The sequence below is a fragment of the Archangium minus genome (assembly GCF_044360475.1).
Lineage (GTDB): Bacteria > Myxococcota > Myxococcia > Myxococcales > Myxococcaceae > Archangium > Archangium minus.
The window spans coordinates 7575928-7633598 of record NZ_CP043494.1 but is presented as its reverse complement, the minus strand read 5'-3'; the positions used below and the strand labels follow the sequence as shown (position 1 = coordinate 7633598).

48 protein-coding genes and 1 riboswitch (2 of these 49 only partly in view) are annotated in these 57671 nt (G+C 68.5%); of the genes, 29 read left to right on the top strand and 19 right to left on the bottom strand.

The features are described from left to right. Nucleotides 1-882, top strand: partial view of a sensor histidine kinase gene (locus F0U60_RS31020; RefSeq protein ID WP_395805153.1) — the 3' portion only. 228 nt of this gene lie to the left of the window's left edge; 882 of the gene's 1110 nt are visible here — the last part of the coding sequence; the start codon falls outside the window, past its left edge; it ends in the stop codon at nt 880-882. A 1-nt stretch (nt 883) separates the two neighbouring features. On the opposite strand, the gene F0U60_RS31015 is transcribed toward F0U60_RS31020, so the two are convergent. The 4 genes from F0U60_RS31015 to F0U60_RS31000 all read right to left on the bottom strand — a co-directional run bounded on the left by F0U60_RS31015 (nt 884) and on the right by F0U60_RS31000 (nt 4839). After that, a complete protein-coding gene (locus tag F0U60_RS31015; protein WP_395805151.1) occupies nt 884-2308 on the bottom strand; it encodes a sigma-54-dependent transcriptional regulator in 1425 nt (474 codons plus the stop codon). 77 nt (nt 2309-2385) lie between these two features. Next, complete coding sequence (locus F0U60_RS31010) at nt 2386-2913, bottom strand: OsmC family protein (protein ID WP_395805149.1); 528 nt, start codon at nt 2911-2913, stop codon at nt 2386-2388. A gap of 126 nt (nt 2914-3039) precedes the next feature. Further along, nucleotides 3040-4380, bottom strand: coding sequence for a universal stress protein (locus F0U60_RS31005; protein WP_395805147.1), 1341 nt, complete (start codon nt 4378-4380; stop codon nt 3040-3042). A gap of 21 nt (nt 4381-4401) precedes the next feature. Continuing rightward, nucleotides 4402-4839 (bottom strand): CBS domain-containing protein, encoded by a 438-nt coding sequence (locus F0U60_RS31000; protein ID WP_395805145.1) that lies wholly within the window; start codon nt 4837-4839, stop codon nt 4402-4404. A gap of 241 nt (nt 4840-5080) precedes the next feature. Continuing rightward, nucleotides 5081-5189: riboswitch (TPP riboswitch) on the top strand. 40 nt (nt 5190-5229) lie between these two features. On the opposite strand from F0U60_RS31000, the gene thiC reads away from it, so the two are divergent. Further along, nucleotides 5230-7113, top strand: coding sequence for a phosphomethylpyrimidine synthase ThiC (gene thiC, locus F0U60_RS30995; protein WP_395805143.1), 1884 nt, complete (start codon nt 5230-5232; stop codon nt 7111-7113). Nucleotides 7114-7233: 120 nt separating this feature from the next. Further along, complete coding sequence (locus F0U60_RS30990) at nt 7234-7623, top strand: DUF4870 domain-containing protein (RefSeq protein ID WP_395805141.1); 390 nt, start codon at nt 7234-7236, stop codon at nt 7621-7623. Nucleotides 7624-7626: 3 nt separating this feature from the next. Here the strand turns inward: F0U60_RS30990 and moaA are convergent, their stop codons facing one another. Both moaA and F0U60_RS30980 read right to left on the bottom strand, forming a co-directional pair. Then, nucleotides 7627-8625, bottom strand: coding sequence for a GTP 3',8-cyclase MoaA (moaA, locus tag F0U60_RS30985; protein ID WP_395805139.1), 999 nt, complete (start codon nt 8623-8625; stop codon nt 7627-7629). An 83-nt stretch (nt 8626-8708) separates the two neighbouring features. Further along, nucleotides 8709-10040: an HD domain-containing phosphohydrolase gene (locus F0U60_RS30980; RefSeq protein ID WP_395805137.1), complete on the bottom strand. Its 1332-nt coding sequence runs from the start codon at nt 10038-10040 to the stop codon at nt 8709-8711. 457 nt (nt 10041-10497) lie between these two features. On the opposite strand from F0U60_RS30980, the gene hisG reads away from it, so the two are divergent. The 10 genes from hisG to F0U60_RS30930 are packed head-to-tail and all read left to right on the top strand — an operon-like array spanning nt 10498 to nt 18405. Then, a complete protein-coding gene (gene hisG / locus F0U60_RS30975; protein ID WP_395805135.1) occupies nt 10498-11352 on the top strand; it encodes an ATP phosphoribosyltransferase in 855 nt (284 codons plus the stop codon). Further along, entirely contained in the window at nt 11349-12650 is a 1302-nt protein-coding gene (gene hisD, locus F0U60_RS30970) for a histidinol dehydrogenase (protein WP_395805133.1), read from the top strand. The genes hisG and hisD overlap by 4 nt, the downstream gene beginning before the upstream one ends. Beyond that, the gene (locus F0U60_RS30965; RefSeq protein ID WP_395805131.1) at nt 12647-13684 is read left to right on the top strand and encodes a pyridoxal phosphate-dependent aminotransferase; all 1038 of its coding nucleotides are present in this window, start codon (nt 12647-12649) and stop codon (nt 13682-13684) included. Before hisD ends, F0U60_RS30965 begins: the two co-directional genes overlap by 4 nt. Further along, the gene (gene hisH, locus F0U60_RS30960; protein WP_395805129.1) at nt 13681-14274 is read left to right on the top strand and encodes an imidazole glycerol phosphate synthase subunit HisH; all 594 of its coding nucleotides are present in this window, start codon (nt 13681-13683) and stop codon (nt 14272-14274) included. Before F0U60_RS30965 ends, hisH begins: the two co-directional genes overlap by 4 nt. Further along, nucleotides 14271-14984 carry a HisA/HisF-related TIM barrel protein gene (locus tag F0U60_RS30955; protein ID WP_395805127.1) on the top strand — a complete coding sequence of 238 codons (714 nt, stop codon included), beginning with the start codon at nt 14271-14273 and terminating at the stop codon, nt 14982-14984. Before hisH ends, F0U60_RS30955 begins: the two co-directional genes overlap by 4 nt. Then, nucleotides 14981-15517, top strand: a complete 537-nt coding sequence (locus F0U60_RS30950) for an imidazoleglycerol-phosphate dehydratase (protein ID WP_395805125.1) — start codon at nt 14981-14983, stop codon at nt 15515-15517. Before F0U60_RS30955 ends, F0U60_RS30950 begins: the two co-directional genes overlap by 4 nt. Before the next feature lies 1 nt (nt 15518). Then, nucleotides 15519-16277: an imidazole glycerol phosphate synthase subunit HisF gene (gene hisF / locus F0U60_RS30945; protein ID WP_203405522.1), complete on the top strand. Its 759-nt coding sequence runs from the start codon at nt 15519-15521 to the stop codon at nt 16275-16277. Then, on the top strand, nt 16278-17054 hold the full coding sequence (gene hisN, locus F0U60_RS30940) for a histidinol-phosphatase (RefSeq protein ID WP_395805122.1): 777 nt from the start codon (nt 16278-16280) through the stop codon (nt 17052-17054). Further along, nucleotides 17051-17680, top strand: a complete 630-nt coding sequence (gene hisIE / locus F0U60_RS30935) for a bifunctional phosphoribosyl-AMP cyclohydrolase/phosphoribosyl-ATP diphosphatase HisIE (protein ID WP_395805120.1) — start codon at nt 17051-17053, stop codon at nt 17678-17680. Before hisN ends, hisIE begins: the two co-directional genes overlap by 4 nt. Nucleotides 17681-17706: 26 nt before the next feature. After that, nucleotides 17707-18405: a carboxypeptidase regulatory-like domain-containing protein gene (locus F0U60_RS30930; protein ID WP_395805118.1), complete on the top strand. Its 699-nt coding sequence runs from the start codon at nt 17707-17709 to the stop codon at nt 18403-18405. Nucleotides 18406-18473: 68 nt separating this feature from the next. On the opposite strand, the gene F0U60_RS30925 is transcribed toward F0U60_RS30930, so the two are convergent. From F0U60_RS30925 to F0U60_RS30910, 4 genes are all read right to left on the bottom strand, one after another. Further along, nucleotides 18474-20693: a hypothetical protein gene (locus F0U60_RS30925; protein WP_395805116.1), complete on the bottom strand. Its 2220-nt coding sequence runs from the start codon at nt 20691-20693 to the stop codon at nt 18474-18476. 149 nt (nt 20694-20842) lie between these two features. Next, entirely contained in the window at nt 20843-22744 is a 1902-nt protein-coding gene (locus F0U60_RS30920; protein WP_395805114.1) for a ribonuclease R family protein, read from the bottom strand. 46 nt (nt 22745-22790) lie between these two features. Then, the gene (locus F0U60_RS30915) at nt 22791-23600 is read right to left on the bottom strand and encodes a hypothetical protein (RefSeq protein WP_395805112.1); all 810 of its coding nucleotides are present in this window, start codon (nt 23598-23600) and stop codon (nt 22791-22793) included. Nucleotides 23601-23639: 39 nt separating this feature from the next. Further along, nucleotides 23640-24788, bottom strand: a complete 1149-nt coding sequence (locus F0U60_RS30910) for a hypothetical protein (protein WP_395805110.1) — start codon at nt 24786-24788, stop codon at nt 23640-23642. 75 nt (nt 24789-24863) lie between these two features. On the opposite strand from F0U60_RS30910, the gene lpdA reads away from it, so the two are divergent. Further along, a complete protein-coding gene (gene lpdA, locus F0U60_RS30905) occupies nt 24864-26261 on the top strand; it encodes a dihydrolipoyl dehydrogenase (protein WP_395805108.1) in 1398 nt (465 codons plus the stop codon). A gap of 31 nt (nt 26262-26292) precedes the next feature. On the opposite strand, the gene F0U60_RS30900 is transcribed toward lpdA, so the two are convergent. Then, nucleotides 26293-27081, bottom strand: a complete 789-nt coding sequence (locus tag F0U60_RS30900) for a DUF72 domain-containing protein (RefSeq protein ID WP_395805106.1) — start codon at nt 27079-27081, stop codon at nt 26293-26295. 252 nt (nt 27082-27333) lie between these two features. Between F0U60_RS30900 and lipA the strand changes: the two genes are divergently transcribed. The 4 genes from lipA to lipB all read left to right on the top strand — a co-directional run bounded on the left by lipA (nt 27334) and on the right by lipB (nt 32173). After that, entirely contained in the window at nt 27334-28269 is a 936-nt protein-coding gene (gene lipA / locus F0U60_RS30895; protein WP_395805104.1) for a lipoyl synthase, read from the top strand. A 39-nt stretch (nt 28270-28308) separates the two neighbouring features. After that, complete coding sequence (locus F0U60_RS30890; protein ID WP_395805102.1) at nt 28309-29607, top strand: dihydrolipoamide acetyltransferase family protein; 1299 nt, start codon at nt 28309-28311, stop codon at nt 29605-29607. A gap of 86 nt (nt 29608-29693) precedes the next feature. After that, on the top strand, nt 29694-31091 hold the full coding sequence (locus F0U60_RS30885) for a ClpX C4-type zinc finger protein (RefSeq protein WP_395805100.1): 1398 nt from the start codon (nt 29694-29696) through the stop codon (nt 31089-31091). Further along, on the top strand, nt 31088-32173 hold the full coding sequence (lipB, locus tag F0U60_RS30880; RefSeq protein WP_395805098.1) for a lipoyl(octanoyl) transferase LipB: 1086 nt from the start codon (nt 31088-31090) through the stop codon (nt 32171-32173). Before F0U60_RS30885 ends, lipB begins: the two co-directional genes overlap by 4 nt. A 64-nt stretch (nt 32174-32237) precedes the next feature. On the opposite strand, the gene F0U60_RS30875 is transcribed toward lipB, so the two are convergent. The 3 genes from F0U60_RS30875 to glp all read right to left on the bottom strand — a co-directional run bounded on the left by F0U60_RS30875 (nt 32238) and on the right by glp (nt 35074). Then, nucleotides 32238-33113, bottom strand: a complete 876-nt coding sequence (locus F0U60_RS30875) for an MBL fold metallo-hydrolase (protein WP_395805096.1) — start codon at nt 33111-33113, stop codon at nt 32238-32240. After that, the gene (gene ribA / locus F0U60_RS30870) at nt 33106-33780 is read right to left on the bottom strand and encodes a GTP cyclohydrolase II (protein WP_395805094.1); all 675 of its coding nucleotides are present in this window, start codon (nt 33778-33780) and stop codon (nt 33106-33108) included. The genes F0U60_RS30875 and ribA overlap by 8 nt, the downstream gene beginning before the upstream one ends. 67 nt (nt 33781-33847) lie before the next feature. Next, nucleotides 33848-35074, bottom strand: a complete 1227-nt coding sequence (gene glp / locus F0U60_RS30865; protein ID WP_395805092.1) for a gephyrin-like molybdotransferase Glp — start codon at nt 35072-35074, stop codon at nt 33848-33850. 237 nt (nt 35075-35311) lie between these two features. On the opposite strand from glp, the gene F0U60_RS30860 reads away from it, so the two are divergent. Both F0U60_RS30860 and rnr read left to right on the top strand, forming a co-directional pair. Further along, on the top strand, nt 35312-36655 hold the full coding sequence (locus F0U60_RS30860; RefSeq protein ID WP_395805090.1) for a protease inhibitor I42 family protein: 1344 nt from the start codon (nt 35312-35314) through the stop codon (nt 36653-36655). Between the two features lie 143 nt (nt 36656-36798). Next, nucleotides 36799-40215: a ribonuclease R gene (rnr, locus tag F0U60_RS30855; RefSeq protein ID WP_395805088.1), complete on the top strand. Its 3417-nt coding sequence runs from the start codon at nt 36799-36801 to the stop codon at nt 40213-40215. 48 nt (nt 40216-40263) lie between these two features. Here the strand turns inward: rnr and F0U60_RS30850 are convergent, their stop codons facing one another. Beyond that, nucleotides 40264-40989 carry a polymer-forming cytoskeletal protein gene (locus F0U60_RS30850; RefSeq protein WP_395805086.1) on the bottom strand — a complete coding sequence of 242 codons (726 nt, stop codon included), beginning with the start codon at nt 40987-40989 and terminating at the stop codon, nt 40264-40266. A gap of 141 nt (nt 40990-41130) precedes the next feature. Between F0U60_RS30850 and F0U60_RS30845 the strand changes: the two genes are divergently transcribed. Further along, a complete protein-coding gene (locus F0U60_RS30845) occupies nt 41131-41523 on the top strand; it encodes a LysM peptidoglycan-binding domain-containing protein (protein WP_395805084.1) in 393 nt (130 codons plus the stop codon). Nucleotides 41524-41625: 102 nt separating this feature from the next. On the opposite strand, the gene F0U60_RS30840 is transcribed toward F0U60_RS30845, so the two are convergent. Further along, nucleotides 41626-44028, bottom strand: a complete 2403-nt coding sequence (locus F0U60_RS30840; protein WP_395805082.1) for an endonuclease MutS2 — start codon at nt 44026-44028, stop codon at nt 41626-41628. 78 nt (nt 44029-44106) lie between these two features. Between F0U60_RS30840 and F0U60_RS30835 the strand changes: the two genes are divergently transcribed. The 5 genes from F0U60_RS30835 to nadD are packed head-to-tail and all read left to right on the top strand — an operon-like array spanning nt 44107 to nt 48558. Continuing rightward, nucleotides 44107-44805: a tetratricopeptide repeat protein gene (locus F0U60_RS30835; protein WP_395805080.1), complete on the top strand. Its 699-nt coding sequence runs from the start codon at nt 44107-44109 to the stop codon at nt 44803-44805. Nucleotides 44806-44865: 60 nt separating this feature from the next. Continuing rightward, a complete protein-coding gene (locus F0U60_RS30830; protein WP_395805078.1) occupies nt 44866-46113 on the top strand; it encodes an adenylate/guanylate cyclase domain-containing protein in 1248 nt (415 codons plus the stop codon). A 14-nt stretch (nt 46114-46127) separates the two neighbouring features. Next, on the top strand, nt 46128-47321 hold the full coding sequence (locus tag F0U60_RS30825) for an exo-beta-N-acetylmuramidase NamZ domain-containing protein (RefSeq protein ID WP_395805076.1): 1194 nt from the start codon (nt 46128-46130) through the stop codon (nt 47319-47321). Next, complete coding sequence (locus tag F0U60_RS30820) at nt 47318-48001, top strand: hypothetical protein (protein WP_395805074.1); 684 nt, start codon at nt 47318-47320, stop codon at nt 47999-48001. The genes F0U60_RS30825 and F0U60_RS30820 overlap by 4 nt, the downstream gene beginning before the upstream one ends. Further along, entirely contained in the window at nt 47998-48558 is a 561-nt protein-coding gene (gene nadD / locus F0U60_RS30815; RefSeq protein ID WP_395805072.1) for a nicotinate (nicotinamide) nucleotide adenylyltransferase, read from the top strand. Before F0U60_RS30820 ends, nadD begins: the two co-directional genes overlap by 4 nt. A 34-nt stretch (nt 48559-48592) precedes the next feature. On the opposite strand, the gene rnk is transcribed toward nadD, so the two are convergent. Beyond that, nucleotides 48593-49009 (bottom strand): nucleoside diphosphate kinase regulator, encoded by a 417-nt coding sequence (gene rnk, locus F0U60_RS30810; protein WP_395805070.1) that lies wholly within the window; start codon nt 49007-49009, stop codon nt 48593-48595. Between the two features lie 705 nt (nt 49010-49714). On the opposite strand from rnk, the gene F0U60_RS30805 reads away from it, so the two are divergent. The 3 genes from F0U60_RS30805 to F0U60_RS30795 all read left to right on the top strand — a co-directional run bounded on the left by F0U60_RS30805 (nt 49715) and on the right by F0U60_RS30795 (nt 55663). Then, nucleotides 49715-51409, top strand: coding sequence for an HAD hydrolase family protein (locus F0U60_RS30805; RefSeq protein ID WP_395805068.1), 1695 nt, complete (start codon nt 49715-49717; stop codon nt 51407-51409). A 49-nt stretch (nt 51410-51458) separates the two neighbouring features. Next, nucleotides 51459-52721 carry an SLC13 family permease gene (locus tag F0U60_RS30800; protein WP_395805066.1) on the top strand — a complete coding sequence of 421 codons (1263 nt, stop codon included), beginning with the start codon at nt 51459-51461 and terminating at the stop codon, nt 52719-52721. A gap of 140 nt (nt 52722-52861) precedes the next feature. Next, entirely contained in the window at nt 52862-55663 is a 2802-nt protein-coding gene (locus F0U60_RS30795) for a cation-translocating P-type ATPase (protein WP_395805064.1), read from the top strand. 7 nt (nt 55664-55670) lie between these two features. Here F0U60_RS30795 and F0U60_RS30790 read toward each other — a convergent pair whose 3' ends face one another. Together F0U60_RS30790 and F0U60_RS30785 are read right to left on the bottom strand one after the other, a co-directional pair. Further along, nucleotides 55671-56492: a helix-turn-helix domain-containing protein gene (locus F0U60_RS30790; protein ID WP_395805062.1), complete on the bottom strand. Its 822-nt coding sequence runs from the start codon at nt 56490-56492 to the stop codon at nt 55671-55673. 66 nt (nt 56493-56558) lie between these two features. Beyond that, nucleotides 56559-57671 carry the 3' portion of a cation:proton antiporter gene (locus F0U60_RS30785; protein ID WP_395805060.1) on the bottom strand. 1044 nt of this gene lie beyond the right edge of the window, so the window shows 1113 of its 2157 coding nt (coding positions 1045-2157); its start codon lies off the right edge, out of view — the gene reads right to left on this strand; it ends in the stop codon at nt 56559-56561.

The window sequence follows — 57671 nt, the reverse complement described above, 5'->3', positions numbered from 1 at the left end:
AAGGTGCCCGAGTCCGAGGTGGTGCTGCTCACGGGCTTCGCCACGTTGGAGACGGCGGTGGCGGCGGTGCGCGCGGGGGCCTGCGCCTATCTGATGAAGCCCTGCGCGCCCAACGAGCTGCTTCTCACGCTGGAGCAGGCCATGCGCCAGGTGCGCCTGCAGGCCGAGAAGCGCGAGCTGGCGCGTCGGGCCCAGGTGACGGAGAAGCTCGCCGCGGTGGGCACGATGACGGCGGGGCTCTCCCATGAGATTCGCAACCCGCTCAACGCGGCGGCCCTCCAGCTCTCCGTGCTGGAGCGTCGGGTGCGGCGGCTCTCCGAGGACTTGCAGCCCAACCTCCTGGAGCCCCTGATGTTGGTGCGCGATGAGATCCGCCGGTTGGATCACATCCTCGAGGACTTCCTCCAGTTCGCGCGGCCGCGCGAGTTCCGCCCGGAGCCGGTGGAGCTGAAGACGCTGCTGCGGCGTGTGGTGGATCTCCTGGGGGGCCAGGCGGATGCTCGCCGCGTCCGGCTGGAGCTGGAAGGGGAGGGGCTCCTGTCGGTACCCCCCGTCTGGGGCGAGGAGGAGCGGTTGCGGCAGGTGATCATCAACCTGGCCATCAACGCGCTGGAGGCCACGCCGGCGGGAGGGCTCGTCCGTGTCTCCGCGGGCCGCGAGGGAGACATGGCGTGGATCACCGTGGACGACACGGGCCCGGGTGTCCCGCTGGAGGTTCGCGACCGGCTCTTCGAGCCCTTCTTCACCACGAAGGCGCAGGGCTCGGGGCTGGGCCTGTCCATCGTCCACTCCATCGTGACGCAGCACGGCGGCACGCTGGAGGTGGACAGCTCTCCGGAGGGTGGGGCGAGGTTCTTCCTGCGCCTGCCCCTGGCTCCCTGAGCTACTCGGAGACGGCCTCGGATTCCGAGTTCTCCTCCTCCGGACTCGGGGGCGGAGCGGGCTTGCCGTCCGTGGCGGCGCTGTACTCCTTGAGTCGGTACTGCACCTTGCGCACGCTGATGCCGAGGATCTCCGCGGCCCGCGTGGTGGAGCCGTGCACCATCTCCAGGGTACGGAGGATCGCCTCGCGTTCGATCTGCGCCAGCGAGGCGCCCGGGATGAGCGACGACGGCGATGAGCCGGTGGGCCGAGGGCCACGCAGCACGGGCGGCAGATCATCCGTCGTCAGCTCGTTGCCCGCGGCCAGCACCACGGCACGCTCAATGGCGTTCTCCAGCTCGCGGATGTTGCCCGGCCAGTCATACGACAGCAGCGCCTGCAGCGTGCCCGGTGCCAGCCCCCGCACGTCCTTGCCGTACGAGTCGCTGTACTTCTCCAGGAAGTGGTTCACCAGCGCGGGGATGTCGCTCTTGCGCTCGCGCAGAGCGGGCAACGTCACCGCCACCACGTTCAGCCGGTAGTAGAGGTCCTCGCGGAACCGGCCTGCCTTCACCTCGGCCGTCAAATCCCGATGGGTGGCCGCCACGATGCGCACGTCCACCTTCAGCGACTGCGTGCCGCCCACGCGCTCGAACTCGCGCTGTTGCAGCACGCGCAGCAGCTTCACCTGCACGGACGGGGAGATCTCACCAATCTCGTCCAGGAAGAGGGTGCCCCCGTCGGCCAGCTCGAAGCGGCCTTCCTTGCGGGCCAGCGCGCCGGTGAAGGCGCCCTTCTCGTGGCCGAACAGCTCGCTCTCCAGCAGGTTCTCGGAGAGCGCGGCGCAGTGCACCTTGATGAAGGGCTTGTCGCGCCGTTGGGACTCCTGGTGGATGGCCTGGGCGATCAGCTCCTTGCCCGTGCCGGACTCACCGAGGATGAGCACCGTGGCCCGGGTCGTCGCCGCCCGGCGCACCACGTCGTAGATGGCTTGGAGCTGGGGCGCTTCGCCGATGATGTTGTGGAAGCGCGTGCGCTGACGCACCTGCTCGCGCAGGGTCTCCGTCTCGCGCTTCAGGGCCCGCTTCTCCAAGGCCTTGCCCAGCACCACCAGCACGGCGTTGGCGTCCAGGGGCTTCACCAGGTAGTTCTCGGCGCCGGCGCGCATGGCCTCCACCGCCGTCTCCACGCTGGCGAAGGCGGTCATCACAATGAACGTGGCGTCCGAGCCCTGCTCGCGGGCCTTCGCCAGGAAGGTGAGCCCGTCCATCTTCGGCATGCGCACATCCGTCAGGACGGCGGCGGGCGAGAAATCGGCCAGGCGAGCGAGCCCCTCCTCGCCATTGGAGGCCTCGGCGACTTCATAACCTTCCTCGCCCAGGATGGTGGCGATGGCGCGGCGGGCATTGACCTCGTCGTCGACGACCAGGATGCGTTGAGCGGACATGGTGTGAACCGTAACAAGCAATCGCCCAGGACGGGCGAATTCCGGAGACGGTGAGCAACCACGCCCGGCACGCCGCGTCAAGGGTCGTAACCGGCTGCACGCCCCCCTCGCAGCCAACACCACGGCTGTTCATGGAGGCGATCCTCCTCGAGCGCCTCCTCGTGCTGCTCGTCCCAGGTGTCGATGATGGGCTCGATGCGCGGGGTAATCCGCAGCACGGAACTGGGGAAGCAGCGCTCCGGGAGCGCATCGAAGACGCGCCGGACGAGCGCCGCGTCATCCTCGTTCCGCACGGCCACATGGGGCCGGACGATCAGGTCCGTGTAGTGGGGGAGTCCATCCGGACCATCCACCCGGCGGGCCACCGCGGAGCTCTGGTAGAAAAGAATCTCCACACCCAGGGAACGCGCCTGCTCCAGGAAGGCCAAAAGGGTACGTCCCTCTACGGCGCCCACCAGCAGAGTCTCCGGGTTCCACTGCCCTTCCAGCTCATCAAGCTGTCCAGCCAAGGGAATGGCCGGTACCCGATCTCCAGACAGCCGTGCTCCATACTCCCTCTCCCACTGGAGCCGCGTCTCGAACTCGGTGATGGCAACGTAGGTCACATCGCACCTCCGGGTATCGTTTACCCATGATGGGACCTTCAATGTGCGTGCCGGAAAGACCTCCCAGCACGACAAAATGAGCACGCCTCGGCGGGCCTCAGGGCAGGAGGCTGAGTGCCCGCCTGCTCAGGTAGGTCGGATGAGCAACACCGGCCTGGAGCTGTTCTGAAGCACCTCCTGCGCCACCGAGCCCACCAGCGCTTTGCTCAACCCCGAGCGCCCATGGGTGGCCAGACAGATGATGTCGCAGCCATGCCGCTCGGCCGCCTGGTTGATGGCCTCGGACACCTTCCGTCCGTGCACCACCTCCACCCGCGTGGAGATGCCACGAGCAGCCGCCTCGGGAGGGATGAGTCCCCGCAGCTGCTCGGCGAGGCGCTCCTGCTCGGGGGTGTGGGCTGGGGCGCCCTGCGGCCCGAGGTACTGAGCGTAGAGGGGCGGTGTTCCGTCCAGGGGCTCCAGCACGTGCAGCAGGTAGACGGTGCCGCCGGCGGGGACGATCGAATAGGCATGGCGGATGGCGCTGACGCCCACCTCGGAGAGGTCCGTGGGGGCCAGCACCCGGCGCACCTCGGGGATGGTGAGCGCTGAGGCCATGCTGGCCGGCACACACAGCACCGAGACGGGCGATTCATGGACAATGCGCTGCGACACCGAGCCGTACCACCACTTGCTCGCTCCGGTGCGCTGGTGGGTGCCCACCACGATGAGATCTGCCTCTTCCTTGCGCGCCAGTGCGACCAGCGCATCCGAGGGCCGGCCCAGACCGATATCCAGGTGCACCCACACCGCGCCGGTGCCGGGCATGTCGCCCAGGCGGGCTGTGAGATCTCTCCGCAGCGCCTCTTCGACCTCGGACGTCACCTCGGACTCGGGGGAGAGGGGGACGCCATAGCGCACGTGGGCATCCGCGCCCCAGTAGTGGTGGGCAGCCACCACCTCGCAGTTGCCGAGCGTGCGCAGCTTGCGCACCCAGGCCACCGCCGCCTCCGAGGGCGAGGAGAAGTCCAAGCCCAGGAGCAGACGCAGGCTGCGCTCTCCACGAGCCCAGGCCTCCAGAGGGCCCGCCGAGCGGACGACCAGCACCGGGCACCGGGCGGACTGCACCACCCGCTCGGCCACGTTGCCGATGCGCCAGCGCGGCGCTCGCTGCCCATGGTGGGACACCACGATGAGCGAGGCATGAACGACGGCGGCATGCTCGACGAGCACCTCGTCCGGGGAGCCCTCTAGCAGGTGGAGTTCCACCCGCGTGTCTTCGGTGCGCAGCGCAGCGGCCTGTTCCTCCAGGCGGGCGAGCGCATCCCGACGCAGGGCCTCATCGGCCGAGGTGGTGCGCCCCGCGCTGCCGTACTCGGTGACGTGTACCAGGTGGAGCACCTCGCCACTGCGGCGGGCGAGTGCCGCCGCCGCCTTGGCTGCCGTCATCGCCCGTTCCGAGAAGTCCGTTCCGAAGACGATCGACATGGTGCTCCCCCATGGCCTGTCTCAGGCCTCGTACTCGGCCGCCAGGCTGCGGCGGTCCATATCCTCGATGAGGTGCTGGGCGTAGCGGACCATGTCCGCCTCCGTGAGGATGCCGACCAGCTCTCCGTCCGCTCCCACCACGGGCAGGCAGCCGTACTTGTTGTCCAGCATCAGCTTCACCGCGTCGCGGGTGGGCGTGTCCGAACGCACCGTCTTTACGTCACGCACCATGACGTCCGAGGCCCACAGCGGCTGCTTGGCAGGATCCGCTCCGCCGCGCTGCGCCGCGGCTCGCAGCAGATCGCGATGGGTGATGAGCCCTACGAGCTTGCCGTTACGGACCACCGGCAGGTGGCGGATGCGATGCAGGCGGAGCAACTCCTCTGCCAGGGCCAGGTTCTGGGTCTCCGTGAGCGTGACCAGATTGCTGTGGGTCATCAGCTCTCCGACGGTCTGCATACGTATCTCCGGTCCTCGTGTGTCGTGGGTTCTGAAAGAAGCTATTGCAGGTTTGGTTCCAAGGAGGTCTCCCCTCTGGGCCCGCCACGTTGGCTGCCATACGCGGTAGTTGCCAGCCGCAACGTTTTCGTGTTTTCGCGAGCCACCCGCAGATGCTGCGGGGACTTGCCTGATGGCTTCCTCGTGAACAGGGCGCCCTCCAAACGGTTGAAGCGGGGTCCTCCGGTGCGCTACACCCCAGCCCAGTCGCTAGGGGTGCCTCCGGAGAGAGGCTGAGACGGCCGTGGAGCGGCCAACCCTTGGAACCTGAACCGGTTAGCACCGGCGGAGGGAAGCGGCGGGCGCTCCTCTTCTTGCCCGCTCCCTTTGTCCGGGCAGAGGAGGAGTGACGTGAGCGGAGCCTCGAAGAGCCTCAAGGTGGATGGCAAGGTGCTGGAGGGTATTACCCGCGGGCCCCTACCGGCCTCGCGCAAGGTGTACGTGTCCGGCGTCCAGCACCCGGACATCCGCGTGCCCATGCGGGAGATCAGCCAGACGCCCACCCGCCACGGCCACGGTCCGGACGCGAAGGTGACGCCCAACCCCTCCATCCTCGTCTATGACTCGAGCGGCCCGTACACGGATCCCGACGCCACCCTCGATCTCCGGGCGGGGCTGCCCGCGCTGCGTGCCGAGTGGATCCGCCGCCGGGGGGACGTGGAGGAGTTGCCTGGAGTCACCTCCGAGTATGGCCGCACCCGCGAGTCGGACCCGCGCCTGAACGGGCTGCGCTTCGCCCACCGCCGCAAGCCGCTGGTGGCCAGGCCGGGTGCCAACGTCACCCAGATGCACTACGCCCGCAAGGGCATCATCACCCCGGAGATGGAGTTCGTGGCCGTGCGCGAGAACCTCAAGCGCGAGGCCGTGGCCGCCGAGCTGTCCCGGCAGCACCCGGGCCACTCCTGGGGCGCCGCCATCCCTCGGGAGATCACCCCTGAGTTCGTGCGGGACGAGGTGGCGCGGGGCCGGGCCATCATCCCGGCCAACATCAACCACCCGGAGCTGGAGCCGATGATCATCGGCCGCAACTTCCTGGTGAAGATCAACGCCAACATCGGCAACTCGGCCGTCACCTCTTCCATCGAGGAGGAGGTGGAGAAGATGGTGTGGTCCATCCGCTGGGGCGCGGACACGGTGATGGACCTGTCCACCGGCCGCAACATCCACGAGACGCGCGAGTGGATCCTCCGCAATGCCCCGGTGCCCATCGGCACGGTGCCCATCTACCAGGCGCTGGAGAAGGTGGGCGGCAAAGCCGAGGAGCTCACCTGGGAAATCTACCGCGACACCCTCATCGAGCAGTGTGAGCAGGGGGTGGACTACTTCACCATCCACGCCGGCGTGTTGCTGCGCTACATCCCGCTCACGGCGAAGCGCGTCACCGGCATCGTCAGCCGGGGTGGCTCCATCCTGGCCAAGTGGTGCCTGGCCCACCACAAGGAGAACTTCCTCTACACGCACTTCGAGGAGATCTGCGAGATCCTCAAGGCGTACGACGTCAGCTTCAGCCTGGGTGACGGGCTGCGGCCGGGCTCCATCGCGGACGCCAACGACGCGGCGCAGTTCGGCGAGCTGGAGGCGCTGGGGGAGCTGACGAAGATCGCCTGGAAGCACGACGTGCAGGTGATGATCGAGGGCCCCGGCCACGTGCCCCTGCACCTCATCCAGGAGAACATGACGAAGCAGCTCGCGGTGTGCCACGAGGCGCCCTTCTACACGCTGGGGCCCCTCACCACGGACATCGCGCCGGGGTATGATCACTTCACCAGCGGCATCGGCGCGGCGATGATCGGCTGGTTCGGCACGGCGATGCTCTGCTACGTCACGCCCAAGGAGCACCTGGGGCTGCCCAACCGGGACGACGTGAAGGAGGGCGTCATCACCTACAAGATCGCCGCCCACGCCGCGGACCTCGCCAAGGGGCACCCGGGCGCGCAGATGCGCGACAACGCCCTGTCCAAGGCCCGCTTCGAGTTCCGCTGGGAGGATCAGTTCAACCTCTCGTTGGATCCCGAGCGCGCCCGCGCCTTCCACGACGAGACCCTGCCCGCCGAGGGCGCCAAGGTGGCCCACTTCTGCTCCATGTGCGGCCCGCAGTTCTGCTCGATGAAGATCACCCAGGACGTGCGCGACTACGCGGAGAAGGTGGGGCTCGACGAGCAGAAGGCCCTGGAGACGGGCATGGCCGAGAAGAGCGAGGAGTTCAAGAAGGCCGGCGCGGAGATCTACCGCTGACTTTTGAGGTCTCCTCTCACCACCCGACGCCCGGTGCGTGACATCCGCCCCGGGATTGTCGGATGATGGACTCCAGGGGGCGCGGTGATCGCGCCCCCCTCAGGACCTGGAGGGGTTCTCATGGACGTGCAGCAGCCGGCCGGCTTCATCACGGGTTCTCCGCTTCCCACGGCGGAGGAGAAGCAGTGGGCCATGCTCGCTCACGTGCTCACCCTGGCTCCCTACGTCATTGCGATGCCGTTCATCGGGTTCGTGGGGCCCCTCGTCATCCGGAGCACGAAGGGGGCTCAGTCCGGCTGGGTCGACAACCACGCGAAGGAGTCGCTCAACTTCCAGATCACCCTGCTGATCGGCTACGTCGTCTCGCTGGTGACGGCCTGCATTGGCGTGGGACTCGTCCTGGGCGTCGTCATTGCCCTCTTCGGGCTGGTGATGACGATCATCGCCGGTATCAAGGCGTACAACGGAGAGGTGTTCCGCTACCCGGCCACCCTCCGGTTGATCAAGTAACGCTCAGCCGCCAATGCCCATCATGGGCAGCAGGTAGGCGCCAGCGCCGGGCTCCGTGAAGCGGTGGCCCTCCGGCTTCTCGCCGAGGGCCGCGCGGATGGCCAAGGCGAGCTCCGCGTCCGTGGCGCCGCCACGGATGAGCGCGTGCAGCGGGGCCTGGGCGCGTCCGCCGAGGCAACTGCGCAGGTCGCCATTGGAGGCCACGCGCACACGGTTGCAGCCGCCGCAGAAGTTCTGGGTGAGGGGAGAGATGAAGCCCACCCGCCCCCCGGGCGCGCGCCAGTAGGTCGCCGGGCCCGCGGTGGCGCCGTGCTGCTCATCGTCGGGGACCAGGGAGAGTCCGGAGGCCTGGAGCCGCTCCACCAGCTCCGCGGTGGGTACCGGCGTGCCCTGGCCAAAGGGCATCAGCTCGATGAAACGAGGCGTGATGCCTCGGGCGTGGGCGTAGGCGACCAGCGCTGGGGCCTCGGCGTCGTTCACCCCGCGCATGGTGACGACGTTGAGCTTCAGGGCGGCGTAGCCCGCTCCCACGGCCGCGTCGATGCCTCGCAGGATGGAGGCGAAGTCCCCCTGCTTGGAGATGCTCCGGAAGGTGGCCTCGGACAGGGTGTCCAGGCTGATGTTGAGCTGGTTGGCGCCCGCCTCGCGCAAGGGCACGGCCAGCCGCTCCAGGTGGCTGGCGTTGGTGGTGATGGCCACCTGCTCCATTCCCGGCAGCGCGGCGATGCGCCGGACGATGTCGACGATGTCCGGGCGGATGAGGGGCTCGCCCCCCGTGAGGCGCACCCGGCGGATGCCCATCCGGGCGAAGACGGAGGCGATGCGCTCGAATTCCTCGGGGGACAGCAGATCCTTCTTCCCCCCCCAGCTGGCGGGCGAGCAGTACGAGCAGCGGAAGTTGCACCGGTCCGTCACGGACAGGCGCAGGTACGTCATGGTTCTTCCCTGGGCGTCCTGCAGGGGAGGGAGCAGGGGATCCCTCTGTTGGGGAGCGGGCATCATGATGTGGTCCGACTATTAACCCCATTCACTCCCGCTGGCATCCCCGCCGATGCGCTTCTGTTCAGGCGCACCCGGAGGGGAACTTACTCGCGCGAGTTGCCCTGGCGTCCTCCGGCCAGGACCGAGAGAACGACGGAGGGCTCCGCACGACCCGATGAAGCTGGGGTCGAGGCTCCTACCCCCGAGTTGGGCGTAGGGGTCGTGGGGGCCGGATTGGCACCTCGAGGACTCGGGGTCGGGCTCCCAGGGCCGGGGATGGTCTGGTCGATTTCATCCAGGTCATCACTGAGCCGGGCGAGGGTGGCTTCGGCCTCCTGGGCCTGGGCCTCCGCCTGCACCAGCGTCAGCTTCCGGTTGTGCATGTCTTCCTTGATTTTGATGAGCGCCTGCTCACCGATGTCGAGGAAGGCCCGGACGACCTCGCGATCGAACTGCGTCCCGGCGCAGCGGGTGATCTCCGCGATGGCGTTGGCGAAGGTGGTGCCCTTGCGGTAGGGCCGGTCGCTGGTCATCGCGTCCAGGGTGTCCGCCACGGCGAAGATGCGCGCGCCGATGTGGATCTCCTGGCCCCGGAGGTTGCGCGGGTAGCCCTGACCATCCCAGCGCTCCTGGTGCGACAGCACGATCTGCGCCGGCGTGGCCAGGAAGGGGATGTTCTGGATCATCTGGAAGCCGATGTCCGGATGCTTGCGCATCTCCTGCCACTCCTCCGGGGTGAGCTTGCCCGGCTTGAGTAGCACGGCGTCCGGCACGCCAATCTTGCCGATGTCGTGCAGGAGGGCGCCACGGCCGATCTCCTCCAGCTCCTGGCCCTTGATGCCCAGGCGCTCGGCGACGGCGTTGGTGTAGCGCACGACGCGCTGCGAGTGGTCCGACGTCTCGTGCTCGCGGGCGTCCAGCGCCGCCACCAGCGCCAGCAGGGTGGCCTGGTAGGTGTTGGCGATGTCCCGGAGCGCGTTGCGCAGCTCGGTCGTGCGATCGCGCACCTTGCGCTCCAGCTTCTTCTGGTAGCGCTTGCGCGCCAGCTCGATGCGGCGCTTGGCGAGCGCGCGCTCGATGGCACGGATGAGATCCGTCAGCTTGGGTGGCTTGAGGAGGTAGTCCACCGCGCCCCGGCGCAGGCAATCCACCGCGGACTCGGTGTCGCCATAGCCGGTGAGCATGATGACGGAGGTGTCCGGATAGCGCTCGCGCAGCTGCTCGAGCAGCCACAGGCCATCCTTGCCTGGCATCTTCATGTCGCTGATAACCAGCGGCGTCTCTTCCTGCGCGGCGATGTCCAGGGCCATCTCGGCGCCACTGGCCACCACGCAGTTGTAGCCCTCTTCCCTGAGGAGGACGGAGATGACGTCACGCACGGAATCGTCGTCGTCGACGATCAGAATCCGGGGAGGTACAGGAGGAATGGCTTCCACGGGGGGCGATTCTAGGAGGATCGGGCTCCAGAAGGCCAACCCGACGCGGTTTTTCCCGTTTCCTGGTCGCTCGGTTGGGTTCCCTAGAAGGTGAGACAAGCCTCCCCGACGGCTCTGCGGCGGGGGAATCGATCAAAACGAAACGGAGTGGGTGCTACCAGGGAAGAGGCCCTGCGATACGCGCGGCAGCCTGCCCAGGTGGGGCTTGAGGGCGCTGGAGTGCGGCTGGGTTGACGGCATGGGGGTCTTTCCGCTACCTAATGAGCCGTGCGTTTCACGTCCATCCACCATCATGCGCATCATCATCGGCCCTCCGACGGGACCGCTCGCCGTGCGCATGCCTGGGTGAAAGCGTAGAGACGCCCCCAGACGCACCCGCCGCAGTGAACGGAAGCCCGTCCCACCCAGGACGGGCTTTTTTCGTTTCTGCGCCCGTCCCTCCCCCAGGTACCTCACGATGCTGAAAATCGCACTGCCCAACAAAGGCCGCCTCTCCGAAGAGGTTCGCGAGCTGTTCAACGATGCCGGTCTGGAGGTTCGGGTCCGCGGAGAGCGCGCGCTTACCGCGTCGCTCGGTGGCGAGTTCGAAGCCATCTTCGTCCGAGCCCAGGACATTCCCGAGTTCGTCGCCGATGGCGCGGCGGACGCGGGCGTCACCGGGTGGGATCTGGTGTGTGAGTCCGGCCGCGAGCTGGACCTGCTGATGGACCTGGAGTTCGGAAAGTGCCGCCTGGTGGTGGCCGCCCGCGAGGAGAGCGGCATCCAGAAGCTCGAGGACATTCAGGATGGGGTCCGCGTGGCGTCGTCCTTCACCCGGCTGACGCAGGAGTTCTTCACGAAGCGCGGTCAGCGGGTGACGGTGGTGCCGGTGTCGGGGGCCACGGAGATCGCCCCGCACCTGGGCATCGCGGACATCATCGTGGACCTGACCTCCACGGGCTCGACGCTGAAGATGAATGGCCTGCGCGAGGTAGGGACGGTGGTCCAGTCGAGCGCGAGGTTGATCGCCCGCAAGGGTCACGAGCCCGAGGCGGCGGCGAAGCTGGAGGAGCTGCGGCAGGCGCTGGGCTCGGTGCTGGCGGCCCGGGGCAAGCGCTACCTGATGGCCAACGTGCCGCGCCGCGTGCTGCCCAATGTGCGTGAGGTGTTGCCGGGCCTCAACGGTCCCACGGTGGTGGACGTGCAGGGCGGTGACTACGTGGCCGTGCACGCCGTGGTGCCCGCCAAGAGCATCTACCGCACCATCGCCGCTCTGAAGACCCTGGGCTGCGAGGGCATCCTCGTCACCCGCATCGAGAGGTTGATGCCGTGAACGCGCCCTCGATCAAGTACCGGGGACGGCTGAATGCGTTGTCCCCCGACGCCCGCCGCCGCCTGTTGGATCGCACCGGGACCTCCGATATCCGCGTCGCGCAGCGCACGGCGGACCTCATCGCCCGGGTGCGCCACCAGGGAGATCGGGCGCTGCGTGAGATGGCTCGCGAGTTCGACCGGGCGGAGTTGCAGTCGCTGGAGGTGCCGCGCTCGGTGTGTGAGGAGGCGCTGGCCTCGCTGGAGCCGAAGCTGAAGGAGGCGCTGGCCCGCGCGGCTCGCAACATCGCCAAGGCGCACGCGGCGCAGAAGCCCCAGGTCACCGAGGTGGAGACGGAGCCGGGTATCGTCGTGGGCCGTCGGCCGGATCCACTCGGGCGCGTGGGCGTGTATGCACCGGGTGGCCGAGCCGTGTACCCGAGCAGCGTGCTCATGGGTGTGGTGCCCGCGAAGGTGGCTGGGGTGGGCGAGGTCATCGTCTGCTCGCCGCCGGGCCCGGATGGGAAGCCCTCGGCGGGAGTGCTGGCCGCGGCGGCGCTGGCGGGCGCGGACCGTGTGTTCGCCCTCGGTGGAGCAGGGGCGGTGGCGGCCATGGCCTATGGTACCGAGAGCGTGCCGCGCGTGGACCGCATCGTCGGCCCGGGCAACGCCTATGTGGCCGCGGCCAAGCTCCAGGTGGTGGACGCGGTGGCCATCGACGCACCGGCGGGGCCCAGTGAGATTCTCGTGGTGGCTGATAGCTCGGCGGATCCCGAGGCGGTGGCTCGAGAGATGCTGGCCCAGGCCGAGCACGACCCGGATGCGTGCTGTGTAACCGTGGCGGTGGGTGACGTCCTGGCGCAGGCGGTCGCCGCGGCGGTGGAGCGGGCGGCGGCTCGGGCGAGGCGTCACGAGATCGTTACACGGGCCCTGCGCGAGCGTGGTGCGGTGCTGAGCGTGGACTCGCTGGAGGAGGCTTGGCCCTTCGTGGCGGAGTTCGCTCCCGAGCACCTGCTCATCGCCACCACGTCTCCGATGGAGGATCTGCCGAAGGCACGCAACGCGGGGACGGTGTTCGTGGGTCAGTACGCCTCGGTGGCCTACGGCGACTACATGACCGGCGCCAACCACGTGCTGCCCACCGCGGGCCTGGCTCGCGCGTACTCGGGGCTGAGCGTGCTCGACTTCTACCGGTGGACCACCTACCAGCGCGTGACCCGTGACGCGGCGGCGCGGCTCGCCGATGACGTGGGGTTGCTCGCAGACAGCGAGGGCCTCTTCGCCCACGCCGATGCCGCTCGCGGCTGGAGGAAGTCATGAGCCTGCCCTCACGCGCCTCGTACCGGGACATTCCGCTGTACTCGCCCTCGAAGGTGAAGTGCAGCGTGGACCTGAGCGACAACACCAACCTCTTCGGCATGCCCCCGGCCGCCGAGCGCGTCCTGCGCGAGACGGTGGCCACTCAGGTGAGCCGCTACCCCGTGGGCTACGCGCCGGACCTGAAGCAGGCCGTGGCTCGCTACACGGGCGTGGAGCCCTCTCGGGTGACCACCGGGTGCGGCTCGGATGACGTCATCGACAGCACCCTGCGCGCCTTCCTGGAGCCGGGTGAGGTCATCGCCTTCCCGGATCCCACCTTCGTGATGATGTCCTATTTCGCCAAGGTGAACGGCCTGCGCTACGCGCCGGTGCCGCTGCGGCCGGACTTCGACATCGACGTGGACGGGCTGCTCGCCACGGGCGCGAAGCTCATCTACGTGTGCTCGCCCAACAACCCCACGGGCACGGTGGCCTCGCGCGCCGCGCTGGAGCGGCTGGTGGACAACGCGCCCGGTATCGTCCTGCTCGACGAGGCCTATGCCGAGTTCGCTCGGGAGAGCCACCTGGATCTGGCGGCCAGGCCCAACGTGCTCGTGACGCGCACGCTGTCCAAGGCCTTCGGGCTGGCGGGCCTGCGGGTGGGTTACGCGGTGGGTAACCCCACGCTGGTCGCCGAGGTGGAGAAGGCTCGCGGGCCCTACAAGGTGACAGGGCTGTCCGAGCGCATGGCCGCCGCGGCGCTGACCGAGGACCTGCCGTGGATGAAGGCTCGGGCGGAAGAGTCGCTGGCCATCCGGGCCCGGCTGGTGTCGGAGTTGGAGCAACTGGGGCTGAAGACGCTGCCCACCGAGGCCAACTTCGTGATGGTGCCGTTGCCTGGCGCTCCCGCGGTGGCGGAGCGGATGCGGCAGCGGGACGTGAATGTGCGGGCGTTCCAGGGACTGAAGGGCATCGGGGACGCGCTCCGGATCGGATGCGGCCCTTGGACCATGATGGAAGCGGCGCTGGGTGCGCTGCGGGAGGCTCTGCGGTGAGAGTGACGCTTTTCGACTATGGGGCGGGCAATCTGCACTCGCTGGCCAAGGCGATCGCCATGGCACCGGGCGTGGAGGTGCGTGTGCAGGAGGACCCGATACGGGCGCTCGACACGGATGTGCTGGTGCTGCCGGGGGTGGGTGCCTTCGGCGCGGCGGCGGCGCGGCTGGCGCCAGGGCGCGAGCAGATGCGGCGTGCGGTGGAGGCGGGCCTGCCGTGCCTTGGCATCTGCCTGGGCATGCAGCTCATGTTCGACACGAGCGACGAGGGTGGCGGCCAGGGTCTGGGGCTCTTCCGGGGCCGGGTGACGAAGCTGGCCTCCCGGCGCGTGCCTCACATCGGGTGGAACACGGTGGAGGAGGACACCGCGCTGAAGAGCGCGAAGCTGGGCACCGTCTACTACGCGCACAGCTTCGTCTGCCGCGCCGAGGAGCCCGGTGTGGTGGTGGGCTGGACGACGCATGAGGAGGACCGGTTCCCCGCGGCAGTGCGGCGCGGGAAGGTGCTCGGCGTGCAGTTCCACCCGGAGAAGAGCTCGGTGGCCGGTGTGCGCTTCGTGCAGGCCTTCCTCGAGGAGGTGCGCTCGTGATCGCCATCCCCGCCATCGACCTGCGCGAGGGCGCGTGCGTGCAGCTCGTGGGTGGTTCCTACGCTGACGAGCGGGTGCGGGTGAATGATCCCCTGGACGCGCTGAAGCGCTGGCGCTCGTTCGGCTTCAAGACCTTCCACGTGGTGGACCTGGACGCGGCGTTGGGTAAGGGCTCCAACGAGGGTCCCATCGGGCGGCTGCTGAACTACGAGCCGGGGCTCACCTTTTCGGTGGGCGGCGGCGTGCGGAGCACGGCCAAGGTGGAGGCGGTGCTCGCGCTGGGCGCTTCCTACGTGGTGGTGGGCACGCGGGCCATCGAGGACGCGGTGTGGCTGCGCGAGGTGGCCGAGCGTTTCCCGGGCCGCGTGGTGGTGGCCGCGGACGTGAAGGGCCGCGAGGTGGTGACGCGTGGCTGGACGGCGGGCAGCGCCCGGGACATCGCCAGCGTGCTGGAGTCGCTGGAGCCTCTGCCCCTGGGTGGCCTGCTGGTGACAGCAGTGCACAAAGAAGGGCAGATGGAAGGCGTGGACATGCCGCTGATGGAGGAGGTGGCCCGGTCGAGCCGGCACCCGCTGTTCGCCTCGGGCGGTGTGACGACGGTGGAGGACCTGCGGGAGCTCGGGCGCGTGGGCACCTTCGGGGCCGTCATTGGCATGGCGCTGTACACGGGCAAGCTGGACGCGGCCGAAGCGGCGCGGGAGTTCGCATGACGACCATCGTTCGAGAGACGAAGGAGACGAAGATCACGGTGGACGTGGCTCTGGGCAAGGGCACCGCCAAGGTGGACACGGGCCTGCCCTTCTTCGATCACATGCTGTCCACCTTCGCGCGCTACGCGGGCTTGGATCTGACGCTGCACGCTCGCGGTGACCTGCGGCACCACCTCATGGAGGACGTGGCCATCACCCTGGGCACGGCGGTGCAGAAGGTGATTCCGGCCACGGCGGCCCGCTACGGCGAGCGCACCATCCCCATGGACGACGCGCTGGTGCAGGCCTGCATCGACGTGGGCGGGCGCTTCTATTACCGGGGGCCCTTGCGCAACAAGCTGTACGAGCACGTGATGCGCTCGTTCTGCGAGCACGCCAAGGTGACGCTGCACCTGCGCATCCTGCGCGGCAAGGACAGTCACCACGTGACGGAGGCGGCGTTCAAGGCGCTCGGGATGGCGCTGCGTGACGCCATGGTGGACTCGGGAGTGGTGTTCAGCACGAAGGGCACCGTCGCCCTGGAGGTGAAGTGAGATGCTCACGCGGCGACTGATTGTGTGTCTGGACGTGAAGGGTGGACGCGTGGTGAAGGGCGTCCAGTTCGAGGGTCTGCGCGACGTGGGTGACCCTGTCGAGCTGGCCATGCGCTACGAGCAGGCGGGCGCCGACGAGGTGACCTTCCTCGACATCTCCGCGAGCAACGAGGAGCGCGGCACCCTGTGGGACCTGGTGCAGCGCACGGCGGAGCGGCTGTTCATCCCGCTCACGGTGGGCGGCGGCGTGCGCACGGTGGATGACGTGGGCCGGGCCCTGCGGGCGGGGGCGGATAAGGTGAGCATCAACTCGGCGGCGGTGGCCCGGCCCGAGGTGCTCACCGAGTGCGCCGAGCGCTTCGGCGCCCAGTGCGTGGTGGCGAGCATCGACGCCAAGCGGGACGGCGACCGGTGGCGCGTGTACACCCACGGCGGCAAACGCGCCACGGACCTGGACGCGGTGGCCTGGGCCCGCGAGTGCGTGAAACGTGGCGCAGGTGAAATCCTGCTCACGAGCATTGACCGGGATGGGGCCCGTTCGGGGTATGACCTGGAGCTGACGCGGACGATCGCCGAGCAGGTGGACGTTCCGGTCATCGCCTCGGGTGGTGCGGGCAACGCGGAGCACGTACGGGCCGCGTTGCAAGAGGGCAAGGCGGAGGCGGCGCTGGTCGCGGGTATCCTCCACGACGGCGTCACCACTGTCGGGGCGATCAAGTCGCTGCTCGAGAAGAGCGGCCTCGGGATCAGGAGCCTCTGAATGGATGCGCAGGCGTTGATGCAGGCGGCTGAGGAAGTGGCGCGCAGGTCGGGAGACGTGGCGCTCGGGTTCTTCCGCCAAGGCGTTACGGTGGACACCAAGGGCGACGGCACGCCGGTGACGGTGGCGGACCGGACCGCTGAGAAGACCGCGCGCGAGTGGATCGAGTCCCACTTCCCTGAGGACGGCATCCTCGGGGAGGAGTTTGGTGAGACGCGGCCCGGAGCGAAGCGCCGGTGGATTCTGGACCCCATCGACGGCACGAAGACGTTCATCCGCGGCGTGCCGCTGTGGGGCACGCTGGTGGCGGTGGCCGAGGGCGAGCGGATCCTCGCGGGCGCGGCGTACTTCCCTCCGGTGGCCGACATGCTGGTGGCGGCGCCGGGGCAGGGGTGCTGGTGGAACGGGAAGCGGACGCGGGTGTCCGCCGAGGCGGACCTGTCCCGGGCGCTGGTGTTGTCCACCGACGAGCGCTTCCAGGTGCACCCGGAGCGGGGCGTGAAGTGGCGGGCGCTGACGGCGAAGGCGTCCATCGCCCGAACGTGGGGTGACTGCTACGGCTACCTGCTGGTGGCCACGGGGCGGGCGGAGGCGATGATCGACGAGATCCTGTCACCCTGGGATGCGGCGGCGCTGCAGCCCATCATCGAAGAGGCGGGCGGAGTATTCACGGACTGGACGGGGACGAAGACCTCGTTCGGCGGCAACGCGATCGCGACGAACGCGGCGCTCGCGGGACAGGTGCGCGAGCTGCTGGGCGCGACGACGAGGGGATGATGCTGGATCTGTCGAAGCTGGATTTCACCAAGGGCAACGGGCTGGTGACGGTGGTGACGCAGGACGCGCACTCGGGCGACCTGCTGATGGTGGCGCACGCGGACCGCGAGGCGTTGGAGAAGACGCTGGAGACGGGCGAGATGTACTACCGCTCGCGCTCGCGCGGGCTGTGGCACAAGGGCGGCACGAGCGGGAACGTGCAGCGCGTGGTGTCCCTGACGGCGGACTGCGATGGGGACGCCGTGCTGGCGCGGGTGGAGAAGGCGGGCCCGGCGTGTCACACCGGGGCGGAGACCTGCTTCGACATCGGGCCGGTGGATGCGCTCGTCGAGCTGGACCGGACCATCGCCCAGCGCGCGGCGAAGGCGCCGGAGCCGGGTGAGAAGCCGAGCTACACGCGGCGACTCCTGGACGATCGCAACCTGCGGCTGAAGAAGATCGGCGAGGAGGCCGTGGAGCTGGTGACGGCCTGCGCGGACGGGGACAAGGAGCGCGCGGTCGAGGAGGCCGCGGACGTGCTCTACCACCTGCTCGTGGCAGTGCGCCCCCTGGGCGTGACGCTGGACGACGTGAAGGCGGTGCTCGCGCGCCGCGCCGGTAGGACCGTCGCTCCCGCCAAGAAGTAGCCTCCCTCTCTTTTGAGGATTATCTCGTGCGAGGGACCTTCTCGGATCTCCAGGGCCGCTTCTCGCTCACGGCGCCCGAGGAGGGGCGGTATCGCGTCGTTGCCGGGCAGATGCAGGGGGTCTTCTCCCGTGAAACCTCCCAGGTGGTCGAGGTTGGCAAGGGAGGTGCTCGGGTACGGCTGCGTTTCGCGGCGGCTCATCGGCTCTCGGGTGTCGTGGTGGACAGGCGAGGCCAACCCATCGCGGATGCCAACGTGCGAGTACAACCCGCCTTCCACGAGGTGGAAATCTCGTGTGGCGGTTCGACTCCAGGTACGAGGACGGATTCCGACGGCCGCTTCACCTTTCGGGGCGTCTCGGGTGAGCTGCTCCGGCTGCACGTTTGGAAGGAGGGCTTTGGGGGGGCGGAAGGGGCGGGCCCGCAGGGCAGCATTCCCTTGAGTCCTGATGCGCGGGAGGTGCGCGTCGTTCTGGTGGATCCCGCTGTCGTCAAGGGCCGCTTTGTCCATGAGGATGGCTCGCCGGTCACGCACTTCAGCGTGAATGGCGAGAGGTACGAGGACAAAGAGGGCAGGTTCGCCCATCCCCTTGACCGCTTGGGAACGGTGCTGATCGAGCTGTACCTGTCTGAGTCTCCGCTCGAAAGTGTCCGGCGCACCGTGACTATCCACCAGGAAGAGGTGGAGGTGGACCTGGGGACCATCACCTTCAAGCCGGAAGAGTGAAGGCGCGAAGCAGCCCCCACGCCCCGGCGCGCGCATCCCCCAGTGCGCGCGCCGGGTGAAGCTCCTGCTCAGTGCACGGCGGTTTGCGCCGGCTGGATGAAGCTCACCGGCTCGTCGCGGAACTCCTTCACGAACTCGGCCCGACGCTCGAGGAGCAGCTTCACCTGACCGATGTCGCGAACGGGGCCAACCTTGATGGGCGAGTCCTCGATCGGGCCAATCGGATCGATCGGGAGCACGCCGATGTCGCTGATGAACACCTCGTCGAAGCGGACCGGGTCGAACCGGGGGACGCGGCTGCATTGGACGCAGTGGGCGATGTCGTACAGGCGCTGCCAGCGCTGCTGGAGGTCAGCGTACCGCCAGGTGGGCGAGCCGAGCTGCGGATCCGGGACGCCGAACGACAGGCCGGGGCCACCACCCGTCAGGAAGCCGGAGAGTGGGGCGGGGATGCCCGCCATCGGGTCGATATGGGTGAAGTAGGTGCGGGTATCGCCGTGGTGGCAACCCTGGCAGGTGTTGAGCGAGAACTGGTGGCGCGCGCAGGCCTGCGTGGTGTCCCATGGATCGATGTTGACCCTCCAGAAGGAGGGGTCGATGAGCGCGTTGCCTCCTCGGAAGTAGGACGAGCCGTAGATATGGGGGACGTTGAAGGTCGAGGAGCAATTGTTGGGCAGCGAGCTCGTCGCCGGGGTACCCACGAGCACGTCGTTGAGCACGTACGAGTCGATGGTGGCGTCGCCGAAGGCCGAGAAGGCCGAGTCATTCGGGGACTGCGCGACCGTGTGCTGCCGCAGCAGCCCGCTCACGGGCGTGTCGGCCTGACCCGGCGTCTCCTTGGCCAGCCGGAACTCACGCAGCTCCCACCAGCGGGAGTTGAGCGCGTTCTCGTTGGTGCGGATCTGGTTGATGGCGTTCTGGTTGCCCTTGCCCGGGGCCTTGCCGTGCAGGACGACGCTCTCGGTCAGCGACTGGAGGTGCGCCAGGTAGCTGGCGTTGAAGCCGCCGTAGGTGTTGAGCCTCGTCCACTCCCTCGCCCACGCGGCCACCTTGCCGCAGCCGGTGATGGGCACGCCGTACTCGAAGATGACGGTGAAGGGCTTGAGGCCGCACGTCTTCTGGCTCCCCGCGCCCCAGGGGTTGGGCTGGACCACGCCGAAGATGAAGCGCAGCTCACCCGCGTCCGTGGGCTGGCTGGAGACGCGGCCGCCGTAGCCGCTCGGGCCCGTGGTGGTCCCACCCAGGTCGAGCCGGTTGACGATCGCCAGCAGGCGGAAGGGCGCGATGTCCAGGTTGAGGGGACCGGTCAGGAACACCTCGTTGCGCCCGGTGGAGGGGCTGTAGACCATGAACGCGGACACACCACTGGCCGTAGCCCAGGGCTCGATCACCTGGCTGAACATGGCGGTGCGTGCCGCCACGACATCGCCATTGACGGTCTGGTTGTTGACCCAGAGCTTCAGCCACTCGAGGACGAAATTCTCTGGCGTGGTGCCCGAGCCCTGCGCCATCTCACGCATGAGGTGGGCGAAGGTCCACGCGCCGCCCTGCGTGCCCGCGCCGGTGCAGGGATCCCACGTCCGCTCCGGATTGAGCACAACCGCCGGAGAGGTGATGAACAGCGACTCACCCCACTTCTGTAGGGTGGAGGCAGGGATGGACGGGCAGCTGTTGGTGACGGGCGTGGGGTCACCCGAGATGACGCCTCCCAGGTCCAGGGGAAGTGCCCGGGTCAGGGACACTGGCGTGCGGCCCTGGAACACGATGCTCTGAGAGGAGACCTCGCCGAACTCGCCGGAGGAGAGTCGCTTCTCGCTCTCGAGTCGGCGCTCAAACTCCTTGGCGTCGTGCTGGGTGAAGAGGGTGAAGAACTCGGAGCCTGGGCTCTTGGGAATCGCACCGAGCTCGGCGAGCGCATCCGAACGGAAGAGGAGCTGCGGATCCTCCCGAGTACCAATCACGCGGACGAGGCTTCCCTCCAGCTCCTTGTTGGCCGGTGCGGGCAGCCGCACGTGCACGGCCATGTTCTCGCCGAGCGCGGTCGGCTTGGACAGTTGCTGCATGAAGACCTGGGCGGAGGCCTCCGGTTCGGAGAAGGGGAGCTTCTCCAGCGGCTCGAGTTCGCCCTCCTGGGGGGCCTCTGCTGCCCGGGCCTGGGTGTTCGGCTCCTGAGGCTCTCCGCTGTTCGGGGCCTTGCTCTGAGAGCAACCGCTGGCCGCCAGCAGGCTACCCGCGAGCAGCAGTGGTGAGAGGAACCACGTTTTGGCGCCACGGAAGTGTCTGGTCATGTTCGTCCTTTGCGACAGCCAGAGACAGGCCAGAGCAACCACCGTGCCGGGCGGTCCGGCAGGGCGTGTCACAGAGGGAAATGGATGAGCGGGACGCGAGGAGTGGTCCGGTGAGCAACAGCGGACCGGGATGGCGTGTTGTCCCGGGGTCAACAGGTGGCGACGAGCGCGAGCTCGATGCGGCCATGTTGCTCGTCGGTGGAAGCCACGCGCACCCGCAGCGGCATGCCGATGGTGAAGGTGCGCGCAGCGCCCACGAGCGAGGTCTCCCGGGGATCGGGACTGTAGGGCCCGTCAGGCAGCGAGTCCGCGGGGAGGTTGCCCTCCACCAGCATGCCGTCGAGCTGGACGAGGAGACCGGAGGGGCGCACCCGCGTGATGCGTCCGGTGAGCTCCCTGCCCACGTGCGCCGCCATCACCCGCGCCTCCAGTACACGGTGGCGATCCTTCTCGGCGCGGCTGGAGGTGCGGGAGCGCTGGTTGAGGTGGGCCGCGAGCTGCTCGACGGAGGGGTCCTCGAGCACGAAGTCGCGTCGGCCCCGCAGGTACTGTTTGAGGGCGCGGTGGACGGCGAGGTCCGCATACCGGCGGATGGGCGAGGTGAAGTGCAGGTAGGCGCGGGCCGCGAGGCCAAAGTGCATGGCCGGCACCACGGTGTAGCGCGAGGGGCCCAGCGAGCGCCGCAGCACCGAGCGCAGGGCTGGCTCCGCGGTGCCGCCGGCGATCTGCCGTTCGAACGCGGCGAGCGCCAGCGGGGTGAGTCTGCGGCCGAAGCCCGCGGCGAAGCCCGAGTGGTGCGCGAAGGCGGCCAGGTCGGCCACGCGCTGCGGATCCGGCTCATCCTGGACACGGAAGAGGGCGGGCACGCCGCGATCAATGAGCCACCCCGCGATGGCCTCGTTGGCGGCCACCATGAAGCGCTCGACGAGGGTGTGCGCCGTCGTGGGCCGTACGGCCTCGATACCGGAGACCTCACCTGTCTCCTCGTCGAAGGTGAAGCGGGCCTCCTCACGCGCCATCTCGATGCCGCCGCGTCCGGCTCGCGCCACGGCCAGCCGCGTCGCCGCCGCGCGGAACCACGGCATGGCCTCGCGTACCGTCGTCATCGGCTCGGAGACCTCTCCCTTGTCGAGGTAGTCCGCCACCTCGGTGTAGCTCAGCTTCGCCCACGAGCGGATGAGGCTCTCGTAGACGTCCGCCGCGGTGACTCGCCCCTCCGGGTCGATGCGCAGCTCCACCGTGAGGCACAGCCGCTCCTCGCCGGGCACCAGGCTGAGCCAGTTCGTGGAGAGCTCCTCGGGGAGCATGGGCAGCATGGCTCCGGCGAGGTACACGCTGGTGGCCCGCTCGCGCGCCACGCGATCCAGCGCGGAGCCCTCGGTGACGAACTCGGCCGCATCGGCGATGGAGATGAACAGGCGCAGCGCCCCGTCCGCCCCCGCGGGCAGCACGGAGATGGCGTCATCGATGACACGCGTCGAGGCCGAGTCCACGGTGACGGTGGGAATCTGGCGCAGGTCTCGCCGTCCCCCGAGTGCGTGGGGCACGGAGAGGACACGTTGCACCTCCGCGTGGACCTGTGGATCAAAGTCCCGGTTCAGCCCGTGGCGAACGATGATGCGCTCCAGCGAGCGGTCCGCCCCCGGCTCGAGCTTGCGCAGGAGCCAGACCTTGCCGTCATCGACGCGCGCCAACACCGCGTCATGGGGCTGCACCTCGACGCCGGCCGTCTCGAGGGGCCATTCGCCATTGGCCACGTCGCGATCAATGCGCAGGTGCACCGCGCCCTTGCGCAGCACGACCTCACCGTAGACCTCCTGGCGCGGGCGCTTCAGGAGGGTCAGCGCACTCGCGCTCCAGCGGCCATCGGCCGAGGCCGTCACCGTCGCCGACACCACGTCGTCAGCGAGGTAGGGATTCAGCTCGGGGGGCGGGATGAACGCGGACAGCACCTCGTCGGATCCAGACGGATGCACGACGAGGAAGCCGTAGCCGCGAGGGTGAACGTCGATGTGGCCGGTGACGGTGCGCGAGGTGACAGGCGTGTCCATGAGAGCGCCGGCATGCTACCCGGTCTCGTCGGCGCCAGGTCTCAGGTCACGGAGTGGAGGGGCTCCGATCGAACAGCGACACCAGGTCCGCCTGCACGCCCACGAGCGCGAAGCCGAAGTTGCCCCAGTTGTAGATGTCCCGGCGCTTCACGTCCGCGCCGCCGCCGAGCAGCCGCAGCCGCGCGTAGGCGCTCACGTCGCCCTTCGAGGTCACGGGAACGCCCAGGGTCAGCGCCACGTCGTAGATGCCGCCTGTCGTGTTGCCGAACAGTCCGAAGGTGGACAGCGCGTCCGCCTCGAGCCCCGCCCACACCCGCGAGGGCAGCGTGTAGCGCAGCCGCGTCTTCAGCGCGCCCACCACGCCGATGTCGCTCTCCTTCGCGTAGCGCGAGCCGTCCACCGCGCTCAGATCCACCAGCGCGTTGCGGATCTGCACGCTCGCGCCGATGTCCCAGGTGAAGCGCTCGCCGTTGATGACGCGGAAGAGGTAGCTGCCCCGGTACCCGTCAAAGAGGTAGCGGCTGTCCACCACCGTCCCGGCCGGGAACACCGTTCCCCGGAAGTCGATGTCCCTCGACAGCGTCGCGCGGGTGGTGAGGTCGAAGGGCGCGTACAGCAGGATGATGCCGTGGCGCTCGCCCAGCCGAGCCTCGAGTGCGATCCGTTGGGTCCGGTAGAGGTTCGCCGTCTGGTTGAGATCGGCGGCCTCATAGTCCGTGCCCGTTGGGCCGTAGCGTCCATCGTTCTGGAAGATGGCGGCCGGTCCTGTCTCATACTCGGCAACGAGCGCGGACAGCGGGCTTTCGGCCAGGGCCGGCGTGGCCATCAAGGTCAGGGCGAGCAGGTGGATTCGCATAGCGGCCGCTTGGATGCCCACTCGGTAACCGCGTTGCGGTTACCGCGTTCCGCGCGCTTCCACCTCGTTCAGCGTGAGCTTGCCTTTGTCGGGAAACACACTGAGTGCTTCCACGTCCAGCAGCGGCGTCGGCAGCGTGCAGGTCTCCCACTGTCCGGTGCCGCGGAAGCGGCAGGCTACTGGGAGCACGAAGCTCGTCTTTGAGTCCGGATCATTCAGCCCCAGTTCGTCCGAGGTGCGGATGGCGGCGCGCAGGGTGCCCGGGCCACTGGCGCGCACGCGCAGGGCCGAGAGCCCCTGGACAGGCGGCTCGAACACCGCGCTCAGTGCGCCGTCCTTCTCCCAGCGAGGAGACGGGGACGCCGCCGGGGCGAGCGCCACGCCCGTGGCCTCCTGTCCATCGAAGGCCTGCTCTCCGCCCTGGGCGCCCACGGTGCGGCTCGGTTTCAGCACGGTGCTCGTTCCGGCCGGCATCTGCTGGACGAGCTGCGCCAGCGCGGGCACGTCTCCCTGCACCACGGCCGCGTGCAGCACGTTGGCAGGGAGCTGTCCTGCCCGAGCGCACGCCGGAGCGAGCTGTGCGAGCAGTTCCCTCTGTGGGGCCGGCAGCGGATTGCTGGCCAGCGCGGAGGGGGCCAGGAGGGAGCGAGAGATCTCGGCACAGGCGGCTGGCATTCCCGGTCCGGCGTGCTCCAGGTTCCAGCGCACGGACGCGAGGTCGGCGGGACGGCCCGCGCTCAGCCCCATCACCGCGCGTGTGACATGAGCCGCACAGGGATTGGTTCCAGCCGGGCAGCGTTGACACAGTGCATCCAGCAGCTCGCGAAGAGGTGATGTACCGGCATCGAGCGGGGAGCGGGCCTCCAGGGCCGCGCCCAGCTCACAGGCGCGCGCGGGGGGCTGGGGGCAGGCGTCGAGCTGCTCCCGCGCCCTGGCGAGGGCCGAAGCATCCTCGGGGGTTCGCACGGCGCCCTCCAGGGTCCGGTCCAGGGTGCGGCAGGCCTGGGGGGGCGAGGGGGTGCCGGCCTCCGGGTTTTGGGGGGCCACGTTGACGACCCCGGGCTCCGAGCGGGATGGGACGGGGGGCCAGACCGAGCGTCCAGACGAGTGGGTGAGGATGTACAGGCGGACGAAGGCCACCAGGGCCAGCGTCATCAGCAGCAGGGTTCGGAGCGGGAAACGTCGCAAGGTGCAAACTCCTTGATTCCGGCCGGGAGGGGTGGTTATCAGCGCCGCTCGGGTACATCCACTCCGGAGGCGTTCTTGGCTGAGAATTTCGACGTGGTGATCATCGGTTCGGGCCCCGGCGGGTATGTCGGTGCGATCCGGGCCGCGCAGCTGGGCCTGAAGACGGCGATTATCGAGAAGGACAAGCGCCTGGGCGGCACCTGCCTCCACCGCGGCTGCATCCCCACCAAGTCCCTCCTGTGGTCGGCGGCGCTGCTGCACCACATCCGTGAGGCCGCTGACTTCGGCATCGAGGTGCCGGCCCCGGTGGTGAACTGGGCCAAGGTCCAGGAGCACAAGCAGAAGGTGGTCACCAAGGGTGCCAACGGCATCGACTACCTGATGAAGAAGAACAAGGTGACCGTCATCAAGGGTCACGGCCGCATCTCCGGCAAGGGCAAGGTCGAGGTTGACCTCGAGGGCGGTGGCAAGCAGGCGCTGGAGGCGAAGAACATCATCATCGCCACCGGCTCGGTGCCCAAGTCCCTGCCCAACGTCCCGGTGGACCACAAGCGCATCCTCAACAGCGACTCCATCCTGACCATCGACCGCATCCCCAAGAGCCTGATCGTCATCGGCGCGGGCGCGGTGGGCTGCGAGTTCGCCTCGGTCTTCAACCACATGGGCAGCCAGGTCTCCATCGTGGAGTACATGCCCAACCTGCTCCCCATCGAGGACGTGGACTGCTCGAAGGAGCTGGAGAAGCACTTCAAGAAGCGGAAGATCGATCTGCACCTGGGCGCCAAGGTGGAGAAGGTTGAGAACACCGCCAACGGCGTGAAGCTCACCATGACGGTGGGCAACGAGACGCGCGCCATCGAGGCGGAGCTCGTCCTGTCCGCCGTGGGTCGCGCCCCGGTCTCCGAGGACATCGGGCTGCAGCACACGTCCATCAAGACCGACCGCGGCTTCATCAAGACGGACAACATGATGCGCACCACGGAGCCGAACGTGTACGCGATCGGCGACGTGATCCCCACGCCGATGCTCGCCCACGTGGCCAGCGCTGAGTGCGTGCTCGCCGTCGAGCACATCGCCGGCAAGAACCCCGCGCCCATCAACTACGACCTCACGCCGTCGGCCACCTACTGCTACCCCGAGGTGGCGTCGGTGGGTCTCACGGAGAAGAAGGCCAAGGAGCGCGGCTACGACGTGAAGGCCGCCATCTTCCCGTTCTCCGCCGTGACCAAGGCCTCCATCTCCAACGAGGCCTTCGGAATGATCAAGGTCGTCTCCGACAAGAAGTATGACGAGGTGCTCGGTGTGCACCTCGTGGGCCCGCACGCCACCGAGCTGCTCGCCGAGGCGTGCGTCGCCATGCGCCTGGAGATCACCACCGAGGAGCTCGCGCACACGATGCACGCGCACCCGACGCTCTCCGAGATCATCAAGGAGGGCGCCGAGGCCACCCTGGGTCATCCGATCCACATCTGAGCCAGGTTCCCTCGTAGCACTCAGGTAGCACTCAGGCCGTCCGGGACTCCTCTGTCTCGGGCGGCCTTCGCATGTCCGCGGGTGGATGCACCTTCACGTGACCCAGCAGCTCGGCCAGATCGAACGCGTCCAGCAGCGCGTGCCCGTACAGGTCGTTGTTGAAGTAGACCCAGGCCGTGCGCCCCTTGCGTCTCCACTGATCCAAGTCGACCGCCACTGACCACATCGCCTCGCGGCCGTAGCGCCCGGCGTAGCGTGAGCCCGCCCCGTGGAAGCGCACGTAGCGGAAGCCTCCCGTGAGGCGAGGGGGAGGCACTGGCACGAGGTCGTGCTCGCACACCGCCGCGCCCCACCGGTCCAGCACCTCCAGCACCTCCTCGTGGTACCAGGCCGCGTCGCGGAACTCGAAGACGTACTGCACGTCGCGGGGCAGGGCCGAGAGGAAGCGGTCCAGCCGTGTCGGGTCCGGCTTCTTCATGTGTGGCGGCAGTTGCCACAGCACTGGGCCCAGCTTGGGGCGCAGGCGGAGGATGACGCTGAAGAAGCGCTCCAGGCCCTCGCCCACGTCCGTGAGGCGCTTCATGTGCGTGAGGTAGCGACTGCCCTTGCACGCGAACAGGAAGCTCGCTGGCGTCTGCTCCCGCCAGCCATCCACCGCGTCCGCCGTGGGCAGCCGATAGAAGGGGGCGTTCAGCTCCACCGTGGCGAAGACGCGGGCGTAGTAGGGGAGCCATCGGCTGGCTGGCAGCTCGGATGGGTAGAAGAAACCCTTCCAGTGTTTGTAGACGTAGCCGCTCGTCCCCAGGTGGATGGCCCGCATACCGTTAGGATGAGCACTCGAGCCCACTCGGGGAGGCGGAAGCCCGGGTCGTGGTCCGCTCATCCTTCGAGCAAGCTGTGCTTACGGTCCTCGGGAAGGTAACGGGGCTCCCCGTCCAGGCATCCGCTGCTCGTTCCGGGTGGAGTCGTTAACAAGGAGTGAAGACTCTGCAACCCTGGGAAGGTTGACGCCTGGCGTCAAGGCTTCCCGCTTGACCCTGCTTTCGCCCCAACCGTAGAAGGCCCGCGACCCATGGCTACTCCTGACCGTTTCCCCCTGCCGCAGGTAACCGAGACCACCCGGAAGCCCGAGTGGCTGAAGGTACGCCTCCCCCACGGGGAAGGGTACGAGCGGGTGAAGTCCATCGTGCGCCGCACGAAGCTGTCCACGGTGTGCGAGGAGGCCCGCTGCCCCAACATCGCCGAGTGCTGGGGCGGGGGGACCGCCACGGTCATGCTCATGGGCGAGGTGTGCACCCGCGCGTGCCGCTTCTGCCACGTGAAGGTGGGCGCGCCTCCTCCGTTGGATCCGATGGAGCCCATCCACCTGGCCCAGGCCGTCAAGGAGATGGACCTCGAGTACATCGTGGTGACGTCCGTCAACCGCGATGACCGTCCGGACGGCGGCGCCAGCCACTTCGCTTCGGCGATCCGCGAGCTGCGCCAGCACTCGCCCAAGACGATCGTCGAGGTGCTCATCCCCGACTTCAAGGGCGTGGAGCGCGACCTGGCCACCGTGGCCGAGGCTCGCCCGCACGTGGTGGCCCACAACGTGGAGACGGTGGAGCGTCTCACCCCGACCGTGCGTGATCGCCGCGCCGGCTACAAGCAGTCCCTGAAGGTGCTCGAGTACCTCAAGCAGCGGCCGGAGCGGCTCTACACCAAGAGCTCCATCATGGTCGGCCTGGGCGAGACGGACGCCGAGCTGGAGCAGACCTTCAAGGACCTGCGCGCCGTGGGCGTGGACGTGCTCACGCTGGGCCAGTACCTCCAGCCCTCCCAGTACCACCTGAGGGTGGAGCGCTTCGTCACGCCCCAGCAGTTCGAGGACTACAAGAAGCTCGCCGAGTCCTACGGCTTCCTCTACGTCGCCTCCGGGCCGCTCGTGCGCTCCAGCTACCGCGCCGCCGAGTTCTTCATGAAGGGCCTCATGGAGCGCGAGCGCCTGGGGCTCGCCAGCAACACCTGACGCCTTCTCAACCCCATACCCCGAAACGGACCCCCGCGAATGGCGATCTTCGAGTTCAAGCTGCCCGATCTTGGCGAAGGCGTGCAGGAGGGCGAGCTGGTCAAGTGGCACGTGAAGGCTGGTGACCTCGTCAAGGAGGACCAGACGCTCGCCGAGGTGATGACGGACAAGGCCACGGTGACCGTCCCGAGCCCCAAGGCCGGCCGAGTCGTGCAGACGCACGGCAATGAAGGCGACATGGCCAAGGTCCACCAGATCCTGGTCACGCTGGAGATCGAGGGCGCGGCGCCGGTCCAGGCCTCGGGTCATGGGGCTCCCGCCGCCCATGGTGCGCCGGCCGCTGCCGCTGCTGCTGCCGCCCAGCCCGTTGCTGCTGCCGCTGCCTCTCAGGGCAATGGTGCGCAGGCCGCCTCCGCTTCCAAGGTGCTGGCCACGCCGCTCACGCGTCGCATGGCGGCCGAGCATGGCCTGAACCTCGCGGAGATCCCCGGCTCCGGTCCCCAGGGCCGCGTGATGAAGGCGGACGTGGTGGCTGCCCTCGAGGGAGGTCTCTCCGCTCGCAACGAGGTGGCGCCCACCGCTCCCGCCCAGGCCCGTCCGGCTGCTCCCGCGGTGAGCTCGGGCCGGGGTGACGAGCGCATCCCCCTGCGCGGTCTGCGCAAGAAGATCGCCGAGAAGATGGTGCGCTCGAAGTTCACCGCGCCCCACTTCGGCTTCGTCGAGGAGGTGGACTGCACCGAGATCGTCGCCCTGCGCAAGCGCCTCAACGAGACGCTGGTCGCCGCCGGCGAGAAGACGAAGCTGTCCTTCCTGCCCTTCATCGTGAAGGCCGTGATTGCGGCGATGAAGAAGTACCCGCACGTCAACGCCAATATGGACGAGGCCGCTCAGGAGCTCGTCGTGCGCGGCGAGTTCAACATCGGCATCGCCGTGGCCACGTCCGAGGGGCTCACCGTTCCCGTCATCAAGAACGCGGATCGGCTCTCCCTGCGCGAGCTGGCCGAGGAGATTGTCCGTCTCAGCACCGCGGCGAGGGATCGCAAGCTGAAGATGGAGGAGCTCACCGGCGGCTCGTTCACCATCACCTCGCTCGGTCAGACGGGTGGCATCTTCGCCACGCCCATCATCAACCACCCCGAGGTGGCCATCATGGGCATCCACCGCATGCGCAAGCGTCCTGTGGTGGACAAGAACGACCAGGTCGTCGTGCGCGAGGTGATGAACGTCTCCATCTCCGCCGATCACCGCGTCATCGATGGCCAGGTGGCTGCTGACTTCGTGTACGAGGTCATCAAGTACCTGGAGCATCCGGACATGCTGTTCCTGGCCATGGCCTGACGGCCGGGCCGCCTGCCGGGGGCGCGTGCCTCGCCGGGAGCGCTCGCGCACCGCGCTCCCGGCCTTCGAGGAGGTTACGCTTCCCCATGGCCGAGAACGTTCGCGACGTCATCCGCGCTGCCCAGGCCGCGGAGCTCGGGGGTGACAAGCCCCGGGCCATCGAGTTGCTCCGGCTCGCCGCAGACCTCTGCCGGCGCTCGGGCAACATGCCCCGTGCCGAGCAGCTCCTGCGCTACGCCCTCCGGTTGGATCCCTCCCGCAAGGAGCTGGAAGAGGAGATCCGCCAGTTGGAGGCGGAGGCACGGGCCGATTCGTCTCCGGTGGCTCCAGAGCCCGAGCCTGACGAGGAGCCCGAGCCTGGAGTGTGGGTCCTTGAGGAGGACACCTCCTCCTCGCTCCATGAGGCCCTGCGCGAGGCCGAGATGGCGGTGGATCGCCGGATCAACCCCGTAGGCACGGCCGTGGAGGTCGTGCGTGCCGCCGTGCTCAGCATGGACGTCTCCGGCGGGCAGGTGGCGCCTGCCGTGGCTCCCGTAGAGGCGAGGAAGGAGGAGCCCCGCCCGAAGCCGGAAGAGGGGGAGGGGGCCTTCATCGAGCGGGGGCCGACCCGGGCTGATCCTTCGCTTGAGGCCTGGTGCTCCTTCTGCTGCCGGCCCCGCTCCGAGGTGGGTGCGCTCGTCGCCGGTCCCGCGGGTGCGTTCATCTGCTCGTCCTGCATCGGGGAGTCGAGTGCGTTGCTCGGCGGTGTGGCTCCCGTGGCACCTGCCGTTCGTCGGGCCCCGGTCTCCCGGTCGTCCGTCTCCTTCGAGCTGGTAGGGCAGGTGACGGCTCGCGAGCGTCTCGAGCGGGGCTTGGAGACGGGCGTGCGTCGCATGCTACTGCTCGGGCCTGAGGGCTCCGGGAAGAGCACCTGGATACGGGAGCTGGTGGAGCAGGGGAGGGGCGTGCTTGTCAGCTCCGACTCCCTGGACCGTGCTCCGGCGGACGCCGTGCTCCTCGTGGAGGACGTGGACCGTCTCTCGCCCGCCGAGCAGTCCGCGCTGGGCGTCTTCCTGACTCGTTACCCCGAGCGCACCGTCCTGATGACCTCTCGGGGAGGGGCGGTGGACTCGGGTCCTGTGCTCGTGTCGGACTCCGGCCGCCTGTTTGTGCCCACCACTGCCGCGCTCTCCGAGGCCGTAGGCGGTGCGCTGCCCGTGGCCCTGTTGGAGCAGGTGCAGCTCCTCGTGTCACTTGAGGCGCCCGGTATCGAGGACCTGGTTGAGATCGCCCGGCGTCGGCTCGCCTCGCGCGAGGATTGCCGCCTCTCCGACGAGGCGCTCACTGCCCTTGCCACCGAGGCCGCACGCTCGTCGCGCTCCGGGCATGAGTTGCAGGCCCTCCTGGCCCGCGTGCCCCCCGGCACCTGGCGTCTGGAGGTGAAGAAGAAGGCGAAGGCCAAGGCGAAGCCGGCCCGCCGGGGTCGACGGAAGGGAACGTCGTGAACACGCTGACGGTGTACCGGCTCGGCCGGGTCGAATACGAGGACGGCCTCCAGCTCATGAAGCTCTTCGGAGAGACCCGCCGTCAAGGCCTCTGCGGAGATGCCCTGCTGCTGCTCGAGCACCCGCCCGTGCTCACCCTGGGCCGCGCCGCCAAGCGCGCCAACATCGTCGCCAGCGACGCGCGCCTCTCCGATGAAGGTGTCGAGGTCTTCGAGACCGATCGCGGTGGCGATGTCACCTACCACGGGCCCGGGCAGCTCGTGGCCTACCCCATCTTCCTTCTGCCCGAGCACCGCCACGACGTGCGCCGCTATGTGCGCGACGTCGAGCAGTGTGTCATTCGCACTCTCGCCGAGTACGGCATCACCTCCGGCACCATCCCCAAGTGGCCCGGGGTGTGGATCGGCCAGGAAGGTTCGCCCGACGCTCGGAAGATCGCCGCCATCGGCGTTCACCTCTCGCGCTGGCTTACCAGCCACGGCCTTGCGCTCAACGTCAACACGCAGCTGCCCCACTTCAACCTCATCGTTCCCTGCGGCATCCGTGAGGCGGGTGTTACCTCGTTGCAGAAGGAGCTCGGTCGCCTCGTGCCCCTGGCCGAGGTCGAGGAGAAGTTGGCTCGGCACTTCGCCGACGTCTTCGAGCTCCAGCGTGTCGAGCCTGCGCCCCTCACGCGCACCGTGTGCGTCACGTTGATGCGGGGCAGGGGAGCCGAGGCCCGCGTGTTGTTGTTGCGTCGGCGCCCCGCGCGCGGGGGGTTCTGGCAGATCGTCACCGGTCGTCTGGAGACCGGCGAGCTGCCGCGCGACGCTGCCGCCCGTGAGTTGTTCGAGGAGACCGGGTTGCGCACCGAGGTGGTCGACCTGGAGTACCGCCATGCCTTCGCCGTCGGCGCCGTGGTTCCTCCCCGGCTCGTCGAGGAGAACGGTTTCGCCGCTCGGTGCACCGGTGACTTCGAGGTTCGTCTCGGTGACGAGCACGACGCTTTCGAGTGGGTGGATGTTCCCACCGCGCTCGCGCGGCTTCCGTTCCGCGGGCTCCGCGAAGGCGTGAAGCGGGCGAGCCGGGTGCTCGCGGGGTGAGTGTGTGAACCTGCGAGGGTAGACCCTCACCCCAGCCCTCTCCCAGAGGGAGAGGGGGCGTTGCTCAGAGCTTCAGGATCTCCGACTCCACGGCGGCGATCGTTTCCGGACGGTGCTTTCGCACTTCCTCGACGAAGCGATCCATCGCGTCGTCGTCCCGCTTGGGGTCGTGGTGGAAGAGCACCAGCTTCTTCACCTTGGACTTGTTGGCCGTCTCCACCGCCGACTCCCACGTCGAGTGGCCCCAGCCAATCTTCGCGGAGCCCTTGCGGCCCCGGTACTCATCCTCGGTGTACATCGCGTCGATGATGAGCATGTCCGCGTCCCGCGCGAACTCCACCAGCTCCGTGTCCTTCTCGCAGCCGACCTCCACGTCCGTGGCATACACCACCGACCTGCCGCCGCACTCCACCCGGTAGCCCAGATTGCCTCCCGGATGGTTCAGATCCAGCGTGTGGATCCTCGCCGGGCCCAGCTCCAGCTGCTGTCCCGAGCCAAGGTCCTTGTACGTCAGCTGCGCCTTGAAGGTGTCCTCGGCCGTCACCGGGAAGTAGGGGTGCACCATCTGCCCCGACAGCACCTCCTTCACCGATCTCCCTTCCCGAGGCGCCCCATACACCGTGAAGGCGAACCTCGGGATGAAGATGGGCGTGAAGAACGGCAGCCCCTGCAGGTGATCGTAGTGGTAGTGCGAGAGGAAGATCGACGCGCGCGTGGGTCCACCCGCCGCGAGCAGCTCCTCCCCCAGCACGCGAACCCCCGTCCCCAGGTCGAAGATGAACAACTCGTCCCCGCATCGAACCTCGACGCAGGGCGTATTGCCCCCGTAGCGCTGCGTCTTCGGACCCGGTGCCGGGATCGAGCCGCGCACTCCCCAGAAACGGACATGAAAGGGGACGCGCGCCTCGGCGGTCGTCCTCCCCTGTTCGTCCTCAGCCAACCTTCGCTTCCGTGTCGTCGTCCTCGGCGAAGAGCTCAATCAGGTGCCCCGTCCGCTCGCGCTTCGTCCTCAGGTAGTCGACGTTATGCGGATTGTGCTCCGTACGCGAGGGAATGCGTCGACGGACCGGAATTCCTTCTTCCACCAGGCCTGCAATTTTCAGTGGATTGTTGGTGATCAGGTCCACCGAACGCACTCCGAGCATGCGCAGCATCTCGGCGGCGACATCGTAGCTGCGCAGATCATCCGGGAAGCCCAGCTTCCGGTTGGCATCGTACGTGTCCAGGCCCTCGGCCTGCAGTGCGTAGGCCTTGATTTTGTTTCCCAGGCCAATGCCCCGGCCCTCCTGGCGGAGGTAGAGCACCACGCCGCACCCGTTCTGGGTGACGAAGTCCAGCGCCCGGTCCAGCTGCTCCCGGCAGTCGCACTTCAGGCTGCCGAACACCTCGCTGGTCAAGCACTCAGAGTGCACCCGAACAGGCACCCCCTCCATCCCCTGCACGCTGCCCACCACGAGCGCCACGTGCTCCCGCCCGTTGCGCTTCTCGCGGAAGACGACCGTGCGCAGCACGCCCCGCCCCGTGGGGACATCCGCCTCGGAGAACTTCTCCAGGAGGGACGCGCTCTTGCGAGTTGGGAGGACCTGAGGTGTACGCGTATCGGACATAGATGAACCCTTCTCCCTCACAACATCTGGGTGCACAAGATGGATGCGAACCGTGGACGTTCGTTCTTCATGCCCCCCAAGAGAGAGGAAGCAATTCCACTTTGTCACCAGTAGCCAGCCTACTGGACGAGCGTGGAAAGTGTAGCAGGTGAGTGGCCGAGGCCGCTGAGCGCAGTGCGCCCGACGTCTGGGTGGAGAGGGGCCGGGCCCACAGCTCACCGTCCCGCCAGGCAGCCGTCACCCGGACATAGTGGGCCAGCCCCTCGGGCTTGCGCAGCTCGCCCTCGAGCCTGCCGGAGACGCGAGGCGGCTCCACGTCCGTGTGCCCGAGCATGCGACGCAGGGCCGGGCGGACGAAGAGCTCGAAGGTGACGAGTGAGGAGGTAGGGTTGCCCGGCAGCCCGATGTAGACGGCGGCTCCCTTGCGGCCCACGGCGAGCGGCTTGCCCGGCTTGATGGCCACGCGCCAGAAGTCCCGCTCCACGCCCAGCTTCTCGAGCGCCTCGCGGACGAAGTCGTGTTCGCCCACGGACATGCCGGCGCTCGTCAGCACCAGGTCGTACCCCTCGGCCGCCGCCAGGTGCTGGTACACGTCCTCCAGGGTGTCCCGGGCGATGCCGAGCACCGAGGGCACTCCGCCCGCCCGGAGGACGGCCAGGCTCAGGGCGGGGGCATTGGCGTCCACGATCTGACCTTCGGCGGGTGCGTCAGCGCGGCACAGCTCGTCGCCGGTGGAGAGGATGGCCACCCGGGGGCGGCGTGGCACCGGGACCGTCAGCATCCCCTGGGCCACCACCAGCCCCAGCTCTGGAATCCCCAGCGGCGTCCCCTGGGGCAGCAGGACCTCGCCCTCCCGTGCGTCCTCGCCCCTCGGCCGAATGAAGTTGCCGGGCCCCACCGCCTCGAGGATCTCCACCGTGTCCGCCTCGGGGGCCAGCCGCGTCCGCTCACGCATCACCACCGCGTCCGCCCCCGCCGGCAGCGGGGCCCCCGTCATGATCCGCGCGCAGGTTCCTGGCCGGACCTCCTCCCGGGGCGTTCGGCCGGCGTAGATCGTCTCCTTCACCTGGAGGCGGACGGGGAGGGGACCCGTCAGGTCGGCGCTGCGCACCGCGAAGCCGTCCATGGCCGAGTTGTCCCAGGGCGGCAGGGTCCGTTGTGCGCGCACGTCTTGAGCCAGGGCCCGCCCCAGGGCGTCCTCCAACCGGACCCACTCGGGGGGTAACGAGCGGACCAGGGCGAGTGTACGGGCTCGCGCCTCCTCCACGGGCAGCAGCGCGGCATCTTCCTTCATGGGTTGGACTCCCTCCGGGTGATCTCCCAGGACTGATCGGCTTTGCCCCGGGCAATGCGACACAGGTGTGTAGCGACTGGCTGCTTTAGGGATCAAAGTCCCTAGGAAATTCAAGACTTTGTTTGACACTCTTGCTGATCATCGTTACAAGCTCAGGTGATCCCGAGGCCCACTTCCGGTCGGGGGTAGATGCGCCAACCCGTTGAGATGACACGGGAATTCAAGGAGACAGCGTCGATGGCCAAGCCCAGGTCCGGGGCCAAGAAGGCGACTCCCGCTGCGAAGAAGGTCAAGTCGACGAAACCGGGTGTCCTCAAGACCGCGTCCAAGAGCGTGGCGAAGGCCGCCGCGAAGTTGGTGACGAAGGCGACCGGAAGCGCGAAGGCGGAGAAGAAGGCGGCAACGGCGAAGAAGCCGGCCGCCGCCGTGAAGAAGGCCGCCACCCAGGTGAAGGAGGTCGCCGTGAAGGCGGCCGCCAAGGTGAAGGAGCTCGCCAAGGGCAAGGAGGCCGCCCCCAAGGGGAAGGAGAGCTCTGCCAAGGGCAAGGAGGCCGCCCGGGCGGAGGTCGTGATGCCGCCCCAGGCCGAAAAGCCGAGGCCCCGCGCCACGAAGCTGCCTCCCCTGGCCGAGCCCCTGAACAAGCGCGACATGGAGCAGCTGCTCACCGCCGGTGCGGGTCGTGGTGTGGTGGGCGAGGGCAGCCTCAAGGGCCGCCTGACGGTGCTCGACGGGCTGCCCAGCCTGGTGGTGGTGGGTCGAGACAAGCGCGAGCTGAATTTCATCCTCCAGGGGCCGGATCAGGAGGTGCTGCCGGCGTACCTGGATCACAAGGTGTCCGTCAGCGGGCTCATCAAGAAGACCACCAACTACGGTGGCACGGTGGACGTGCGGAAGTTCTCCGCCAAGAAGCCCGAGGCCGAAGCGCCCGCTCCGGAGCCCGTCGAGACGGAGACCCGGTTGCGCTACCTCTCCCCTGGAGAGGTGTCTCAGGTCATCTCGGCCGGTATGGGCGCGGGGATGAAGGGCTTTGCCGCACTGCGTGGCAACCTGGAGATGACCGGCGAGGAGTTCGTGCTGGTGGTGTCCAACGGCGGCACCCGGCAGCAGGTGTCCTTCATCCTCGAGGGCAAGGGCGCCAAGGGCCTGCGCAAGTACCTGGGCCATACGCTCTCCGTCACGGGCGTGGTGGACAAGTCCTCCGGCTGGGGTGGCCGCATCGACGTGGAGAACGTGGAGCCGCGTCCCTCTGAGGTTCGGCCCATCTCCCGCGAGGGTTTGGAGACCGTGCAGGTGGAGGGCGAGCAGCCTGCCAACATCGAGGTGCGGCTCAACCACGCCTTCACCGTGCGCCTGCAGGAGCAGCCTGGCTTTACCTGGGCCATCGAGCCCACGGCGGCCAAGCGCGTGGGTCTGCGCGAGGCCAACTTCGAGCCGAGCTCGGAAGGGGGTCCCGCCACCCGCGAGTTCTTCTTCACCCCGCGCAACCCCGGGTCCTCCGAGGTCGAGTTCTTCCTCGCCAAGGCTTTCAACCCCGGTCAAGTGGAGCGCTCGTTCAAGCTCAACGTGACCGTCAAGCCCTGAGGGGCCTATCTGACGAGCCGAGACCTCGCGACATCGTCGTTCTTTCGCCCGGGGGTCCCCTATGGGACCTGCCGGGCTTATTTTTTTCAGGGCCCGTCGGGCTCCCTGCTTTGGGAACTCTCGTGACCGACCTTCATCAAGACGTGAGACGACATCTGGCGGAGTCCAAGCACCCGCTCGGCGTCAAGGAACTGCTCCGGCTCACCCACCTGCACCCCGGTCAGCAGACGCAGCTCAAGCGCACCCTCCGGGAGATGGTACGGCGAGGCGAGCTGATCAGGGAGGGAAAGCGCTTCAGCTTGCAAGGCAAGCGGCCAGCCCCCCATGAGGGCTCGGGTAACGGTGGAGCACATCCTCCCTTCGTCCGGCGCGGTCGCGAGGAGCAGGGGTCCGGGAGGTGGCGCGGTCGCGAGGAGCAGGGGAGATTCGACGAGCGCCGGTCCGGTGGCCCTCGGGAGGAAGCCCGGCCCGCGCCCGATACTCGCGATGCACGCTTCGCCCCCCGGGGACGTTTCTCGCAGGGAGAGCGGCCCGAGCCTCGAGGTCGTTTCGTGCGCGAAGGCCGTATGGAGCGCGGGGGTCCTCCGTCGCGCGGCCGACTCGAGGAGCTCGGCGCCGAGCCCCGGAATCGTTTCGCCCGGCAGGAGCGACCCTCGGGAGGCCGTGTCGACACGCGGCAGAAGGCGGGTCGCCCCGAGCCCCGCGGACGCTTCGCACGGGATGAGCGCCGTCCCGACCCTCGCAACCGGTTCGAGCAGGATCGCCGCCCCGGTCGCGCAGGCGGAGGGCGCGCCTTTCGTGAGGAGCGTTTCGAGCCGCGAGGCCGCGGGGGCCGTGGTGGACGCGGCGGGGGAGAGGGCTTGGAGACCGCCACCGTGGAGGGAATCCTCCACGTGCACCGCGACGGCTACGGCTTCGTCCACCCCAGCTCGGGCGAGGGTGACAACATCTTCCTTCCGCCTCAGGAGGCCGCGCGGGCCCTCGACAATGATCGTGTGATCGTCGAGGCCTGGGGTCGTCCCGGGCGCATGGAGGGCCGCCTCGTCCAGGTGGTTGGCCGCACGCGGCAGCTCGCCGTCGGCACTTACATGGAGCGCGGCCGGCGCCATGCGCTGGTGATTCCCTACGACAAGAACCTGCAGACCCAGGGAAACATCCGCGTCCCGCCCACCCAGATGGCGCGCGACGGAGACGTGGTGAAGGTGCGCCTGGGCATCGGCGCGGAGTTGCTGGAGCCTGGCGAGGGCCTCTTCGGCGAGGTGGCCGGCTCCCTTGGCAAGCCTGGGGATCCGAGCACCGAGGTGCTCTCCATCGCCTACTCGCAGGGCTTCTCCGACGAGTTCCCTCCCGAGGTCATGGACGAGGCTGACAGCATCCGTCCGGTGGTCACCGAGGAGGAGGCCCGTGGCGAGGAGCGGCGGGATCTGCGCCAGATGGCGCTCGTCACCATCGACGGCGAGGACGCCCGCGACTTCGATGACGCCGTCTACGCCGAGCCCCACCCTCAGGGTTGGCGGCTCGTGGTGGCCATCGCCGACGTGACGCACTACGTGCGCGAGGGCACTGCGCTCGACGCCGAGGCCCTGCGCCGCGCCACCTCCGTGTACCTGCCGGACCGCGTGCTGCCCATGCTCCCCGAGCGGCTCAGTAACGGCATCTGCTCGCTGCGCCCCGAAGAGGACCGGCTGTGCATGGTCGCCGACATGGTGCTCGACAAGAGCGGACGGCTCGTCTCCAGCGAGCTGTACCCGGGCGTCATGCGCAGCCACGCCCGTTGCACCTATAACGAGGTGCAGGACGTGCTCGACGGCAAGGACGTTCCCCACCGCAACGCCTTCAAGCCCCACTTCGAGCGGCTCATGGAGCTGGCCCGCGTGCTGATGCGGATGCGCAAGGAGCGCGGCGCCATCGACTTCAACCTGCCCGAGCACAAGGTGGTGATGGGCGAGGACGGTCTGCCCGCTCGCATGGAGCGCCGCGAGCGCAAGGACAGCCACCGGCTCATCGAGGAGTGCATGCTCGCCGCCAACGAGGCGGTGGCGAAGTTCTTCGCCGACCAGGGCCTGCCCAGCGTCTACCGCTACCACGGTGAGCCTGACGAGGAGAAGCTGGCTGTCTTCGCCCAGCTCGCTCAGGCCTATGGCTTCCGCCTCCAGGCCGAGGAGCTCTCCTCAAGGGATCTCAATGCCTTCATGGCCCAGCTCCAGGGCCACCCTGAGGAGCGCGCCCTCAACCAGTTGTTGCTGCGCTCGATGATGCAGGCCGTCTACACGGCCTCGGACATCGGCCACTACGGCCTGGCCGCCGAGTACTACCTCCACTTCACCTCGCCCATCCGCCGCTACCCGGACCTGCTCGTCCACCGGCTCCTGAAGGCGCACTGGTCCCGTGGAGGACAGGAGCGCTCGCCCGCCCAGCTCGAGCGAGAGGAGCAGCGGCTGGAGGACATGGCCTCTCAGAGCTCCGAGCGCGAGCGCGCCGCCATGCAAGTGGAGCGCGAGGTCGTCTCCTTCTACGCCGCCTTGATGATGAAGGACCGTCTCGGCGAGGAGTTCGCCGCCACCGTGGCCGGCATCGTCGAGTTCGGCTTCTTCGTGGAGCTCGATGAGGTGCACGTCGAGGGGCTCGTCCGCGCGGACTCGCTCGGGTTCGGGACCCGCTTCGACAAGACCCTGCACTCCCTCACGCTGCCGGGCGGCTTCCGCGTCCGCGTCGGACAGAAGGCCCGGGTGCGGCTCGTCAACGTGAACCTGGCCCTGCGGCGGATCGAGTTCGAGGCCCTGGAGGTTGCCGGCAGGACCGTGAAGGCCCTCGAGGCTGTGGAGCGCCAGGAGCAGAAGGTGCAGAAGCACCAGCTCCGCGAGGAGCGGAAACAGGCCGCCCGTGCCGCGAGGGAGAAGGAGCGGAAGGAGCGCTGGGGCCGTCCCGAGCGGGTCGTTGGGGAGCACGAGCTCTCGATGGCCGAGGCCGAGGCGCTGCGAGCCGCGGAGGCCCGTGCCGTGGAGCAGGCTCCGGCCGAGCAGGTGGAGACGGCGGAAGTGGCTCCTCCCACCGTGGAGCGCCAGACCGAGTCCGTCGAAATCGTCGAGCGGCACATCCCGACGGCTCCTGCGGGCTTCGATCGCATCCGCGCCCTGGCCGCACTGGACGCGCGCGAAGGCGGCGAGGTGACAGAGGAGACGGTTCAGGCCGTGCCTCCCAAGCGGCGCAAGAAGGCCGCCGCTGCGGCCGAGGAAAAGCCGGCTCGTGCGAAGCGGGCCGCTGCTGGGGCTCGGAAGAAGACTGCGCCTCGCGCCGCGAAGAAGGCCGCTGCGCGTGGAACGGGGGCGAAGAAGAAGGCTCCTGTTGCGAAGAAGGCCGCCGCGAAGAAGCCAGCTCGTGCCACGAAGAAGACGGCTCGGGTTGCCGCCGCCAAGAAGACTCCTGCGGCGAAGAAGACGACGCGGGCTTCGGCCGCGAAGCGTACCGCGGCTCCGAAGCCCCGTGCTTCGGCCGCCAAGGCGAAGGGAAGCGCGAAGGCGAAGAAGACAGCTCCCGCTCGCAAGGCGAAGAAGCGGTAGGGGAGTGTCCTTCCGTGTATGTCCCCTCTCCCTCTGGGAGAGGGAGCCTTAGCGGAGCAACGGGCGTCGTTGCTCCAGCGCCTCCCACACGGCCTCTTCGCGTAGCTCGCCCTCGTCGTCGATGAACTCGGGTCGCAGCGCCCAGGCCATGCCGAGCGCCTTCTCCTTGGTCGGGAACTCACCCCCGTCCACCTCGCACCGGGCATCGAGCTCGGCGCTGAGGGCGTAATCGTCTCGATGGAGCAGCTCGCACTCGAGCCGAGGTGCCATCAGGCAGCCATCGTTGCCGTAGAGGCGGACGTACCGGGCGCGCACCGTTTCGAGGGCCGTCAGATGGAGGCCCAGACGGAGGGCTCGGCACTCGACGGTGCCCGCGACGACGAGCCCGCCGGTCTCCGCCACATCGATGTCACCCGCGACGCGGAGATGACCGCCGATGACCAGCACCTCCCCATCGCCGATGGTGACATCCCCATTCACGTAGACAGAGCCTGTGTACAGCCCGGCGCCCTCATGGCCTTCGAGCCGCTGCTCGGGGTCTGCCGCCAAGCGGTGCGCGAGGGCCATCCATGGCGTCACGATCGGAGGCAGGTCCGTCGACAGGATGGACAAGCCCTCGGAGCGCCACATGTCGATCAGCTCGTCAGGGGATGGCCGCGGCGAGTTCGTGAATCCGAACAAGAAGGTCGAGAGGTCAGCATGATTGGGCCAGAGTCGCTTCTCGAGGTAGGCCTGCTTGAGCGTGAGCAACCTGTCGAGCGTCTTGTCGGTCATCCGATGACGCTAGCGAATGCTCCCGTGACGGCGAAGACACTTTGTTGACCACCCACCAGGCATGGCGGCTCACGAGCACGTCGTGCGTGGATGGGCCCGGACCTGATGGTTAAGAGTGCGCCGCTCACAAGAGGAGGAGCCATGGCCCTGCAGAACGACTACAAGGACGTGCTCGACGTGGCGAAGAACGTCGGCGCCAAGGTCGAGTCCCGCGAGGAGAACGGCAAGCTCATCATCCAGGGGACGGTGGACTACGCCTGGGATCGCGATCGCATGTGGGATCAGATCAAGGCGAAGCACCCGAACTGGCAGAACGAGGTGATGGTCCTGCTCACGGTGACCCACCAGGAGCCCTACGGTGTGTACACCGTGAAGTCGGGCGACACGCTGAGCAAGCTTGCCCGGGACATCTACGGCGACGCGAAGCTCTATCCGAAGATCTTCGAGATCAACAAGGACCAGCTCAAGGACCCGGACCACATCAAGGTCGGCCAGGTGCTCAAGCTGCCGCCCAAGTCGATCGCCAACGTCTGACGCGTCTGGGAACAGCTCACCTATGAAAGCAACGAGGCTGGAAGCCCTGGGGACAGGGACCTCCAGCCTCGTTGTTGCTTTAGGCGCGTGCGCCGGTGTGGCTCAGGCGCGCAGCGCCACGACCGTCACGCCGTCTCCGCCCTCGTGGTTCTCTCCCGGGCGGAACATCCGGATGTACGGCGACGCCGCCAGGTAGTCGCGGATGGCCTGCCGCAGAGCTCCCGTCCCGTGCCCGTGGATGATCAGCGCAGCCTCCTCGCCGCTCCTCATGCCCCGGTCCAGGAAGGACTCCAGCTCCGTCAGCGCCTCCTCGGCCCTCATGCCTCGCACGTCGCAGCGGTAGTTCGTCGCCTCCACCGCCTCCGGTGCCGCCGCCTTCGCCCGCTGGATCTGCTGCGCCTGCTTGTTGCGCTCCGGGAACTTCGCCTCCTTCGGCTTGGCCGTCCTCGTCCCCGACAGCTCTGACACCGACACGCGCATCTTCATGATGCCCGCCGCCACCAGCGCCTGATCCCCGTGCAGCTCCAGGATCTCCACGTCCTTGTTCAACCCCGAGTGCCGCACCCACGCTCCCACCCGCAGCTCCGCGGGCGCTGGCGCTTCCACCTGGAACAGCTCCGCACGCGCCGCCTTCGCCCGCTGGTTCGCCTCCTCCATCCGCTGCAACAGCTGCGCACGCGCCTCCGACGCCGCCTTCTCGTTCGCCTGCGCCCTCAGCATCTTCAGCAGCTCCTGCACCTCCGACGCTGCCTGCTCGCTCGCCGCCGCCACCTCTTCGTTGAAGCGCATCAGCCGCGCCTTGCGCTCGCGCTCGAACTGCTGCTTCTGCTCCTCCAGCGTCTTGCGCAGCCGCTCGGCCTCCTCCGCCTCCGCCTTCGCTCGCTCCAGCTCGTCCTGAAGCTTGCGCCGATCCTCCTCCGCCGCCGCCAGCGCCTTCGCCAGCGCGCCACCCGCGTTCATCGCCAGGTCCCGCGCTCGCGTGCAGATGTGCTCCGGCAGCCCCATCCGCGACGCCACCTCGATGGCCGACGACGCACCCGCCGCGCCCAGTTGCAGCTTGTACGTAGGCGCCATCTTCTTCGGGTCGAAGCCCACTCGCGCGTTCAGGAAGCGCGGATCCAGGTGCGCCAGCGCCTTCAGCTCCTCCAGGTGTGTGGTCACCAGCACCACCGCGCCCTTGGTGAGCAGCTCCTCCAGCACTGCGATGGCGATGGCCGCGCCCTCGCGAGGATCCGTGTCCGCGGCGATCTCGTCGATGAGCACCAGCGAGTTCTTCCCCACCGACAGGGAGATGTCCCGCAGCATCACCACGTGCGCGCTGAACGTGGACAGGCCCTGCGACAGGTCCTGCGCGTCACCCACCGTGGAGTGCACCGAGCGGTACAGCGGCATCCGCGAGCCCTCGCCCGCGGGAATGGGCAGGCCCGCTCGCAGCATCAGCGCGCACAGGCCCACCGCCGTCAGCGTCACCGTCTTACCGCCCGCGTTCGGACCGGACACCACCAGCGCCCGTGCCTCGCCCTTCATCTCCACGTCGTTGGGCACCACCTCGGTGTCCCTCAGCACCAGTCGAGGGTGCCGCAGCCGCACCAGCGTCAGGTCCTGCACCCCGACGAACTCGGGGGCGTAGGCCCGCAGATCTCCCGCCAGCACCGCCGCCGCCTCCGCCTCGTCCAGCTCCGCCACCGCCGCGATGCCCTCGAGCACCTTCGCCGCTTCGCGCCCGAGCTGGTTCGTCAGCTCCTGGAGGATTCGCCGCTCCTCCTCCGTCACCACCGACTGGGCAATGGCCAGGTCGTTGCCCATGCCCACCAGGCCCTCGGGCTCCACGAACAGCGTCTGCCCCGTCTGGCTCGCGTTGTGGACGATGCCCGGCACCTCGCCCCGGTAGTTGGACACCACGGGAACCACGTACCGGCCATTGCGGATGGTGTAGTAGTTCTCCCGGAGCTTCGGCAGGAAGTTCTCGTCGTGGAGCATCTCCTCCAGCCGGCCCTTGATGCGCCGGTGAAGTCCGCGCACCCGATCCCTCGCCTCGCGCAGCTCCGGACTCGCCCGGTCGGAGATCTCCCCGTCCGCCTCGAAGCTCCGGTCGATGCGCACCGCCAGCTGCTCCAGCATCGGCAGCCGCCGGGAGATGGCCGCCAGCCGGGGGACCACGTGCTGCCGCTCCTCCAGCGCCTCGCGGGTGCGGACGAAGGCGAACAGCAGCTGCGCCGACGCGATGAGCTGTCGGGGTTCCAACAGGCCGCCCTTGGAAGCCAGCTCCAACGCGACGCGTAAGTCCGTCACTCCGCCCAGCGGCAGGGAAAACTGCTCCTGGGCCAACCGCCGCGCCTCGGCGACGAGCTCCAGAGCCTCCGCTACCTGCTCCTCGCCATCGAGGAACGGCCGGGCGAGCGCTCGCTCCCTCCCGGGTTCAGTCCGACAACGATGGGCTAGCGCGCGGAGCACATCCGCGAATCCAAGGTCTTCGAGCGTTCTCTGAGCAATCTGCACAGTCATGGGTTTCATGCGCGGCCGGGCGGCCGTCAAGAGGAAGTAGGGTTGTGATAGCCGGTACCGCTCTGCTATCAGCGGGCCATGCTCTGGCTTCTGGTAGCGGGTACGCTCGCGGCGGCCATGGACGCACCCGCTCCGGGGGACCTGACATCGGCCCTGGCGCGGGAGGCGTCGGGTGATACCTCCGGGGCCCTGGAGTCCGTCGAGGCCGTGATCCAGGCCTGGCCCAACCAGGCCCTCCCCAGGGTGGAAGCGGCCCGTCTGCTGCTGAAGCTCGGGGGGGACCTGGACCAGGCCGAAGCCCACCTGGAGGTGGCCGCCGCCGCGGCACCCGAGAACCCCCGGGTCCACTACCTGCGTGGGCTGCTGTGGGAAGAGCGCGGCCAGCCCCTGCGCGCGGCCCGTTCTTATGAACAGGCCCTCTTCTATCGTGCGTCCTACGAGGATGCCCGATTCCGTGTTGCTGGCCTCTGGGCTTCCTTGGGTGACTGGCTCAAGGCCGAGATGCACTACCGCTTGCTCAGCCGCTCCCGCCCCGAGTGGGTTCAGGTGCGCCTCCAGCTCATCCAGGCCATCGAGCAGCAGGGCCGAGTGGCGGACACCGAGAAGGAGCTGCTTCTCTTAAAAAGTGAGCAGCCGACAAACGCCCTGGTCCTCCGCCATCTGGCCGAGTTCTATGAGCGCACGGGCCGGCCTCAGCTCGCAGCGAGGGTACGGGCGAGCCTGGAGCCGCCCGCTCCCTCCAAGAAGATGCGGCCTCTGCGCCCGTCACGTCGGTAGGAGACCTTTCGTTCCCTGTCTCGTTGCGTCGCAGGCGCCACTGCATACACTGCGCCCGCCTTGAAGACCGCCAACCTCGCCATTGTGTTCACCGACATCAAGGGCTTTACCGAGCGCACCAGCCGGCAAACCCTCGAGGAGAACCAGCGCCTGCTCAAGGTGCACCATGATCTCCTCGCCCCGGTCTTCAAGGCCTTTGGCGGACGCATCATCAAGTCCATCGGCGACGCCTTCCTGGTGACCTTCGTGTCGCCCACCCAGGCCGTCCTCAGTGGCATGGCCATCCAGGATCGGCTCTGGAACTACAACCGCGGTGCCTCGGATGCCGAGCGGCTGGACGTGCGCGTGGCCATCAACGTGGGCGAGGTGCGGCTGGAGTCCAACGACGTCTTCGGCGAGCCCGTGAACATCGCCTCCCGCGTGGAGTCCATCGCCGAGGCCGGCGAGGTCTTCTTCACCGAGGCCGTCTACCTGGCCATGAACAAGGCCGAGGTGCCATCGCTGGAGGTGGGCGTCTTCGAACTCAAGGGCATCCCCGGGAAGATCCGCGTCTTCCGCGTGCCTCGCGGGCCCTACCGCGTGGAGACACCCTCCGTGGTGCACGTGACACCCGGGGCCGACGCTCCGCTCGAGAACGAGCAGCCTCCCTTCGGAAACCTGGCGCTCTCGCGCGTCCCCTCGCTCCAACTCACGCCGGGGACGGACCTGGCGGCCACCGCGGCGGCTGTCGGCGGGCAGCTCGTGGCGCGCACGCGCACGGCCATCCTGGCGGTGAAGACCCATCGGCGCTGGTGGCCCGCCTCGAGGCGGGTGGCAGTGGGCGGCGGTGCGCTGGCGCTGTTGCTGCTCGGGGTGGGCTTCGTCGTGCTGGGCGACAGCCCCGCCGAGTCCGCCATCAAGGACGTGGCGAAGGCCACCAGCACGATAGAGAAGCTCAAGCTCGCGGGGAGTGCCCGGGAGCTCATCTCCCAGGAGAAGGACGCCCCGGGCAGGCGGGCCTGGTTGCTTGGGCGACTGGACGAGGCGCTGGATGCGCCCAACCGGGCGGTGGAGCACTATCGTTCCGCGTTGAAGGCTGGCAACGAAGACGCTGGGGACCGGCTCACGGAGATGTTGAAGCACCCGGAGTGCCGTGTGCGCGCCAACGCCGCGGATGCGCTGGGCGAGTTCAAGAGGGTGTCCGCACGCGGCGAGCTGGAGGACCTGGCCAAGGAGGGTGGGCCGGGCGAGGAACCGGGAGGCTTCTTCCAGGCCGGATGCAACTCGCGCAAGGCGGCGCAGAAGGCGTTGGAGAAGCTCGGACGCTGAACGTGGGGGATGACATGACACGGGTGAAGACGGGACTGGATGTCTGGGTGGAGCAGGGCTTTGCCCCTCTGAAGGGCAAGCGGGTCGGGGCCATCGTCAATCCCACCAGCGTGGACTCGCGCTTCCGCCACCTGGCTGACTTGCTGGTGCAGGCGCCCGGGGTGAAGCTGGCGGCCCTCTTCGGCCCCGAGCACGGTGTGCGCGGCGAGGCCCAGTACATGGTCGCCGTGGGCGACGCGAGGGACCGCCGCACCGGCGTCCCCGTGCACAGCCTCTACGGCTCCACCTTCGAGTCGCTCTCGCCCCGCCCTGAGTGGTTGGAGGGCCTGGACGCGCTCGTCTTCGACATCCAGGACGTGGGCAGCCGCTACTACACCTACGTCTACACCATGGCCCTGGCCATGAAGGCCGCCGGCAAGGCCAAGATTCCGTTCTACGTGCTGGACCGGCCCAACCCGCTCAACGGCGTCGCCATCGAGGGCAACCTCGTGGGGGAGCGCTACCGCTCCTTCGTGGGCCTGTATCCCATCCCCAACCGGCACGGCATGACGGCCGGCGAGCTGGCTCGCCTCTTCAATGACGAGCAGGGCTTCGGGTGCGACCTGACGGTCGTACCCATGGAGGGCTGGCGTCGCGAGTTCTTCTGGTCCGACACCGGGCTGCCCTTCATCTCGCCTTCGCCCAACATGCCCACCCCGGATACCGCGCTCGTCTACCCGGGCATGTGCCAGGGCGAGGGCACCAATGTCTCCGAGGGCCGCGGCACCTGCCGTCCCTTCGAGCAGTTCGGTGCTCCCTGGGTGGACTCGGACGCGCTGATTGCCCGCCTGGAGCGCGAGAAGCTTCCCGGGGTCCGCTTCCGTGCTGTGGGCTTCACCCCCACCTTCGACAAGTACAAGGGTGAATCCTGCAATGGAGCCTTCATCCATGTCACCGACCGCGACTCCTTCCTCCCCCTGCGGACGGGCATTGCCATCTTCCAGGCCCTCTACGAGCTGGGGAAGGGGAGCGGGTTCGCCTGGCGTGAGGACGCCTACGAATTCGTGGACGACGTGCCCGCCTTTGATCTGCTCTGTGGCACGGATCAGGTCCGCAAGGGGATTGAGGCCGGCTGGCCGCTGGACCGTCTACTGGAAGGCTTCGAGACGCAGGCCCGGGACTTCGCCAAGCGGAGGGAGCGTCACCTGCTGTACGCTCTAGGGTCGTGAGCCAAGACGTTATCGGTATCCTGTCCGACAGCCATGGAGATCTGGCCGCCTTTGACGCGGCCTATGAGCTGCTGCGGGGCAAGGGTGCCCAGCGCTTCATCTTCCTCGGGGGCCGCTACTCGGACCTGGACGAGTGGATCCTCGACCGGCGGGAGCGCAGCCGAGGGGGACGGGAGTACTCGGGCGCGGACTTCATCGAGGACGTGGCTCGCTGGCTGGCTGTCACCGAGCAGAGGCCCCGTCCGCGCTCGCTGTCCATCCCAGACGACGTGCTCAAGGAACTCGAGGATGATCCCATGCTCGTGCGCGAGCACTTCCTGCGCACGCCGGAGCGGGACTCCATCCAGTACAGGGACCCGAGCATTCCTCGGAAGGTGCTGGACATGGTGGGCGAGTCGCTCGTGTGCCTCGTCCATGACAAGAACGATCTGACCCGGGACGACCTGGTCAACGCGATCCTCTTCATCCACGGCAAGGAGTCCGAGCCGAAGCTGGTGCAGATCGGCCCGCGCTACTTCATGTCCCCGGGCCGGCTGGCCGGCGCCGCGGAGCAGACGTGTGCCCTGTTGGAGCGCGAGGACAGGGACCTGCGCTTCTCCGCCTTCCGGCTCGACGGGAAGGTGGTCCTGGAGCCGCAAGCGTTGGTGGTGGATCGCCGCTCGAAGCTGTCCGTCAAGTGAGGCCCCCTTTGCAGGTCGCGCTCCTCGGTGGCTCGTTCAATCCGCCCCACGTGGGCCATCTGATGGCCGCTCACTACGTGCGTGCCACCCAGGGCGTGGATGAGGTCTGGCTCATGCCCACGTTTCGCCATCCCTTCGGCAAGCGCTCGGAGGACTTCGAGCACCGCGTGCGCATGTGCGAGTTGATGTGCCAGGACGCCTCGGGCTGGATGAAGACCTCGCGGGTGGAGAGCGAGGTGGGCAAGGACGGGCGCACGGTGGATACGCTGGAGTTCCTCCAGGCGCGGCACCCGGAGCACCGCTACTCGCTCATCATCGGCTCGGACATCCTCAAGGATCTGCCGCACTGGAAGGACTTCGACCGCATCCAGCAGATGGCGCGCGTGCTGGTGCTGTACCGCGCGGGCTACCCGGCCGACGGAACCGTGGGGCCGCCGCTGGCCGAGGTGTCCTCCACGGAGATCCGTGAGCGTCTGACCCGAGGGGAGCTGCCCTCGGACCTGGTGCCTGCGCGGGTGCTCGCCCATGCCCGCGAGCACCATCTCTACGGGTTGTGAGCCGGGCGGCTTCGGACGTCGTGGGTCGCCGGGCTCAGAGGTGGAAGTGCCCCGCCGCCTCCGGCTGGTACGGCACCGCGACGATGCGGAGCGTCCGGGTGCGTCCGCCCGGGAACGGCCACTCGATGGATTGGCCCACGGACAAGCCGATGAGAGCGCTTCCGATGGGGGCGAGCACGGAGATGCGGCCCTCGTCACTGCGTGCATCCTGCGGGTAGCAGAGTGTGACCTCCCGGCGTGCGCCCGTCTCCTCGTCTTCGAAGACGACGGTGCTGTTCATCGTCACCACGTCCGCGGGGACCTCCTGCGCGCTCATCACCTCGGCCCGGGCCAGCTCCTGTTCCAGCAGCTCGGCCAGTTCGGCGTTGCGCCCACTGCCGTGCACATCGAGTACACGCTGGAGGCGCTGGAGGTCCGTCTCCGTGACGATGATGTGTCGCTCTTGGGTCATTCCAATGTTCCTCTTGGGCAATGGCCGCACTGCGGCGTGGAGTAGGTGAGGGAAGAGAAGGAGAGATGCGGCCGGGACGGGGCGCGGACGCGCATGGCGCCGCAGCTGGGTCAGCCCTCGCGCGCTGTCAGGACTGGGCCGCACGGGAGCGGACCTCTGGCAGCTTTCGTCGGAGGAGCTGGGACGCCGTACGCCGGGGTTCTAGAAGCGGGGGCGGGCGGCGTGGGACTCAAGCCAGGCAGTTGCCCGGCCGTGGGCGAGCAGGACTCGGCGCACCACGGCCCAGCGCGTACCGGACTTCATCGGAGCTGGGCAGAGGGGCTTCATGAGTTCAGTCACCTGGGGAGTACACCACGCCTCGTGCGTGCACCGCGCGCGATTATAAGTGCCCGGTCTGCTCGCGCAACAGCCCCAGGGCGGGGGAAGAAGCCCGTTCTCGCGGGGGTTGGCCAAGAGGACGATGTGAACCGTGCATCGTCGTGGACCCCGAAACGCCGAGATGCGCATGTTGCCGCTGCCAGCCCATAACGGAAGTGTGAGGTATCGGGCGGAGCTGTGCCAGCGCGTGTGCGTGCTCCACAGGGCAGCTGCCTGGCTTCTCCTCCGCACCGCGACCCCTCTCCCTTGAGAGGCGCTCGCGGTCGTTGAGGACCTGTTCGGTCACTCTGTCTCCCTCTCTATCCATCACCCGAAATGGAGGTCTCCATGCGTTACCTGGCTCTCGCCATGAGCCTGGATGGAACCCTGTCCACCGCCGGTCGCATCGAGGCAGCGCTCGAGCAACTGCGGCGCTCGGGTCGGCGTGCACTCTTGGTGAGTGCGCGGCGACTCGGAGAACTGGGCGCGGTCTGCCCCCATCTGGAGCTCTTCGATTGTGTCATCGCGGAGAACGGAGCTGTCCTGCACTGGCCGGCCCGCCGCGAGAGTATGTCCCTGGGCGGGCCCATTCCAGAGTCCTTCGTGAAGGCCCTTCGCCGGCGCGTCCTCGCTCCTGTCGAGCGGGGCCAGGTCGCCGTCTATACCCATGCGTCGCACGCGTGTGCGCTCGTTGAAACGGTTCGAGAGCTCGGCCTCGAGCTTCAGGTCGTCTTCTGCGGCGAGTCGGCGCTGGTGGTGCCTCCGGGCGTCAACAAAGGGGCGGGCCTCCAGGAGGCGCTCCTGTCACTCGGGTTGTCCGCGCACGAGGTCGTCAGCATCGGGAGCGAAGCCAATGACCATTCGCTCCTGGCGGTGAGTGAGTGCGCGGTTGCCATGGCGGATGCTCTGCCCGCGCTCAAGAGGCGAGCGGCCTTCGTCACGAGAGCAGAGGCTGATGCTGGGGTGGTTGAGCTCATCGAGCAACTGGTCCGCGACGACCTCCAGACGGCCGGGGCGAGCATTCCCCACGACTCGCTGCTGCTCGGCTTCGATGGAGCCGGACACTCGGTGTGCATTCCTGCTTACGGAGACAACGTTCTCGTCGCAGGGCCGCGAGGCAGCGGAGGGGCGAGCTATGCCTTTGGGCTCCTCGAGCGCCTCATCCAGAAGAAGTACCAGCCGTGTGTCATCGACCCGCGAGGGGATTTCGAGCTGCGCGAGGACATGGTGAAGCTGGGGAGCCGACGGCGCGTGCCCCGTATCTCCGAGGTCATCGCGGCCCTGGCGGAGCCATCGGTGAAGCTCGTGGTCGACCTCACGGGGCTGCTTCCCCGCGAGCAGCCGGACTTCTGCGCCGAGCTGTTCTCGGAGCTGGCGGTGATGCGGAGGCGGACGGGGCGGCCTCACTGGCTTGTCGTCAATGGAGCCCAGTACCTGTGGCCCTCCAGAGGGCACGTCGCCACGGGGGGCTCCTCGAAGTTGAGGGAGACCCTTCTGCTGGCGGAGGACCCGAGGGAGGTGGCGCAGTCCATCCTTGGGCAGGTCGATGTCGCCGTGGCTGTTGGACCGGCTCCAGCGCGGGTTCTCGGGCAGTTGGCCGAGGCGCTCAACGAGACTGCACCTCTCCTACCGCTTGGCGCTGGCCAGGAGGATGAAGCGCTCGCCTGGTTCATCACCGAGAGGCAGTGGCCCCTGTGGTTGAGGATTCCACCTGGGCGCGCTGAGCGCCTGAGCCGCCTCCACGGGCATGTGGAGGGAGACCTGGGCTCAGGGAGCTTCGTCTTCCGAGGGCCAGAGGGGACGCTCCACCTGCGGGTCAACAACCTGAGCTCCTTCTGCCAGGCGGCGGAAGGGGTGGATGAGCAGGTGTGGCTCTTCCACCTCTGGCATGGGGACTTCTCGCGCTGGATACGGAACGTCCTTCGTGATGACGAGCTCGCTCGAGAGATCTCCTCCATCGAGCGACGCTATGAGCTTCCCGCGGCGGAGAGCCGCCGACGGGTCCGCGGTGCCATCGCCCATCGGTACGCGCTTCCGGCCTGAGGAGAGGTGGAGCCGCGGCCGGGTGGGCCCTCTCCTGGAGCGTTACGACATGACTGGGATTGCACTCGTTCTGGCCATCGTGCTCATCGGCATCGTCCTCTTCTCCATCGAGACGATTCCCCTCGAGGTGACGGCACTCACCGTCGTCTGCCTGCTCGCGCTGACGGGAGTCCTCACGCCGGCGGAGGCGTTCGCCGGGTTCTCCAACGAGACGGTCATCTTCATCTTCGCGCTCCTGGCCATGACGCAGGGGCTGTCGGCCACCGGGGTGATGCACAGGGCGGGTAGCTGGCTGGCCCACCTGGGTCGGCTCGGCTCTCGGGGATTCCTCCTGGGGTTGATGCTGCTCGTGGTGGTGTTCTCGGCCTTCGTTCCCAACACGGTCACCACCGCGGCCTTCCTCCCGGCCGCCCTGCGAGGCGCGAGGGCCGCCGGTCTGCGGAGGAGCAGGGTGCTGATGCCGCTCGCCTTCGCCTCCATCCTGGGCGGGATGGGCTTCCTGTATGGGACCTCGACGAACCTGGTGGTCTCCGCGCGACTCGACGAGCTCGGGCTGAGCCCCATCGGCCTCCTGGAGCTCACTCCGGCCGGGCTGCCCGCGGCGCTCCTCGGTGTCGCCATCATCCTCCTGCTGGCGCCGGTGGCTCTGCCCGCTCGGGCGGGTGTCGGCACGGAGGAGGGGCGGGCGCGGGACTTGCCGATCGTCGAGGACATGGCGGCGCCGCGCTCTTCCAAGGCATGGCTCGCTCTCTCCATCTTCGTCTCCGTGCTCGTCCTCGGCTCGGTGGGGCTCGTGCCCCTGTCCGTCGCGGGCGTGGCGGGAGTCCTCCTCATGGTCCTCACCGGCTGTCTGGATGCGAAGCACGCGTTCCGAATCGACTGGCGGGTGGTGCTGCTGATTGGCTCGATGATGGCGCTCGGCCTCGCCATGGAGAAGAGCGGTGCGGGGCGATTCCTCGGAGGCCTCGCGGCCGAGGTCGCTGGCGTTGGCGGCCCGCGCCTGGTGCTGTTCTGCCTCATGCTGCTGACCGTCGTCCTCTCCATTCCGATGAGCAACCAGGCGGCGGCGCTCGTGGTATTGCCCGTCGGGCTGAGCGCCGCCGCGGGCCTGGGCGTGAACCCCCGCACGTTCGTCATGGGGATCGCGCTCGCCGCCTCCTGCTCGTTCGTCACCCCACTCGAGCCGAGCTGCATGCTGGTGTACGGCCCCGGGCGCTACCGGTTCGGCGACTTTCTCCGACTCGGGGGGCCCCTGACCGCGCTGATGCTCGCCGCGCTCCTCGTGCTCGTGCCGTGGGCCTGGCCGATGTAGGGGCCTTCGAGCGCCTGCCTCCCCACTTGGGGCCAGCAACACGCGCCGGGTCGACTTCGATTTTCTCGAAGCGTCAGGGGAGGATTCTCTTTTTGCTGATGGGTGGGGCGCTCCCCAGATTGAGCCCGGAGGAGCGCGACATGAACCCGCCCCAGACAGACTCTCCGACGGTTTCTTCCCAGGCTCAGCCCTGGCACTCGCTGCCACCTGAAGCGGTCCTCGAGGCCATCCAGACCCGCCCCGAGGGACTCTCCGACGCTGAGGCCCGTACCCGGCTCGAACGCCACGGCCCCAACGTGCTGCAACGTGTCTCCGGCGAGAGCCCGCTCACGCTGCTGTGGCGCCAGGTCAACAACCCTCTCATCTGGGTGCTGCTCGCTTCGGCGGGCCTGGCCATCGCGCTAGGCAAGGTAGCGGACGGGCTCATCGTGCTCGCCGTGGTGGTCCTCAACACGCTCATCGGCTTCGTGCAGGAGTTCCGCGCGGGCAAGGCCATCGAGGCGCTCACCCAGATGGTGCCGGAGAACGCCACGGTCCTGCGCGACGGCCGCAAGGTGACGGTGCCGTCCTCCGAGCTTGTCCCTGGGGACGTGGTGCTGCTCGCCTCGGGAGATAAGGTGCCGGCGGACGTACGGCTGCTTGCCGGGCGGAACCTCCAGGTGGAGGAAGCGGCGCTCACGGGTGAGTCTCTTCCCACGGAGAAGCGAGTCGCTCCTGTCCCCGCGAGCGCGGGTGTCGGTGATCGCACGAGCATGGCCTTCGGTGGCACGCACGTCACCTATGGCACGGGCACCGCGGTGGTGGTGGCCACTGGCGGCGCCACCGAGCTCGGCCGTATCTCCCAACTGCTGAGCGAGGCGATGGACCTGCAGACGCCGCTGACGAAGGCGATCGCCGTCATCGGCCGCTACCTCACCATCGCGATCCTCGTCATCTCCGTCGTCCTGATGGGTGTGGGCCTGGTGCGTGGCTACGGCATCGCCGAGTCCCTCATGGCCGCGCTCACGCTGGCCGTGGCCGCCATCCCCGAGGGCCTGCCCGCCATCGTCACCATCGCGCTCGCCATTGGCGTGCAGTACATGGCCTCCCGCCGCGCCATCATCCGCAAGCTGCCCGCCGTGGAGACGCTGGGGAGCACCACCGTCATCTGCTCCGACAAGACGGGCACGCTCACCCGCAACGAGATGACAGTCCAGGCGCTGTGGACGCCCAAGGGTTTTTATACCGTCTCGGGCGTGGGCTATGCGCCCCAGGGCGAGCTGCGTCGAGACGAGCAGTTGCTGAGCTCTCTGCCCGAGGATGCCCGCGAGCTGCTCGTGGCCGGCACGCTCTGCAATGACGCCTCGGTCCGTGAGAAGGAGGGCGCCTCGGAGCTGACGGGCGATCCCACCGAGGGTGCGCTCCTCGTCGCCGCGGCGAAGGCGGGCCTGAAGGTGGAGGAGCTGCGCGCCTGCCACCGCCGCGTGGACGCCATCCCCTTCGAGTCCGAGAACCAGTTCATGGCCACCCTCAACGAGGACGGGCGCGGTGGCCGCAACCTCCTCCTCAAGGGGGCTCCTGAAGTGGTGCTGCGCCGCTGTGTCCTGAACGACGGTGTCGATGCCGACAAGGTGCTCGGTGAGGTGGAGCGCATGGCCTCGCGCGGCATGCGCGTGCTGGCCGTGGCGAGCAAGTCCCTTCCGGCTTCGCATGACGGCCTGCGCAACGAGGACGTGACCGGCGGCTTCCGGCTCCTGGGTCTCCAGGGGATGATCGATCCGCCTCGTCAGGAGGCCATCAGCGCGGTGGGCGCCTGCCACACGGCGGGCATTACCGTGAAGATGATCACCGGTGACCACGCGAAGACGGCGGAGGCCATTGGCGCGCAGCTCGGCATCCTCGAGGACGGTCGGGCGGTGACGGGCGCGGAGCTGGCGGAGCTGGATGACACGCGGCTGCGCGAGGCGGCCCTCTCCTCCAACGTGTTCGCCCGCGTCGCGCCCGAGCACAAGCTGCGCCTGGTGCGCGCCCTCCAGACGGAGGGGCAGGTGGTGGCCATGACGGGGGATGGCGTCAACGACGCGCCCGCGCTCAAGCAGGCCAACATCGGCGTGGCCATGGGCATCACCGGCACGGCCGTGTCCAAGGAGGCCGCGGACATCATCCTCACGGACGACAACTTCGCCTCCATCGCCGCCGCGGTGGAGGAGGGGCGGCGCGTCTACGACAACCTCATCAAGTCGCTCGCCTTCGTGCTGCCCACCAACCTGGGGCTGGCCCTCATCCTCATCGTCGGCGTGGCCTTCTTCCCCATCCTGCGCGTCGCCGGCGAGCGCGAGCCACTGCTGGCCATGCTCCCCACCCAGCTCCTGTGGATCAACCTGGTGGCGACGGTGGCGCTCGCGCTGCCGCTGGCCTTCGAGGCCCGGGAGCCGAACGTGATGCAGCGGATGCCTCGTCACCCGGACGCGCCCGTGCTCAGCGGCTTCGTCGTGATGCGCACCGTGCTGGTGGCGGTGCTGATGTGCGCGGGCGCCACCGGGCTCTTCCTCTGGGAGTACAACGCCGAGGTGGGGCGCCTGGGTCACGAGCTGGCCCTCCGCGAGGCGCAGACCATGGCCGTCACCACGGTCATCATGTTCCAGATCTTCTACCTGCTGAACTGCCGCTCCCTGCGCGACTCGTTCTTCCGCATCGGCGTCTTCAGCAACCCCTTCGTCTACCTGGGCATCGGGACGCTGGTGCTGCTGCAGCTCGGGTTCATCTACCTGCCCTTCATGCAGGCGGTGTTCAACACCGCGCCGCTGTCGCTCGAGGCGCTGGGGCTGTGCGCGCTGGTCGGGGCCATGGTCCTGCCCGTCATCAGCGTGGAGAAGTGGCTGCGCTCGCGGCGAACGCGAGACGAGCGGGGTGCCGGTACGCGGCTCCCCCTGCGAGTGCCACGGCGCGCGACGGCGGGGTAGGTGACCTTCAGCGGAGCGCTTCCATCTCCGCCAGCCGCTCGATGACCTGCTGGGGGTGCTGGGCATCGAGCAGCCGCTCCGCGAGGCCGCGGCTCGCCAGTCGCGCCATGTGAGCGAGCCGCATCAACCGCATGCGACCACGCTCCTCGCCGATGAGCACGATCAACAGCCGGAGGGGGCTCCCATCGGGCGTCTCGGCTTGGAGCGGCTCCGCCAAGGTCACAAGGGTGGCCATCGGGGGGGTCTCGGCGACGAAGGCGTGGGGCACCATCACGCCACTGCCCACCGCGCTGGAGGCATCCTTCTCTCGGCGCTTCAGCTCCGCCATCACCTGGGCTGCTCCCAGCCTGGGGCAGGCTGGGCCGAATCGGCCGGCGGCCACGTCCAGGGCATCGTCCAGGGCGGCACAGGTGAGCCGAAGCACCATTCGCTCGGGTGCCAGCAGGGGGGCGAGCGCCGGGGCGGGCTCCTCCCGTCCGGTGGCCGCGCGCACCGGGAACTCCGAGTCGAGGAGCTCCCGGAGGCGGGCGAGCTGGGTTCCCGAGAGCCGTCGCCGCGCGATGTCCAGGAAGAGCGAGCCGGCACCGGGCTCCTGCTCGAGGTAGCTGGCCACGAAGGGGCTCACCCGGTGCGAGATGTCCATCAGCAGCAGGGGCGGTACGTCCAGCTCGCGGGCGATGGCCGCGAGCCGCTCCGGCGTGGGAACGGCATCCAACCCGTTCTCCACGCGGCTCAAGTAGGCGCTGGAGACGCCGATGCGCCGGGCCAGGTCTCGCAGGCTCAGCCCGGCGTCTACACGTAACAGCCGGAGGGTCGCTCCCAGATGCATGGCTTCGTCAGTTCCTCTCCTCATGAGGGAAATACCCTGGCCAGGGCGCGACACCCGGCGAGCAGCTCAGCTCGCCGCATTGCTGGCCGGGAGCTCTCCCTGTGTTTGCTCCGAAGTGAGGGCCTCCGCAGCGGGTGAGGAGGCCGGGTGGCGTACCACGAGCACGGAGGCGGAGGCCTCGCTGATGATGCGCTCGCGGTGCAGGCCGAAGAGGCGATCCTCCAGCCCCCACTCCGCACCCACGCCCACCACCACGAGGTCATACCCGCTCCGGGCCTCCTCGAGTGCCGCCTCCTCAGGAGACGAATGCTCCACCACCTTGAAGTGCACATGCCCTGCGCCCTTGGGGAAGAGCTCCTGTACCAGGGTCCGCGTCCCCGTCTGGCCGTGGGCGCCCGAGGTGACGTGCAGGACGGTGATCTCCACCTGGCCCTGCTGGAGGAGCCGTCGGGCCAGCCCGAGCGCCGCCCGGTCGTGCTGGCTGCCGATGAAGGGCACGAGCACTCGGCGGATGTTCTCCAGGCCGCGATCCACCAGAACCGCCACGTCCGTGCCTGCCTCGCTCATCACCTCGTGCACGGTGCCGCCGAGCATCGTCTGGCTGAAGAGCGGCTTGTGCCACCCCAGGAGGATGAGGTCGGCCTGCTTGGCCTCGGCGGTGCGGCAGATGTCGAGCCCGGGATCCGTGGAGACGAAGGAGAGCGGGCGGACGTCGAGTCCAAGGCTGCCTGCTCGGCTCAGCATGGGTGCCAGCGTGTTGCTGCTGGCCTTCTCCGGATCATGCTTCAGGTGGAAGGAGGCACGCTCCGTCGGGCGGATGAGGTGCAGGGCATAGAGCTTCGAGGGCTCCGTGGGGCTCTGCGTGAGCGCACGCCCCAGCGTCACCATGGCCGCTCCGGCCTGGCCGTGTGACACGCACATCAGCACGGTGAAGGGCTCCGCGCTCTGGATCGGAGCCACGGGCTCCAGGGTGATCTGGTCCTTGATCAGCTCCTCGGGCGGGTAGATCCACCGCAGCAGCGGCGTGGTCATGAACGTCGTCACCAGCGCCATCACCACCATCATGGTGAAGAGGGTGGGGGAGATGACGCCCAGGTCCAGGCCGATGTTGAGCACGATGAGCTCCATCAGCCCGCGGGTGTTCATCAGGACGCCCACCGCGCCCGCCTCGCGCCAACG

What these genes read in the sequence shown, in the direction of transcription:
- F0U60_RS31015 (WP_395805151.1), bottom strand. Translation starts at nt 2,308, where the DNA reads ATGTCCGCTCAACGCATCCTGGTCGTCGACGACGAGGTCAATGCCCGC.
- F0U60_RS31005 (WP_395805147.1), bottom strand. Translation starts at nt 4,380, where the DNA reads ATGTCGATCGTCTTCGGAACGGACTTCTCGGAACGGGCGATGACGGCA.
- F0U60_RS31000 (WP_395805145.1), bottom strand. Translation starts at nt 4,839, where the DNA reads ATGCAGACCGTCGGAGAGCTGATGACCCACAGCAATCTGGTCACGCTC.
- F0U60_RS30990 (WP_395805141.1), top strand. Translation starts at nt 7,234, where the DNA reads ATGGACGTGCAGCAGCCGGCCGGCTTCATCACGGGTTCTCCGCTTCCC.
- moaA (WP_395805139.1), bottom strand. Translation starts at nt 8,625, where the DNA reads ATGATGCCCGCTCCCCAACAGAGGGATCCCCTGCTCCCTCCCCTGCAG.
- hisG (WP_395805135.1), top strand. Translation starts at nt 10,498, where the DNA reads ATGCTGAAAATCGCACTGCCCAACAAAGGCCGCCTCTCCGAAGAGGTT.
- F0U60_RS30965 (WP_395805131.1), top strand. Translation starts at nt 12,647, where the DNA reads ATGAGCCTGCCCTCACGCGCCTCGTACCGGGACATTCCGCTGTACTCG.
- F0U60_RS30950 (WP_395805125.1), top strand. Translation starts at nt 14,981, where the DNA reads ATGACGACCATCGTTCGAGAGACGAAGGAGACGAAGATCACGGTGGAC.
- hisF (WP_203405522.1), top strand. Translation starts at nt 15,519, where the DNA reads ATGCTCACGCGGCGACTGATTGTGTGTCTGGACGTGAAGGGTGGACGC.
- hisN (WP_395805122.1), top strand. Translation starts at nt 16,278, where the DNA reads ATGGATGCGCAGGCGTTGATGCAGGCGGCTGAGGAAGTGGCGCGCAGG.
- hisIE (WP_395805120.1), top strand. Translation starts at nt 17,051, where the DNA reads ATGATGCTGGATCTGTCGAAGCTGGATTTCACCAAGGGCAACGGGCTG.
- F0U60_RS30925 (WP_395805116.1), bottom strand. Translation starts at nt 20,693, where the DNA reads ATGACCAGACACTTCCGTGGCGCCAAAACGTGGTTCCTCTCACCACTG.
- F0U60_RS30920 (WP_395805114.1), bottom strand. Translation starts at nt 22,744, where the DNA reads ATGGACACGCCTGTCACCTCGCGCACCGTCACCGGCCACATCGACGTT.
- F0U60_RS30915 (WP_395805112.1), bottom strand. Translation starts at nt 23,600, where the DNA reads ATGCGAATCCACCTGCTCGCCCTGACCTTGATGGCCACGCCGGCCCTG.
- F0U60_RS30900 (WP_395805106.1), bottom strand. Translation starts at nt 27,081, where the DNA reads ATGCGGGCCATCCACCTGGGGACGAGCGGCTACGTCTACAAACACTGG.
- lipA (WP_395805104.1), top strand. Translation starts at nt 27,334, where the DNA reads ATGGCTACTCCTGACCGTTTCCCCCTGCCGCAGGTAACCGAGACCACC.
- F0U60_RS30890 (WP_395805102.1), top strand. Translation starts at nt 28,309, where the DNA reads ATGGCGATCTTCGAGTTCAAGCTGCCCGATCTTGGCGAAGGCGTGCAG.
- F0U60_RS30885 (WP_395805100.1), top strand. Translation starts at nt 29,694, where the DNA reads ATGGCCGAGAACGTTCGCGACGTCATCCGCGCTGCCCAGGCCGCGGAG.
- ribA (WP_395805094.1), bottom strand. Translation starts at nt 33,780, where the DNA reads ATGTCCGATACGCGTACACCTCAGGTCCTCCCAACTCGCAAGAGCGCG.
- glp (WP_395805092.1), bottom strand. Translation starts at nt 35,074, where the DNA reads ATGAAGGAAGATGCCGCGCTGCTGCCCGTGGAGGAGGCGCGAGCCCGT.
- F0U60_RS30860 (WP_395805090.1), top strand. Translation starts at nt 35,312, where the DNA reads ATGGCCAAGCCCAGGTCCGGGGCCAAGAAGGCGACTCCCGCTGCGAAG.
- F0U60_RS30850 (WP_395805086.1), bottom strand. Translation starts at nt 40,989, where the DNA reads ATGACCGACAAGACGCTCGACAGGTTGCTCACGCTCAAGCAGGCCTAC.
- F0U60_RS30845 (WP_395805084.1), top strand. Translation starts at nt 41,131, where the DNA reads ATGGCCCTGCAGAACGACTACAAGGACGTGCTCGACGTGGCGAAGAAC.
- F0U60_RS30840 (WP_395805082.1), bottom strand. Translation starts at nt 44,028, where the DNA reads ATGACTGTGCAGATTGCTCAGAGAACGCTCGAAGACCTTGGATTCGCG.
- F0U60_RS30835 (WP_395805080.1), top strand. Translation starts at nt 44,107, where the DNA reads ATGCTCTGGCTTCTGGTAGCGGGTACGCTCGCGGCGGCCATGGACGCA.
- F0U60_RS30825 (WP_395805076.1), top strand. Translation starts at nt 46,128, where the DNA reads ATGACACGGGTGAAGACGGGACTGGATGTCTGGGTGGAGCAGGGCTTT.
- rnk (WP_395805070.1), bottom strand. Translation starts at nt 49,009, where the DNA reads ATGACCCAAGAGCGACACATCATCGTCACGGAGACGGACCTCCAGCGC.
- F0U60_RS30805 (WP_395805068.1), top strand. Translation starts at nt 49,715, where the DNA reads ATGCGTTACCTGGCTCTCGCCATGAGCCTGGATGGAACCCTGTCCACC.
- F0U60_RS30800 (WP_395805066.1), top strand. Translation starts at nt 51,459, where the DNA reads ATGACTGGGATTGCACTCGTTCTGGCCATCGTGCTCATCGGCATCGTC.
- F0U60_RS30795 (WP_395805064.1), top strand. Translation starts at nt 52,862, where the DNA reads ATGAACCCGCCCCAGACAGACTCTCCGACGGTTTCTTCCCAGGCTCAG.
- F0U60_RS30790 (WP_395805062.1), bottom strand. Translation starts at nt 56,492, where the DNA reads ATGCATCTGGGAGCGACCCTCCGGCTGTTACGTGTAGACGCCGGGCTG.